This is a genomic window from Desulfuribacillus stibiiarsenatis (genome assembly GCF_001742305.1).
In the GTDB taxonomy this organism is placed as follows: Bacteria; Bacillota; Bacilli; order Desulfuribacillales; family Desulfuribacillaceae; genus Desulfuribacillus_A; species Desulfuribacillus_A stibiiarsenatis.
In genome coordinates, this window is the sequence record NZ_MJAT01000040.1 from 57,672 (window position 1) to 115,342 (window position 57,671).

A 57,671-nucleotide genomic window follows, 5' to 3' on the forward strand; every position below is an offset into this window, starting at 1 on the left:
GTAATCATATAGTAGTATCATAATTTAAAATGCACTTCACTTAGCCTTGGCTAGTTGAAGTGCATTTTTTACTCTCATCGCTAAAGCTTGGCAAATACCAAGTTGTCTTTATCTTCGCAAAAGCCTAGGCGCATATCAAGGTTTATTAGATAAATGACAATAAAAATCCGCCTATTGCACCTATTATAACGATTACCCAAGGTGGCAATTTCCAGAATACCAAGAGACTGAACAACAAAGCTGCAAAAGCGAAATCAATGGCTGATAAAATCGAGCTTGTCCAGATTGGATGGTAGAGTGCTGCGATTAAAATACCAACAACGGCAGCATTTATACCCATTAAAGAACCTTTAATGATAGAATTACGTCTTATAGAATTCCAAAAAGGTAAAGTTCCTAATATCAGAAGGAAGGCTGGTAAGAAAATAGCTACAGTTGCTAATAATCCACCTTGCCAACCATGAATAACAGCCCCTATATACGATGCAAAAGTAAATAAAGGACCTGGCACAGCTTGTGATGCTCCATAACCAGCCAAAAATTGTTCTTCACTAAGCCACCCTGCTGGTACGAATTCTCTCTCAAGCAAAGGTAATGCGACATGCCCTCCGCCAAAAACGAGTGAACCAGCGCGGTAAAAACTATCAAACATGGCAATCCAATTTGAGTTTGTTGCTTCCCTCAGTATTGGTAAAGCAATAAGTAAGCCGAAAAATAAAGACAAACATATAATAGCAAAACGATGGGATATAGGAAATTTCACTTCTTCTGACGTTTCATCAATTGTCTGATTTCTGTACAATAGAAACCCTATACATCCAGATAAAATAATCACTCCGATTTGGGTAAAAGCAGTTTGCCATAGTAGAGTTACTATTAGAGCAAAAAGCGCAACAGTTTTCCTCTTGATATCGGGAGTTAAATTCTTACTCATACCTAAGATGGCGTGAGCCACTACTACAACAGCTACAATCTTTAAACCGTGTATCCAACCCGCATCTGTAAATCCAAAACTTTGCAACAGTATAGCAAAAGTAATTAACGCAATAACAGATGGAAGGGTAAATCCTAAAAAAGCAACAATTCCGCCTAAAACTCCAGCCCTCATAACTCCAATTCCTATTCCTACTTGGCTACTAGCAGGTCCAGGTAGTACCTGACATAATGCAACTAAATCGGCATAGCTTTTTTCTTCCATCCATTTTCTTCTCCGTATATACTCCTCATGGAAATATCCTAAATGAGCAATAGGTCCGCCGAATGAAGTAAGTCCAAGTCTAGTAGAAACAAGAAAGATTTCTAAAAGCGGATTTTCTTTTAAACTTCGAAACATCTGGTGTTTTTTCATTTTTTCTATTACCTGCTATATATTATCAAACATATTCTTTCTCACTGCGTAGACTGCGGCCTGAGAACGATTGGTAAAGTTTAACTTACTAAAGATATTACTTACGTAATTACGGACTGTTTTCTCTCCTAGACACAATACAAGAGCGATTTCCTTGTTAGTCTTACCTTCTCCAATTAAACTAAGGATTTCTCTTTCCTGCTCTGTTAGTTGCTCGTGAAGCGTGTTTTGCTTGACCTTTTCTATTAGCTTTTGCGTAGTAACGGGATCAATCAGTGGGCTACCATCTAAAGCTTTTCGAATCGAAGATACTAGCTCATTCGAACCGATTTCTTTCTTAATGTAACCTACCGCACCAGCCATAATTGATGAAAACATCGCATCATCATCGGCATGAGAAGTTACCATTAGTACCTTTGCGGCATTACATTGATCACGTATTTCTCTACAAGCTTCAATACCATTTTTGTTTGGCATGCGAATATCCATTAATGTAATATCAGGACGTAACTCCATATACTTTTGAATCGCTTCGTTTCCGTCTGCAGCTTCTCCGACTACGACTAAATCTGATTCTTTTTCAATTAATGTTTTCAAGCCTAATCTAACTAATTCATGATCATCTACAAGTAATATTTTTGCAGTCATTCTAACTCACATCCCCTATTGGAATTATAATTGTAATTTTTGTTCCTTCGTTGATTTTCGCATCGATATCAATGCTCCCTCGTAGAAGCGCAACACGTTCTTTTACGTTTTTCAGGCCTTGTTTATGTCCGTTGATGTTCATTTGATCTTGAAGCTCTGATAGAGAATATCCTATTCCATTGTCTTCAATTCGTAAACATAGTGTATTGTTACTAATTTGGATTTCTAACGAAACTTGAGTAGCATTTGCGTGTTTGATTACATTTGTTAGTAATTCAAATATGACTAATTGAAATTCTTTCTGCTTTTCTACAGAAATATTGGTATATTCTAGTTCTTTATCATACTGGAATTGTAACATAATGTTTGAATACTCTTTAAAGTCATGAATCATTTCTAGAATACTACTAAGTAGATGACTCTGATTATATTCAGGATGCTCTCGTAGGTCGTTAATATATTGACGAATTTTTTTGATAACTCCATTGAGGCGATCAATTGCCACGTGTATGTGTTCTTTCGCTTTTTCTGGATCTTTATCGATTTGAGAAGGGACGTTTTCAATATATAAACCTACGCCATAAACAGACTGAATAATTCCATCATGTAAGTCTCTAGAGAATCGATTCCGTTCTTCGTGAATGGCGTTAATGCGCTCAGCTGTTTCTACGCGGATATGCATTTCATGAGAGAATATTTTCAAAATCTGAACTGAGTAGTAGGCCATAAGAACCCCACAAAGAGCGCGCATAATTTGTACTGGGATACCCGTTACCTCGAAAAAGCTCTTTACATTAATAATGTTAGAAGGGAAGAAGAAAGTCTCAGGTACCACGACTCCTGCTACTATAGCATATAAGTAGAAAACAACGCCAAGTCGTTTAACTAATGGAATCGTTTTTTCTAACTGATTCTTTAATAGATCGGGTACCTGAAGGTATAACGCATAACCAGCTAGAATTGACCCAGGTAAGCATAATAAATATCGGGACCATGTATTACTTACAGTTCTCCACTCATTTACATCTGTAAAAAGAAAGAGCCTTGTAATAATGAAGAAGAACAACCATAAGCTAAACATAACATATGGAGCATAACGAATGATAAAGAAAACAGTACGAATTTTTATAGAATTTGTAGAATCCATAGGGGTTATTTCTATGGATTTTTTCTTTGTTTCTACATATAGGGTGGAACCAAATAAAAATAGAAAAAAGTACGATAATGCTGTAATAAAGACTTTAAAGGTAAATTGGTACATGACATGAAGAGTTTTCGCATCTGGATGATTTTCTAGCATCGGAATGAAGAAATGCCCCCACTCTACTAATCCATGAACAATTCCAAACAAAGCTAAATATTTTAAACTTTTTGCAAGTGGGATGGTACTGAAGTTCTTAGCTTGCAAAGTAATGGCAAAACCCATCATGAAAAATGCCAACCCATAAATAAAGAGGACTTGCTGAAAGTATAGTGTAAAAAAATTAAATAACGTAACGACCACCTCGGAAGATTCATGTTATTCACGGCTGAGATAGATTATATCAAAAACCCCCTTAAAAAGTAAGGGAAATCGCCGTACAAAAGCGCTATAAATCAGCACTTTAAACTAATTCTAACTTAAGTGATAAAACGGCAAAATAATGCCCGAAAGTTCCTGTTGAACTCATGACATATGACAATGTGACAGAATTGTGACATATGAGAAAATGAAAATGTGAATCAAATATGAAATCATACTTAAAAAAGGTGGGAGAATAATGGCTAGAAAACTTTTAGTACTTACGATGTTGGTCGTAATCGCTGGACTAGTGTTTGTAGGTTGTGAATTAGAGGCAATGCCAGAGTCACAGCCAGTAACACAAACACCAGGTCCATCAACACCAGCAGTACCAGTAACGCCGGTGTCTAACACCATTCCAGCAAGTCCATTAACTGCAATGACAGGTATGGATACGTTTGCAGGAACGGAAAAGTGTGCAATGTGTCACACAGACGCAATGAAACATTGGGAAACTTCTTGGCATACTAAGAAGACAAACCCAGGACCAACTTACGGAGATCAATTCTCTGCGAAGATTTTCCCTTGGGCTAAAGAGAAGTGGTCTACTCTAGACACTCATATGATTCTTGACAGAGTTGATCCTAAGGATAACAACAGAATTTATGTAACTGTTCAGAAATATGACTGGAAAGAAGTAGATTGGATTGTTGGGCAAGTAAGAAAACAAAGATATGCGATTTATTATGACGGTGGACCAAGAGATGCGTATATCTCAACTACGAAAGATGGCGGTATATCATGGACTATCGATAAATCACAAGTTTACAAATTTGAAGGAAACAAAGCTCGTGCGGGTTACAAGTTCTTAACGTTAGAATTAGCACCTAAAGCCGATTCTATTAAGACTTATGGTGAATTCTGGTCATGGCAAGAGCGTTGTGTAACTTGTCATACGACAGGTTTTGACCCAGTGAAATGGGATCAAGCGAAGAAAGACTTTATTGACGGCAAGCGTGAAGATTTAAGAGAAATTTTCGTAGCTGATAGCCGTATAGCTTGTGAAGCTTGCCATGGTGCCGGTGGAGAGCACGCGAAAGCGCCTAGTAAGTCTAATATTATTAACCCTGCTTCGCTAAAAGTTGGAGACCCAACTCGTAAAATGGTTTGTGAGCAATGCCATACTCGTACATCTGGTAATATTATGTACCCTGGAGACAGCAAAGCTCCGAACGATAGCCGTGGATTTATCCTTGGTAAGCATGATTACATGGATGTAATGAACTATACTCGTCCAGCTTGGGGTGACGGAAACCGTCAAGTATCAATTGATGGTAAAGGCCGTCGTGACCATCAGATGGATATGGATATGAGATTACAAGACCATATTAAAGGCAAAACAGGAACAGCTCACGCGTCAATGGCTTGCTTTGATTGCCACGATGCTCATACAATAGGAAATGATCCAAATAAGATAAGAACTAAAGTATCACCTGTAGAAACATGCGCGAAATGTCACTTTGGAACTGCACAAGAGTATATGAAGATTCTAGATGGAGCTACAGGGTGGGGTAAATATGGCTTTGGCGCTTGGAACAATGAAGGTGGAAGAGCAGCTACAAAACAGCATATCTTCAACATGGATAGCGAAGGTCGTAGCTTTGGACTAAAGCCTGAGCAATATATCTGGGCTCAAAAGAAAGACACAGTTGGCGATAAAAAAGCTGATTTCGAGTCCATCTGGCCTTGGGAAAGAGCTGCTTATGAAAAGAAAGGCCAAAAAGTTGTCGTAGGTGCGAAGCCTTGGGAAGTACCTGCCGCAAAATAGTGTAACACCCTTCAAAAGGTTACAATAAAGACAAAGACTAATGCCGATTTGGTATTAGTCTTTGTTGAATGTAAATCCTATAATTTCCAAAAAAAATCTACATGAAAAATTATAAAAGGGTAAAACTACATAATGATCTTCCAAACTATACTACATAAGAGGTGATCATTATGAAAATGAAGAAGATGTTAGCATTAGCAATCGCTTTAGTTACTGTTGCTACAACGGTTATCGCTTGCCAACCAGCGCAAAGACCTGAAGAAAGACAACAGCAGCAGCCTGGTATGCAGCAACAGCAACAACAAGCTCCTGGTACACCACAACAACCAGGTGGAATGCAACAACCAGGAACTCAAGGTGGAACACAACCTAGAGGTACAGAAATGGGCAATCAAGGAAATGGCAGAACACAATAATTTGTTTTCGAAACGTAAGGGTTATGTAGTACTGGTTACAATATTACTCTCTGTTTTTGTCATTGGTTGTGGGCAACCCTTTGGAGAACTGCTCAAGCCAATTTCAGAGCAAGAGAAAACAGAGAAGCCAGGTGATTCGCCGAAAGAAGAACAATCATCATCTGAGAAAAAAGGCGAAGAACGACAAATTCAAAAACCAGAATCATAGGGGAAAAACACCGAAAGGTGTTTTTTTCTTGTGTTCACTTGGACTTCGAGTCAATAATTTAGTATTATAGTATTTGTGCCTTATTTCTGCAGTAATTTGTTCACAAAACATACATACTTTGAATTTTTTTGAGTGCTATAATATAAAGAAGACTTGTGTTCAGATGGAGTTTGACACCAGATGAACCTTAGTCGCACTTATTTCGAAACATAGCGGCACCAGATCTCCCGTTTAAGAAATGGGATCATGGTAACGCTGTTGAGATAAAGAAGGCATTATTTTGTAATAGCGGAATAATGGGGTGAAACGATGTATATATTAGCGGCCGGATTGAACTATCGAACGGCACCAGTCGAGATAAGAGAAAAGTTTACTTTTCAACAACAGGAAGTTCCAACTGCTTTAGAAAAACTTCGTGCCATGCATAGTATCTTAGAATGCGCTTTAGTTGCAACCTGTAATCGTACTGAGATTTATTGTATAGTCGACCATATACATTGCGGCGAACAGCATATTATGGTGTTTCTGCAAGAGCAATTTGGTATTGATCGCTCCGAATTTCGTAAGTATTTGTACTTTCATTCCGGAGAAAATGCAGTAAGGCATCTATTCAAGGTATCTTGTGGGCTGGATTCAATGGTTTTAGGAGAGACGCAAATCCTTGGTCAAGTACGCGATGCGTATGACATGTCACTAGAGCATAATGCCATGGGAACAATATTAAAGCAACTTCTGCCACTGGCTATCGTTGTTGGGAAACGCACACACACAGAAACCGATATTGGGAAAAATGCGGTTTCTATTAGCTATGCCGCGATTGAGCTTGGGAAGAAGATTTTCGGACAATTAACAGACAAGCGAGTACTGATTATTGGTGCCGGGAAGATGAGTGAGTTAACGGCGAAGCATTTGAATAGTTCAGGTGTAGAGCAAGTCTATGTAGTCAATCGAACATTCCACCGAGCTGAGGAATTAGCAACGAAGTTTAAAGGTGTAGCTGTGGAATGGGCGAACATTCAAGATTGCCTGGCAGACGTTGATATTGTAGTTAGTTCTACCGGAGCTACGGATTACGTTGTGGATGCGCCTATGATGAAAGATGTTATGAAACGTAGAAAAAATCGTCCAATATTTATGATTGATATAGCTGTGCCGCGCGACCTTGACCCGGCAATTAACGATGTCGAAGGCGTGTTTCTCTATGATATTGATGAATTAGAGGGCGTAGTAGAAGCTAATAAAAAGCTGCGAGAGAAAGAAATTGACCAAATCTCGCTAATTATCGATGAAGAAATTAATAACTTTGCATTGTGGTTAAACACATTAGAGGTCATTCCGTTGATTAAGGCTTTAAAACACAAGACGGATGATATCTATGAGAACACAATGGAAAGCTTGTTTAATAAGCTACCAGATTTAACAGAGCGTGAGAAAAAGGTAATTCGCAAGCATACGAAAAGTGTCATTAACCAAATACTTAAGCACCCGATTACACAGGCTAAGGAAATGGCGGCTAATAAGGATTCAAAAGAACAGTTAGAAATGATTGCTACCATTTTCGGTTTAGAGGATGCTGCTTCTTACGATTGCGAATGTGTGAAATTAGATTCGAAGGCTGCACCGAAATCTTCAATGAAAGCAATGAGTTATTTTGCTTCCTTTGGAAGAATGTAATCAGGAGGGCGTTTATCATGGCGGAAAACTATGTTTGGGTCTATGATTTGATGATTCTCATTTATGCTGCCAGTGTGATTTTGTATTTTTATGATTTTTTGCATAGCAATAAACGCGTTAATAAAGTTGCTTTTTCCTTTTTAATAGGTGTTTGGATCATTCAAACATTATTCTTCCACCTGCGAATGAAAGAGCTTGACTATATTCCTGTCATGACACTATTTGAAACTCTATTTTTCTACTCGTGGATTCTAGTTACGTTAACACTTGTCATTAACTATTTTTATAAAATGGATTTAATGGTGTTTATAGTGAACTGTATTGGCTTTTGCATTGTCATGTTCAATATGTTTATTAGTAAACAGGCGGAGCCAGTAGTCAATGAGATTTTACAAGGAGATCTTTTGACAATTCATATCGTATTTGCCATTGCTAGCTATGGGTTGTTCTTCATATCATTTCTATTTTCGGGGCTTTACGTATGGCAAACGTATTTACTAAAAAAGAAAAAGATATTCTCTAACATCTTTAGAAAAATTCCACCCCTTGATAAGTTAGACCAGTTTTCGTACTTATTAGCTATAGTTGCTTTCCCAATTCTGTTTATCTCATTAGTACTTGGAACGATTTGGGCATATATGAACAATATTTATATCTGGACTGATGTGAAATTTATTATGAGTTTCATTGTGCTTATCGTGTATGCGTTATATTTGCACCGCCGTGTGGCATTAGGATGGCAAGGAAGAAAGCTGGCTATATGGAACATGATAGGCTTTTCTACAGTAGTATTAAATTACCTGCTAACGAAAGTAGTCTCTACATTTCATCAGTGGATATAGGAGACTAGTATGGAACGATATTATCCAGTGTTTTTGCGAGTGCAAGATAGGCTTTGTGTTGTGGTAGGTGGAGGTAACGTAGCGGAGAGAAAGGTCAAGTCGCTATTACAAGATGGGGCCAGCATTCGGGTGATTAGCCCGCAAGTTACTGACACATTACAACATCTAGCGAAAAATAATAGCATTGAATTTGTGCAACGTCCGTTTCAATGTGGTGACTTAGCGGATGCCTTTCTAGCGTACGCGGCCACGAATTCAAAGCAAGTCAATGAACAGGTCTATGAAGATGCCAAACGTTATTCAGTATTGGTTAATATGATTGATGCGCCTGAACTTTGTGATTTTATTGTACCTTCTCGAGTAGATCGTGGACGGTTGCAGATCGCAATCTCTACATCGGGTGCAAGCCCTGCTTTAACCAAGCACCTGCGTCAAGAGCTTGAATCATACTTTGGTGATGAGTACGATATCTTCCTGGATTGGATGCAGCAATTGCGCAGTTGGCTATTACATAATGAACCATTAGAGCAACGTCGGCGAGAGCTTTTTCGACAGGTGATTGAAATGCCAGTATTACAGCTTTTGCGGGAAAAAAAGATAGAAGAAGCAAAACATATCATTCATGAACTGATTCAACAAGAAATTTTATAAATACGGAGGCTACTATGCGAAAAATTATTATTGGGACTCGAAAGAGTGAATTAGCTTTAACACAGACAAATTGGGTAATCAGTCAGTTAGAAAAATTAAACTTACCTTATGAGTTTGAAGTGAAGAAAATCATGACAAAGGGAGATCAAATCCTTGATGTTACACTTTCGAAGGTTGGCGGGAAAGGTCTATTCGTAAAGGAAATTGAACAGGCACTCATCGATAAGGAAATCGATATTGCTGTTCATAGTATGAAGGATATGCCAGCAGAAATGCCGGAAGGATTAGTCATTGGAGCTACAACGATTCGTGAAGACGTGAGAGATGCGTTGATTGCGAAGGAAGCAAACATGACGATTGCGAACTTACCACAGGGTGCAAATATTGGGACAAGCAGCTTACGCCGCAGTGCTCAATTGTTAAACCTACGACCAGACCTAAAGATTACTTCGATTCGCGGAAACGTAGGCACTCGTATTGGTAAAATTCAAGAGTTAGATTTAGATGGCGTGATTCTTGCTTGTGCGGGCTTAAACCGTTTGGGGCAAAGTGACCATATTACAGAAGCAATTGATCCAACGCAATGCGTGCCAGCAGTAGGTCAAGGTGCTTTAGGTATCCAGTGCCGTGATAATGATGAAGATGTGTTAGCACTTCTACAACACTTAAATCATTTACCAACAGAGAAAGCTGTTATGGCTGAACGTTCATTCCTGAAGCAATTGGAAGGTGGATGTCAGGTGCCGATTGGTGCATATGGAGAATGGGATGGCTCTCAAGTGACATTAACAGGTATGGTAGCGAAAGTAGATGGTTCAAAAGTTGTGAAGCATACAAGAACTGGAGCAGATCCTGTGGCATTAGGTCTTGAAGTGGCACAATTATTAGCTCGTGAAGGTGCAGAAGAGATATTAAAGGAAGCGAAGGAGATTTGTAATGGATAAGGGAAAAGTATATTTAGTGGGAGCAGGACCTGGGGACCCTAAATTAATTACGGTTAAGGGTTTGGAATGTGTGAAAAAAGCTGAAGTACTTGTATATGATCGATTATCTAGTCCACGTTTACTAGCGTATGCAAAGCCTGACTGCGAATTGATTTATGTAGGTAAGAAACCAGATCGTCACACGCTACGCCAAGAAGAAATTAACCAACTGTTAGTTGACAAGGCATTAGAGGGTAAGATTGTGACTCGTCTAAAAGGTGGGGACCCTTGTATTTTCGGACGTGTTGGTGAAGAAGCGGAGCTATTAGTAGATAATGGCGTGGAATTTGAGATTGTACCTGGAATAACTTCTGGAATTGCTGTTCCTGCTTATGCGGGCATACCAGTGACCCATAGAGATTACAATTCATCGTTTGCGATTGTTACGGGTCATGAAGATCCTGAAAAAATGGAATCTAGTATCGATTGGGATAAATTATCGACTGCTACTGGAACGATTGCATTTTACATGGGAATCTCGAACTTAGCGACAATTGTTAAGAATCTAGTGAAACACGGTCGTCCTGCTACTACACCTGTAGCTTTAATCCGTTGGGGAACACGCCCGGAGCAATGGACATTAACGGGTACTCTTGAGACAATTGTAGAAACTGTAGAGAAGGCGAAATTCACGTCACCTGCGATTATCCTTGTTGGTGAGGTTGTACGCTTACGTGAGAAATTAAACTGGTATGAGAAAAAGCCATTATTCGGACAACGTGTTCTTGTTACAAGAGCAAGAAGTCAGGCTAGTGACTTATCTGATATGATAGAGGATCTTGGTGGAGAGCCATATGAGTTCCCAACCATTCAAATATTACCTCCAAACGATGTGCAATCAATTGATAATGCACTAGCGAAGCTTGGGGAGTATGATTGGATTATTTTTACAAGTCCGAATGGTGTTAGCTATTTTATGAACTACTTGAAAGAGAAGAAAATTGATATTCGCGCCTTTGGCAAAGCGAAAATTGCATGTGTAGGACCTAAAACATCTGAGTTATTAGAAAACTACGGACTTGTAGTAGACGTTCTGCCTTCACAGTTCATTGCTGAAGGGTTACTCGATTCGATTGAAGATCAATTAAAGCCTGGTCAGAAGATATTGTTGCCTAGAGCTGATATTGCAAGAAAGACATTACCAGAGGAATTAAAGAAACGGGGCTTAGAAGTAACGGAAATCGATACTTACGAGACGAAGATGGATGCAAGTAATGTCGAAGAAGTAATTGAGCTACTTCAGGAAAATAGAATTCAAATTATTACATTTACAAGTTCATCGACTGCGTCTAATTTTGTAGAAGCTTTAAGCTCTACAGGTGAAGATGCAATGGCACTGATCCAAGGTGTGAAGGTCGTTAGTATTGGTGCTATGACAACGAAAACTTGTCAAGAGCTTGGAATGATCGTAACAGTAGAGGCTGACGAGTCAACATTAGTAGGACTTGTGAACGCAACAATTCAAGCTGCCGCAAAATAAGAAGTTTAGCAACAAACCTATTGAACAGAATTTCAATTGGCATTTATATTGGGTTGAATGGAGGATTACTATGGAGCCATTTCAAAGACATAGAAGATTGCGTAATACTGCAAATTTACGTAGTCTAGTAAGAGAAACGATTGTAACAGTAGATGATTTGATGTATCCGATCTTTCTAGTGCATGGTGAGAAGCAGAAGAATGAAGTGCCTTCTATGCCAGGAGTATTCCATCTATCGATTGATATGCTGGAACAGGAAATACAAGAGTTAGAGAGCTTAGCGATTAAATCTGTCATCCTATTTGGTTTGCCAAAGACGAAGGATGAATTAAGCTCTGAGGCGTATGCGGAAGATGGTATTGTACAACAAGGGATACGCAAGTTTAAGGAACTATCACCTGAAATTGTTGTTGCTACAGATGTGTGTTTATGCCAGTATAATCCTCTAGGACATTGCGGAATTGTAGAGAATAGTTATGTTACCAATGATAAGACATTAGAGCTTTTAGCGAAGGTAGCTGTTTCTCATGCGAAGGCTGGCGCTGACATTGTGGCTCCGTCTGATATGATGGACGGCCGCATTTACGCTCTACGTCAAGCATTGAACGAGAATGGTTTTGAAAATACACCAATTATGTCTTATGCAGTGAAATATGCTTCCGCATTCTATGGTCCATTCCGTGATGCTGCAGATTCTAAGCCGCAATTTGGCGATCGCAAGACATACCAAATGGATCCGGCGAATCTTCGTGAAGCGCTTCGTGAAGCGGCAAGTGACGTAGCAGAGGGCGCAGATTTCTTAATGGTAAAGCCAGCACTTGCGTACTTAGATATTATCCGTGAGTTAAAGATGAACTTTGATTTGCCGATTGCTGCCTATAACGTTAGCGGCGAGTATTCGATGATTAAAGCTGCTGCGCAAAATGGATGGATTGATGAACAAGCAGTAGTGCTAGAAATGCTATTAGGTATGAAACGTGCTGGGTCAGATATTATTTTAACGTATTTTGCAAAAGACGTAGCGAGATGGTTAAAAGGTTAGTACATTAGGAGTGAAACGATGGATTTACAATTAGATCAGACAAATAAAAAGCTATTAAATCTGTTACAATCACATTTTCCATTAGTAGAGCAACCTTTTCAGGAACTTGCAAATCTACTTGAAATTCAAGAACAAGAGGTTATGGAACGCATTGAGCAACTAAAGAAGGATAAAGTGATACGTCAGATTTCTGCTATTTTTGATACGAAGAGCTTAGGATATCAGTCTAGCTTAGTGGCAGCTAAGGTAAAGCCTGACCATTTAGAGAAAGCTGCGGAGATTATTAACCAACATCCAGGGGTAAGTCATAACTATGAGCGTGCCCATGAGTTCAATTTATGGTTCACGATTGCTATCCCTCCCAATAGCAATATTGGTTTAGAGCAATCGGTAGAGCTATTAGGAGAGCTAGCCGGGGTTGATTCGATTCGCTTGTTACCGACGTTAAAGCTGTTCAAAATCGGTGTCAAGCTGGACCTTGAGAGTGATGGCGGAACGAGCATGAGTGATGAGCCAGTATACAACCATCAATCAGCTCCGCAGAACTATCAGTTATCCGATTTAGAGATTCAACTGGTTCGAGAATTACAAGAAAACTTACACGTCACTACTCGACCATTTGATGCAATAGCTGACCGTTTAGGAATATCAGTAGCGGATATAGTCGGGCATTTACAGAACTTTAAAGCTACTGGCCTGATGAGAAGATTCGCGGCGGTATTACACCATCGCACAGCTGGCTTCCAAGTGAACACTATGGGAGTTTGGGCTGCACCAGAAGATCGCATTGATGAGGTTGGCGAAACACTTGCGAAGTTTTCTTCTGTAAGCCACTGCTATCGAAGACCGAGCTATCCAGATTGGCCATTTAATGTGTTTACAATGATTCATGGTCGTGACAAAGAAGATTGTGAGAACATACTAACTGAAATGGCAGCACAAGTGCATATTGATAAGCGTGACGCTTTATATTCAGTGCGCGAATTCAAAAAAATTCGTGTAAAATACTTCACGCCTGAAATTGAAGCATGGGAAGAAGTGCATAGGAGGGTTAAGTAAATGAATCGTCCAAATTCAGCGAAAGCTTTTGAAGAAGCAAAAAAAGTGATTCCAGGTGGGGTTAATAGCCCTGTACGTGCGTTCCGTGCGATTGGAACTCATCCAGTGTTTGTAAAAGAAGGCCATGGTTCGAAGTTTACAGATATTGATGGCAAGCAGTACATTGACTATGTAGGTTCTTGGGGTCCACTGATTCATGGTCATGCCCACCCGGAAGTAATTGATGCAATCCGTGACTATGCAGGTAGAGGTACTAGTTATGGGGCACCAACAGAGCTTGAGACAGAAATGGCAAAAATGGTAATAGACATTTTACCTTCTGTGGAAATGGTACGATTTGTGAGCTCAGGAACTGAAGCGACAATGAGTGCACTTCGTCTTGCTCGTGGGTATACAAAGCGCAATAAAATTCTGAAGTTTGAAGGCTGCTTCCATGGGCATGCAGACAGCTTATTAATTAAAGCAGGGTCGGGTGTTGCTACACTCGGATTACCAGATAGTCCTGGAGTGCCTGAGAGTATTGCTGCACACACGTTGACTGTACCTTACAACGATCAAGAGAGCTTACAGCTTGCTTTTGAGAAGTTTGGCGAAGATATTGCTGCTGTAATTCTAGAGCCAGTGGCAGGCAACATGGGACTAGTTACACCAAAGCCTGGATATTTAGAATTTATCCGCAAAATCACGAAGGAATATGGCGCGCTACTTATATTTGATGAAGTAATGAGCGGATTCCGTGTTCATTACCGTGGTGCACAGGCGTTATATAATATCGACCCAGATTTAACTTGCTTAGGGAAAGTAATTGGTGGTGGCCTTCCAGTAGGAGCGTATGCTGGAAAACGTGAAATCATGGAGAACATAGCACCTGCTGGTTCTATCTATCAAGCGGGGACGTTATCAGGAAATCCATTGGCGATGATTGCTGGTTATACGACATTAAAGTTATTAGGCCAACCAGGCGTCTTCGAAGAATTAGAAAGACAAACAATTAAACTAGCGAATGGTATCAAGAAAAATGCAGAAGATCTAGGTATTCCACATTATTCGAACCAAGTCGGCTCGATGTTCTGCTTATACTTCAATGAGCATGAGGTAACGGATTATCAAATGGCAACGAAGTCAGATACGGCTCGTTTTGCAGAATATTATCGATATTTATTAGAAGAAGGCGTGTATATAGCACCTTCTCAGTATGAATCATGCTTTATGTCGACAGTACATACAGACGAAGATATCGCGAAGACGATTGAAGCAACATATAACGCGATGAAAAAGACCATCAAATAGCTTATTAAATAGACCATCATATAGAAATCAACACAACTGAAGAATCGAAAAATGTCCTTTAAAATACCGCCGAAAAAAATCGGCGGTATTTTTACTGCTTTTCCTTCATATACTTTAGCGATTGTTATAAGTATATTTTTTTATATTTCGGAGGTGTGGCAGGAATGAGTTTGAATGTTTTTGAGATTCAATTTAGAGATGAAATGGAAGTTATCGGTTTAGGTGTAGATTCAATTACTGAAATAGATTTAATTCCAAAAGTTGAGATCAGAGAAACAGATAACATGTATTCTTTGACAGGAATGATCTTACTAAAAGGAAAATATAAGCCAAAGAAAAAAGCTACAGAAACCGATATCCAACAAGGGCTAAGTCAGCCTTGGGTTCCACAGGCTGAACCAGAGTTACAGAAGTTAGAAAAGACCTTCCCAATACGAGTGATGATTCCGGCGGATCGTGTAGAAGTAGAAGATGACATTAATATCTATTTGAATGATCTGACGTATGAGATGAGAAGTGAGAACTTATTAAGCGTCAGTTGCATCATTGTTCTGGAAGGGATTACACCAGAACCAAAGCCTTCTTCCCAAGTGAATGTAGTAGAAGACGCGTTTGGTCAAGAGTCGTTGAATCACAGTGGATCAGAAGAAGCTGCGACAGTAGCAAGTGATCCATATAATTACCAGAGTCCTTGGTCGCAAGACTACACAACACCCGGCTATGCAACTCAAAGTCAAATGTATCCTTGGCTTGAAGATAATAGCCCAAATAATCCGTTCGATCCGTATCAAGCGGAAACGACGTCAGCCAATCCTTATGAGCAATATCAATATCAGTTTAATGATCAAGAAATGCAAAACTATATGCAAGATATGATGAAAGAATTCAAACAGTACCCACAAGCAGCGCAAGGCGCGAATTTTGACCAAGATTACTATAGAGAGCAACAAAGGATTCAGCAAGAACAAGAGTGGCTAGCGCAACAGCAGCATTTACAAGCGTTAGAGGAAGCAAGGGAGACTCAAGCAGCTCTGCTTGCACAAAAGGTGCAACAACAATCACCAGTCGCAGATTGGTCAGCGGCGCAAGCACTTCAACAACCAGAACCTACACAACAACCAGATCCAGAACCACAAGTTCAACCCGTGCAAACGCAGCCTATACAACAACCACAACCTGTGCAAGAACAACAAGCCGTTGAAGAAGTAGAAGAAAGTTTTGAAGCGGAACAAGAGCAACAATTGGAAACGATTGAAAGAACAGAGGAGCAAGTCCGAACGGAACCTGACATTGGTGATATGCCTGTTAGAATCAAATTGAATTTCACAGATTCTACTAAAAAAGAAGCACAGACGAAGGAAGCAGTAAAAGAGCAAACGGAACAGAAGGAACAGACAGATGCAAGTGAGAAGCAGAGCTGGTGGAAAACATGGCACAACACCGAAGAGCGCTTTACGCCAATTCGCTACTATATCATGAAAGAGAACGATGATATTAATAGCATCGTAGAACAATATAATATCAGTCGATTAGAGTTAATTAGTGCCAATAAAAATTTAGAAGATGGCCAGTGGCGCAAAGGTACACGCATCCGTATACCAGTAAAATAATAGAATCATTTACTACCAGCAAAATAATACTATTACTAACTACCAGTTGCTTGCTGGTAGTTTTTCTTTCTAGGTTGATTTTTTAGGTAATAATGTTTAAACTACTAATAGAATGTGAAACCTAGTACTCCTCGTCCTTTAGGCGCTCGGGAGTTTTTTTCATACATCTCGTATATCGGAGGTTTTTTTATGCAAGAGAATTTATATTCACAGATTCCAACGAAGTATAACCCAAAGGAAATTGAAGAAAAGACATATCAGTTCTGGCTTGATGGTAAATATTTTGAAGCGAACAACGAGTCGGACAAGGAACCATTTACGATTGTTATACCGCCGCCAAATGTCACAGCGAATTTACATATTGGACATGCCCTTAACAATACATTACAAGACATCCTTATCCGATGGAAGCGTATGCAAGGGTATGATGCATTATGGTTACCTGGAACAGACCATGCGGGTATTGCTACACAAAATCGTGTAGAAAATATGCTTTCACAAGAAGGGAAATCTCGTTACGATGTAGGACGCGAAGCATTTTTAGAGAAGACTTGGGAATGGAAGAATAAGTATGGCGATATTATCATTAACCAGTTAAAGAAAATGGGTTGCTCCTGCGATTGGTCAAGAGAGCGCTTCACGATGGATGAAGGTTGCTCGAAGGCAGTCCGTGAAGTATTCGTTAGACTGTATGAAAAGGGTCTGTTATATCGAGGGAACTATATAGTTAACTGGTGCCCACGTTGTGAGACAACTCTATCAGATATTGAAGTAGAGCATGAAGATAAGCAAGGTTCATTAACACATATACGCTATCCAGTAGAAGATGGAAGTGGATTCATAACTGTTGCTACAACGCGCCCTGAAACGATGTTAGGTGACGTTGCTGTTGCTGTGCATCCAGAAGATGACAGGTATAAACACTTGATTGGCAAGAATTTAATTCTACCGTTAGTAGATCGCAAAATTCCAGTCATTGCAGATGAATATGTAGACAAGGAATTTGGTTCTGGTGCTGTGAAGATTACCCCTGCCCATGATCCGAATGACTTCGAAATTGGAGTGCGTCATAAGCTAACTCCAATTACTGTTATGGACGAGCAAGGTAAAATGAATCACCATGCAGGGAAATTCTCTGGCCTAGACCGCTATGATGCTCGTAAACAAGTGATAGCAGAACTAAAGAGTCTAGATTTATTAGATAAGGTAGAAGATCATAACCATGCGGTTGGTCATTGCTATCGTTGCAGTACAGTGATTGAGCCATATCTATCGGATCAATGGTTCGTGAAGATGCAACCATTGGCAGAGCCAGCAATCGATGTCGTGAAGAACGGAGACGTTCGCTTTGTTCCAGAGCGTTTCACTAAGATATATTTACACTGGATGGAGAATACACGTGACTGGTGCGTGTCAAGACAGCTATGGTGGGGACATCGTATCCCAGCTTGGTACTGCCAAGACTGTGGCGAAGTGATTGTCTCAAAAGAAACGCCTACAACATGTCCGAAATGTAGTAGCTTTAAGTTGAATCAAGATGAAGATGTTCTTGATACATGGTTTAGCTCTGCATTATGGCCGTTTTCAACATTAGGCTGGCCAGATCAAACGGAAGACCTGAAAAAGTATTACCCAACGGATGTGTTAATCACTGGATATGACATTATTTACTTCTGGGTAGCCCGTATGATCTTTAGTGGACTAGAATTTATGGAGCAAAAGCCATTCTCTGATGTAGTGATCACTGGGCTAGTCCGTGATGCGGAAGGGCGTAAAATGTCCAAGTCCTTAGGGAACGGTGTTGACCCATTAGAAGTCATTGAGAATTATGGTGCGGATGCGATGCGCTTTATGCTAGCAACAGGCACAGCTCCTGGAAATGACCAAAGATTCCACTGGGATAAAGTAGAAAGTGCTAGAAACTTTGCGAATAAGATGTGGAATGCATCAAGATTCGTGATGATGAATCTAGGTGATTTAACATATGAGCAAGTTTCATTAGAGGGCCCATTAAGCACGTCCGACCAATGGATTTTACACAGATTGAACGAGACGGTTGAAGACTTCAATCGACTTCTTGGAAAATATGAGTTTGGCGAAGCAGGTCGTGTTCTTTATGATTTCATTTGGAGCGACTACTGCGATTGGTATATTGAACTTGCAAAGTTGACGTTAAACGGTGAAGATGTAGCTGCAAAGCATACGACAAAATCCGTATTATGCTACGTGCTAGATCAAATCTTAAAACTATTACATCCATATATGCCTTATATTACTGAGGAAATATGGCAACATATTCCGCACCAAGGAAAAGCGCTAGTGGTAGCACCTTTCCCAGAATTTAAGCAGGAGTTAGTGTTTAAGCAAGGAGCGGAAGAAATGGCGATTCTTATGGATACGATTCGCAATGTGCGCAATATTCGTGCGGAGATGAATGTACCATTTAGTCGCAAAATCACGTTATTATTAAAGCCAAATAGTGCAAGCTACCTGCAGGTATTTGAAACTGGTAAAGGATACATTCAGGGACTATGCAATACGGAGTCGCTTACCATCCGTCAGGATATTGAAGTACCAGAAAAAGCAATGACTGCTGTTACTTCTGGTGGACAGGTGTTCATACCTTTAGAAGGGCTCATTGACACGTCTAAGGAAATAGCTCGATTAGAGAAAGAAATGGAAAAACTACAGTTCGAAGTCGATCGCTTACAAAAGAAATTAGGCAATGAACAGTTCGTTGCAAAAGCTCCGGCACATGTTTTGGAACAAGAGAAGGAAAAGGAACAAGACTACAAAATGAAGCTGCAAACCGTTGAGGAACGTATTGCAGAGTTAAAAAAACAGTAAGGTAGGTAGATGCATGTTTCAAACACAGCAGGATGTCATCCAATGGGTACAATCATTCCAACGTTTTGGAATTAAGCCCGGTTTGTCGAGAGTCGAGTGGATGCTTGAGCAATTAGGGAATCCGGAGAAATCCTTGCAGATTATACATGTTGCTGGCACAAACGGAAAAGGATCGACATGCAAATTTCTTGCCTGTGCTTTACGTGCGAATGGATATAAGGTAGGGCTTTTTACTTCGCCCTACCTTGATGCCTTTAATAATCGAATTGCTATTAATAATCAAGATATAAATGACGCGATGCTATGTGAAGTTGCGGAACAAGTCAAAACAGCAATCACAACTCTACCTGTGGATGCTCTAGGGGAAGTCACTGAGTTTGAGATTATTACCGTACTCGCGTTTTTATATTACGCGATTGAGAAGGTGGATTACGTTGTATTAGAAGTCGGCCTTGGTGGACGGTTTGATGCGACAAATGTAATCATCCCACTTATTTCAGTTATCACCAATATCGGATTTGACCATATAAATATATTAGGTTCGAGCCTAGGGGAAATCGCGACAGAAAAAGCAGGTATTATCAAACGAGAGGTTCCGGTTGTGAGCGGTGTACAGCAACTGGAGGCTCAACATGTCATTTTTGATATTAGTAATGAAAAAAAATCGAAAATATACGAATTAGGTAAAGATTTCTATAATAAAATAGTTAAGATAGATTTAAAGGAGTTAGAAATCTCCTTCACAATGGACGGACGAGAATTTCTTGGATTACACGCTTGGAAGACAAAGCTAGTAGGTGCTTATCAGGCGAATAATCTCTCGTTAGCCCTAGCTACTTTGCAAATTCTTTATGAATCTCACGGAGTCAGATTAAGTCCAGAAAAAACAGCCAAGGGCATTTTAGAAGCTACATGGCCGGGTCGTTTCGAGGTCATACAAACAAATCCAATTGTTGTTATTGATGGGGCCCATAACCCAGAAGGTTTTCAAGCCCTAGCTCAGTCGCTGCAACAACAATTTGGTAATCGCAAGTACATTTGGTGTATTGGAATTCTAGCAGATAAAGAAGTAGATGCTATGATTGGAACTATTATACCGTTAGCGAAAGAGATTATCGTAACAGAACCAGACAATGATAGAGCAGCTAAGGTGGAGTGGCTTGAGGGAAAATTGAAAGAGCATGGCGATATCAAGACTATTTCTCAACCCAATATCATGCAAGCGATTCAATTAACTCTCAGTAGGGCACAGGAAAACGATATAATATGTATAGCAGGATCGTTATATATGGTCTCGGAAGCACGGCAGTGGTGGACGAAAAAAGTGTAGAGGTTGGTGAAAGAGTGAACAACTCTCAAAGGTTTCATTTCGTTGGAATTGGTGGCTATGGCATGAGTGCGATTGCGCGGGTAATGCTAGATTTGGGTTTCATAGTCACAGGTTCTGATGTAACACGAAAAGATTTAACAATCAATTTAGAAGAAAGAGGCGCTACCGTATATATTGGACATAGTCCGGATCATGTATTGGGAGCTGATTTTGTCGTATATTCAACTGATATACCGAAAGATAACGTAGAACTAAACGCTGCGTTAGAACACAAGATTCCTCTGATTCATCGTTCAGAAATGCTTGCGAGAATCCTCAATGAAAAAATAGGAATTACTGTTGCAGGTGCACATGGAAAGACTACAACAAGCTCCATGATCGCTTATATTATGGAAAGTGGTGGCGCAGACCCGACCTTTGTCATTGGTGGAGAAGTCATGGGTTTAGGCAGCAATGCAAAAGCTGGCTCTAGTGATTTTGTGATAGCGGAAGCTGATGAAAGTGATGGTAGTTTCTTGAACTACTATTCGCAGATTGCAGTCATTACGAACATTGAACCTGACCATCTTGAGAATTATGATGGGAAGTTTGAGAATTTAAAAGCGGCTTACCGTAAATATATGAATCATATTAAACCTGGTGGTTGTGCAATCGTCTGCTACGAGGACACGTATCTTAAGGAAATGATTCCAGACATTAAGACGGAAGTGATTACCTATGGATATAGTGATGAAGCAGATTACTCAATCAAAAATATTATGCAAGAAGGTCGACATATTTCATTTGACTTGTATAGTAAAAATAAATGTATTGATAGTTTTGTGCTGAAAGTACCGGGAAAGCATAATGTGTTAAACGCAGTGGCATCAATCATTGCATGCTTAAAGGCGGGCATGTCGTTACAAGCAATTAAAGTGCAATTAGAGCGCTTTATTGGTGCAAAGCGAAGATTTACTGTGATGGGAGAGTCTAATAATATTACGATTGTTGACGATTATGCTCACCATCCAACGGAAATACAGGCGACACTTGCTGCAGCTAAAGCGAGTGGTAAGCACGTAGTAGCAATCTTCCAACCACAGCGATATACGCGCACTTTTTTCTTGTTCGATGACTTTAGCAAAGCATTTTCTGACGCCGATGAAGTCTATGTACTTGATATCTATTCACCTGCAGGAGAGAAAAAGATTGAAGGTGTGAGTGCTGAAAAGCTAGTTTCAATGATTCGTAAGAACAGTCATGGGAATGCGCAATTCGTACCAACGAAGGAAGAAGTCATAGAGAAAATGAAGAATCAAATGAAGCCTGGGGATTTAGTACTAACCATGGGTGCAGGCGATATCTGGAAAGCATCCGTAGAGCTTGCAAATTATGTTGCAGAAGAATTTGTAGTCAAAGAAAAGAATTAAGTACTGTACAAACGCAAAAAAACGTTTAGAATTATTCTTAAGGCAAAAGGATTTCCACTATAGACGGCGAATCTGTATATAGAAGGATATGGGAAAGGGCGATTGAGGATATGAATCATCAAAAAGGGATTTTATTAGAGAGCGGGACCAATGAATTAGAAATCGTAGAATTTGGTATCGGCAGTGGTTGCTTTGGTATCAATGTTATGAAAGTGCGGGAAATCGTCACTCCTCAAAAGATTACTAAGCTTCCAAATAGTCATCCCAATGCAGAAGGCGTAATACATTTACGTGGAGAAGTCATTCCACTTGTTGATTTAGCTAAGGCAATGAACTTATCTGCGTCCGAACGTCCTCAAGAAGATCGTATCATTATTGCCGAGTTTAATATGATTAAAGTTGCGTTCCACGTTCATACTGTGAATCGTATTCACCGTATTTCATGGGAGCAAATTGAAAAGCCTTCAGAATTCGCTGATGCTGATAAGAGTACAACAACAGGTATTATTAAAATGGGTGAACGCTTAATTATCTTATTAGATTTTGAGAAAATTATCGTAGAAATGAGCCCGAAAACTGGAATCACTGTGGATCAGGTAAAAGAACTTGGGCCACGTGTTCGTTCTAACAAAAATATTTTAATTGCAGAAGATTCTACTATGCTTCGTCAATTGTTACGCGATACATTAGGAGAAGCAGGCTTCCAAAACCTATATTTCTATAATGACGGAAGATTAGCGTGGGAGTATTTAGAAGACCTAGCGAATAAATATGGCGATAAGCTAACAGATCACATTCAGTTAGTCATTACAGATATAGAAATGCCTAAGATGGATGGGCATCATTTTACTAGAAGAGTGAAAGAACACAATCAATTAAAGAAACTACCAGTCATCATCTTCTCTTCTCTGATTACTGACACACTCAGACATAAAGGCGAAGTCGTAGGTGCTGATGCACAAATCAGCAAGCCTGAGATTACCGACTTAGTCCGCACAATCGATAGACTTATATTATAGTATGCCTACCAAATAGGAGCATAGATTTCAATGATTTAATGGTTTAGGAATGTTAAATTGTAGAAATACTAGAAAGAGCCATATTGGCTCTTTTTCGATTTTAGTGATGTTGGCATCGGTTACTATTTAACATCACTGGAAAAGAAGGAAATATAAAAATCTTGTCGAATAACAGTACTAGTGATGATTGTTTTTAGCTTTTTACATCAAGATAGGGGGGAGTAAATGGAATACTACTACGCACTTTATATATCCATAGTAATCATTTCATACCTTCTTTTAAGTAAGAAAGTGCAAATTTTGAATGAATCGATTGGGAAGATATCTTATTGGAGTGCAGCTCTAATAGGGTTAATGTCTCCCTTTTTATTTGAGGCTTCTGATATCGTAGTAGCGTCTTCTATTTACATAGGGATTGCATTGATAGCGGCTATTATTTTAAGCAATTATAGCACTAGAGTGGGACAAGCTAATAAGGACGAAGTAGTGGAACTCAGTTCTGAGGAAATCGAGCAAATTTTGGAATCCCAACAGCAAGAGATACAAATGCAAGAGGAGATTGTTCATCAGTCTTTACAGGAAGTAAAAGAAGTAATAACAGAAGAAGTACAAGAAGTACAAGAAGTAGCAGTAGTGAAAACGCAAGAAGAGCAAGAAAAAGAAGAAGTACAAGAAAAAGAAGAAGTACAAGAAATACAAGAAATACAAGAAATACAGGAAAAAGAAGAAGTACTAGAAATAGAAGAAAAAGTTGAAATAGAAATAGAAATAGAAGTAGAAGTAGAAGAAACACAAGAATTAGTAGAAGTAGAAGAAATTATCCCAATTAGAAAACCTAAGATTACACCGATACTATCCAAAGTAGAAGATCGTGTTATATTGGAAGACACAGGCATGCCAATTATACCATATATACCTGATGTACCAGTGATGTCAGAAATCCCAACAGTTGCTGCTTCTAATGATGAGACAAGCTCTAAACAATCAGAACCGTCATTTAATGTCATTGATGAGTTTAATGAACTAATTCGATTAAAATCCCTACGCAAATACCAAGCGGCGATAGAAATCGGTACGAAGATTGAAAAGTCTGAGTCAATACCAGATATTATGCGCCACATGGCAACTTCGGAGCTTGCTGACTTATATTTAGAATTAGGAGACTATGCAACAGCCATTCATTACTTACAATCGATGTACAAGATTCCATCTCTTTCGAAGGAACTCGTATTAGATGTAAAATATAGAATTGAACACATCCATATTGTGAAAACATTACTCGAAAAGAATAAGAAGCCTGAAATGTCATGGTCTTCTGTACCAAGAATGATTCAGCGTCAAGCGGAAGAAGAGTTAGCATTACTGAAAGCAGATAAATAAGAACTTATCTATTAATTTTAAAGGAGCGGTTTGAATGAAGAAAAGTACAGAAATTAAAGGTTTACCTATTTTTAGCATAATGGATGGTAAAGAAGCTGGTGGCGTTAGAAGTTTACTGATTAATGCAGATCAAGGTATGGTGGAATATCTAATAGTTGAAACACTTAGTTTAGATTTTGGTATCAAAGCGATTCCTTTTGAGAAAATAGAAGGTATAGGAAGTTATGCTGTCACGATTGAAAGCGATGCTTCGATTATTGAATTAGCAGATACGCCAACTTCTCATGACATGCTAAAAAAGAACATTCAAATCATTAACAATAAAGTGATGACGAAAAAAGGATCTTTACTAGGAAATGTTAGTGAATTCTACATTGATGAGTTCTCAGGAAAAATTCTAGGTTGTGTTTTAACAAACAATCAAGAATTAGAAGGAAAAGTAATTTTAGAGAAAAATATTCTTACATATGGTAAAGAAGTAGTGGTAGTAGTAGAAGACATCATAGATCAACTTGTATCATTTGAAGATTTCGCGCAAGCGGAGCCTGCTCTTGTAGAAAAAAAAAATGAAACTTTAGCTCCTAAGGCAGTTGTTGTCGAGAAACCAGCTGCTGTTGAAGTAGTGAAACCAGCGGTTGAAGTGGTAGTGCCTGTGGTAGAAGTGAATACACCTGTTGTAGAAGAACAAGAACCTGTAGTGGAAGAAACGATTACTGAACCAGTGGTGGAAGAAGCACCGGCTGTTGAAGCTGTAGAAGAAAAAGTTGCTCCATCTGAAGTCTATGAGGAAACACTTGTAGTAGATACAACGGATGTTGCGAAACAATTCGAAGATCGCCAGGCATTATTTCTAAAAGGTAAGAAAGTTACTCGTGATTTCATTGGTGATAATGGAGCGGTGATTGTTCCTACAGGTACGATTCTTACAGAAGAACAAGTATTACAAGTAAAAGCAATGGGACGTAACAAGCTTCTGGAATTAAGCATGATTGTAACGGATTAATTGTTTTCAAGGGGGTAGACGATGGACTCAAAATCGCGCTTCGGACATGGCGTGAGAATATTTGCGGTTTTCTTGATTCCGCTATTAGTTCTTAGTAATATATCGTTGTTAGTGGCAGATCAAGTAAGTGCAAATGATAAGCAAAGCCATATTATGAAAAACGGATTTTCCATTGCGGGCGTACCTCTCGAAAATATGACCCAAGAGGAAGCTGTCGAGGCTTTACATGAAGTTGTAAGCAAGATTGAAGATCAGGATATTATCATTGTTGTAGAAGATAGAGAATGGATTGTCCCAATTAGAGACATCAATGTTCTATATGATGTCGAGTCGACAGTTAGAGAAACCTTTAGCTTAACTAGAGATACTCGAAGACAAAACGTACCATTGATTTTTCAATATAACCGAAATGCTATGCTTGAAATTTTACAAGGCATAGCGAATGAGATGAATACCCCAGTAGTAAATGCAAGAATTGTGAAAAAGGGTAGTAAATTTGAAAAGCTTCCAGAACAAATTGGACGTAAAATCAATATTGATAACTCTCTTTTAACAATCCAATCAGCTCTTGGCAATGGCCTTCAATCCAACACGATTATGTTAGACTTAGTTGAAGTTATGCCAAAGGTTGTATCGAACGATATCCGAGATATAGACAAGCATTTTGCTAGTTATTCTACTTTCGTCGAGACGAAAGATGTGAAACGAATTCATAATATCCAACGTGCAATTGAACAGATCGATGCTGTAGTTGTAAAACCGAATGAAATACTTTCTTTTAATGATCATGCGGGGCCTTATACGGAAGCTAATCGATATGTAGTTGCTCCCGTTTTCGTAGAAGAAGTATTATCAGAAGGAATTGGTGGTGGAGTCTGCCAAGTGTCGTCTACTTTGTACGTGGCAGGGCTTAAAGCAGGTATGCAAGTGTTGGAGCACAAAAGTCACACGAGACCGGTGCAATATGTGCCATTAGGCTATGATGCAACAATTATAGACGGAAAGTACGACCTGAAAATGACGAATTCTAAACGTAAGAACCTATATGTTGCTTTCACCTATACAGATCAACATGAGTTAATTGTAGATATCTATGGAAATCAAGGGGATTATGTGGAATATGCCTTGGAAACCAGGAATCAACAAGAATTTCTACCAGACCGCGTGTACCACTTAGATACAACGATTGGTCCGTATAGTGAGAAGACTATTTCAGAAGGCGAAAAAGGATATAAGATAGAGTTGTACCGTACTTGGGATCAGCGCAAGCAAGAGGAGCTCATCATGCAATATGAGTATAAGGCTGTACCGCAGGTAATCGGCGTTGGTGAGAAGCATGGTAAGGCAAAGGATACACCAGAAAATAAAAACATTCAGTCGACTAAACCAACGAACACAAACTCGAAGCAAGTAAAGGGTCAATTAGGATAAAAATACCATATTTTTTACTTGAATAGACTTTTTACCTAAAAATTTTCATAGGAAAAAGGAATTATAAATTTTTTGTCGAATAGACTTTAATAGGCACTATTACCGGCCCACATGAATATCATGGAGCCGGTTTTTTAGTATAACAGAATATTTGAAAATTCTGTTATAAGTAGCGGCAACTATGGCATTACCTGCGTCTAAAAGACTTGGTAAATGCCAAGTTTTGTTTATTAATTTTATTTCATAGTATTGAGAGTTTATTCAGAGACTTCGTGTTATTATATAAATAGGTTAGAAATAGTCTAATTTGGAGGAAACATCGTGGCTAAACCCGAGAAAAAACGTTTAGGAGATCTTCTAGTTGAATCCAATTTAATTACTGACATACAGTTGCAAGAAGCGTTACGTGTCCAAAGAGATATGGGTGTACGCTTAGGGCAAGCATTGATTCAATTAGGATTCGTTACACAACAAAGTATCAATGAAGTCTTAGAGTTTCAATTAGGCATACCACAAGTACAGTTGCATAAATTACGTTTAGACCCTAGAGTTGTCAAAATCATATCTGGTGATCTTGCAAGAAGACATAAAGTGGTACCAATTGAACGAACGAGTACTGGACTAAGACTAGCGATGGCCGATCCACTGAATCTTGTCGCGTTTGACGATGTAAAGATGCAAACAAGCCTCGAAGTAGAGCCTGTAATTGCGATGGAAATTGAAATTGATCGAGTCATATCCAGATTCTTCGGTTTGACAGATACTGTTAAACAAGCCTTTGGTGATCAATTTCAGGAGATGCAGAAGCAGGACCAAGGGATTACCGATACAATTGACTTAGACGAATTAGCGAATGCAACAGATGAAGCTCCAATTGCAAAGGCTGTCAATGCGATTATTCAGCAGTCGATTAAGGAGAAAGCATCTGACATTCATATTGAACCTGCGGAACGTCAAGTCCGTGTGCGTTATAGAATTGACGGCATCTTACAAGACATGATGGACTTGCCGAAACAGACGCAAGCGTCATTAGTTTCGAGAATTAAGATTATGGCAGATATGGACATCTCAGAAAAGCGCGTACCACAAGATGGACGTATTCAGATTAAGTCTGGTAATAGTAATATAGATTTGCGTATTTCGACTTTGCCGACAATATTTGGTGAGAAGGTCGTAATCCGTCTATTAGATAAATCAAATGTTTTATATTCAATCCAAGAATTAGGGATGGATTCCGACACGGAAGTCGTGTTCAAGAATTCATTAAAGCAAACCTATGGCGTAATTCTCATAACAGGACCTACTGGTAGTGGTAAGACGACCACCCTTTATGCCGCACTTAATGAAATCAACGATGCGCAGAAGAATATCGTAACTGTCGAGGATCCCGTAGAATACGTATTAGATAGAATTAACCAGGTGCAAGTCAACACTAAAGCGGGTATGACATTTGCTGGAGGGTTACGGTCGATTCTTCGTCAAGACCCTGATATCATCATGGTCGGGGAGATTCGTGATAAGGAGACGGCGGAAATCGCCATCCGATCTGCAACAACGGGGCACTTAGTTTTGAGTACTTTGCATACTAACGATGCTGCTAGTACGATTACAAGATTGTTAGATTTGGAAATTGAACCATTTCTTGTAGCGTCAGCAGTGGTTGGAGTTCTGGCACAACGATTAGTTCGTACAATTTGCCCTGATTGTAAGCGCAGTTTCCAGTTGCCGGAACAAGACCCTTGGAGATTGTTCCTTGGTGCGAGTGATACAGAACCAATTACACTATACAAGGGGAATGGTTGTAGTTTCTGTAATAATACGGGATATAAAGGGCGGACTGCCATCCATGAATTCATGCCAGTAACTAAGGAGATACGTAATTTAGTCGCCCGCAAAGCTTCGGCGGATGTGATAAAAGACGTTGGCCGCAAGGAAGGTATGATTACCCTAAAGGAAGATGGGATTAAAAAGGCATTCGCAGGAAAAACCACTCTTCAAGAAATTGTGCGTGTGTCATATAATGATGAAAAGTAACTAAGAGGAGAGTGTAATTATGCAACTCAATGATATTCTGAAAGTTGCTGTGGAACACGGGGCTTCCGACATTCATTTAACATTCAATGCAACCCCTGTATTTCGCGTCAGTGGTAAATTAACGCCCGCAGGCCATTTTAGCCCAGTGTATAGCAATAAGTTAAGTCATCAAGATATGATTGACCTTATGAAACAAGTTGCAACCCCAGAACAGCAACAGACCCTAGATAAAAAGGGAGAAGTCGACTTCTCATTTTCAATTCCGAATGTTGCTCGCTTTCGTGCGAATATTTTTAAACAACAAAAGCACATTGCAATGGTAATGCGTATCATTCCGACAAAGATTCTCACGATGGAGCAATTGAATTTGCCACCAGTGATGCGTGAATTAGCGGATAAAAGAAGTGGATTAGTTCTAGTCACTGGTCCTACTGGAAGTGGTAAATCTACAACCCTTGCTGCGATGATTGATTATATAAATCAGAAAAAATATGAGCATATTATAACCTTAGAGGATCCACTAGAGTTTATCCATGAACATAAAAACAGTGTCATCAACCAAAGGGAAATCCATCTGGATTCCGAAAGCTTTGCTTCTGCATTACGAGCTGCTATGAGACAAGATCCAGATGTCATCCTAGTCGGAGAAATGCGTGACCTTGAAACCATCAGCATTGCAATTACTGCGGCAGAAACTGGTCACCTAGTGTTTGGAACTCTTCATACTTCTTCGGCAGCGTCCACTGTGGATCGAATTATTGATGTATTCCCACCACATCAACAGCAACAAATTCGTATTCAATTAGCAGCTACCTTACAGGGTGTTGTTGCACAGCTACTACTTCCGAAGAAAGATGGGAATGGCCGCGTAGCAGCTATGGAAATTATGACGGTAACACCAGCAATCCGAAATCTAATTCGCGAAGGGAAGACACACCAAATCCCTTCATCGATACAAACAGGCGGTAAGTTCGGTATGCAAAGCATGGACTTAGCTCTGAAGAGTCTGTTACAACAAGGGTTAATTACTCAAGAAGCAGCAAATAAGCTTTTTGTTGATAAAGATAATACCAGCAATTCATCACCTAATATGGGGAGTCTGTGGTAAAAATGGCATCATCCTTCCGATATCGAGCACGCGATCGGTCTGGGAAAGTGGTTGAAGGTATTGTGGAAGCTGAGAGTAGCCAAGCAGTATTAGGTCAGTTGCGCGCCCAAAACCTTATCGTCACGAAAGTTGAAAGCGTAAGTTCAACAACAACTATGAATCTGAATTTCAACTTCGCTTCATTGAATGAGAAGAAGGTGAAGACTAAGGACCTTGCAATCTTTAGCAGGCAGTTTGCGACAATGATTGATGCAGGGGTTCCTTTGCTACGGGCGTTAAATATCCTGCAAGTTCAGGTAGAAAACAAAGGACTTCGTAACGCATTACAAACGATTGGTAAAGACTTAGAAAAAGGATTAACCCTATCAGAAGCGATGGGTAAACATCCAAAGATATTCCCGCTGATGTATACCAACATGATAGAAGCTGGTGAAGTGGGTGGGGTTCTTGAGCAAGTGCTAGAACGTATGGCCAACCACTTTGAAAAGGAAGATGAGATTAAAGAGAAAGTGAAATCGGCTCTTACCTATCCGACGGTTGTTTTTACAATGGCAATATTGGCGATAGTATTTATGTTAATCTTCGTACTCCCGTCGTTCATTTCCATATATGATGGGATGGATATTGAATTACCTGGGATTACCTTATTTGTAATATCTATCAGTGATAGTTTGCGTATTTATTGGTATCTGTATCTAGGCTTCATAATCTCTATTTATATGCTATTTAAACGTTTTCGCAGTGCTCCTAGAGGTAAGTTGATGTTAGACCGATTGATGCTTAGGATTCCGGTATTTGGTCCGCTCCAGACGAAATTGATTATTTCTCGTTTTAGCCGTACATTGAGTACATTATTACGAAGCGGTGTTCCGATTATCACGGCCCTAGAAGTTGTGAAGAAGACAACAGACAACAGTGTTATGATTGCCAGTTTAGACAAGGCGAAGAACAACGTGAGAGATGGTCAGGGGTTGGCAGAACCGCTAAAGGCATCAGGGGTATTTACTCCGATGGCACTGCACATGATAGCAGTAGGGGAAGAAACTGGGGAGCTTGACTTATTACTGGAAAAAATCAGCTTTTTCTATGATCGAGATGTTGATGCGCTCGTTAGCAAACTCTCTAGCGCCTTAGAACCAATGATTATGGTGTTTATGGGAATTGTCATAGGCGGAATTGTAATCGCATTTATGCTACCAATGGTAAAAATGTTCTCTGTAATTTAGAAAACGCCTGTGTTATGATGAGAAAAGATTAATATACACAAAACTGATAGATAGGTTGGTATAAGCATGATTATCAAAAAAATGAATCTTTTACCAATAGAAATACAGAGTGAATATATCATTGATACGAATGCCTTTATTAAGAAGGCTTCTATTGTCGTGTTTAGCATCTTTTTTCTAATGTTCATAGGTATCGGAAACTATCAATTGCATGCCATGGAAAAAGAGATTTCACAGCTCCAATCAGAGAAAAATAGTTTACTAGAAGTGACGGGCAAGCTACCGGGGTTACAACAGGAGCTGAATCAACTAGAACAACAATCCAAAGAGATTCTGGAAGTCCAATTACAGCCGGTAGGATTAAGCCAGCTGCTTCAGGATATTCAAAGAGTTACTCCGAAGGAAATATGGTATACGCAAATAGAGCTATCGGCAAATAATGGAGATGAAACTCAGCTGTCTGCAGAAGGTCAGGAGCAAATATCCGGGCAAGAAGCAAATGCTTCAAAGCCAGTGAATAAAGCAACAATGCTTAGCATTCATGGTTATAGCCAGTCTGTGAACTCTGTAGGATCACTAACGTACCATCTGAATCAATTATCGTATACAAATCAAATGAAAGTAATAAATTCTAGTGAAATAATTGTTGATGGAGTGACCATTGTTGAATTTCACATCGAAGGCAAGATTAAAGAATAAGAAAGTGGGAGAGTTACTATGCTTGACAAACTAAGACATATACAAACAAATCTCTCAGATCGCGATAAGAAACTTCTTATGGTAGTTGCGGTTGTTCTTTTACTTGCTACTTTGTACTGGTCTTTATTTCAATGGTATCTTCCAAGTACTTCACAGTTACATGAATCGAAACAGCTATTGCAGCAGGAAATAGGCGAGCTACAGTCAACTGTGCTGAAAATGAAAGACATGGAACAGAAGACACTAGACCAAAGAAAATCTTTTAAAGATCGCTTTGGCGCTTTTAACTGGCAAGTGTTAAAAGGTGAGCCACTATTAGTATTAGGAGATCAATCCCAAGTTAGAGACAAGAATTTCTCTATGGTTGCCTTAAACCAAGGCGAAGTGAATGTACGAGGCTCTTTATGGGAAATTCCCTACACGATCCAAGCGAAAGGGTCTATTCAATCGATACAAGACTATTTAGCATATATCGATAACCAGGAAAAAGCGTTACTTCCAGAATATTTGCGGATTGATTATCATAATTCCTTTGAATCTGACAAACGTGATGAAATCTGGTTAGAGCTGCAATTAAATGCTTTGGGTTCCTTGCTAGCTGAGGATGTAGCGCCAGTTGTAGCTGATCCTTCTAGTCGGGAAAATGTATTTCAGCCGACTGTTACGATCACAAATCCAGGGAATGTACAACCAAGTAATCCATCACAACAACCAACTGACGGGGTTGAGGAACGAACCCCACGATATACGTTTCCAACCAAAAAAGAAGTAAAACAATAACCGTCTTAGGAGGATCGAAATGCGCCGAGAAAGATTTGCAAAAGAGCAACGAGAAAAGTTAATAAAAAGAACTACTAGACTCCTAATTGTCTGCGTTGTTGTAATGGCTATGTCCTTTGCTATAACGGTTGTATCTGCTCAATCTACGACTGTAAGGGAACAGCTAGAGGGGATTTATCGTAATATTGTGGTACTAGTGGATGGTAAGAAAGTCATAACTTCTGATGCTTCAGTAGTGGTTGACAATGGACGAGTCTTGGTGCCTATTCGCACTGTTTCAGAAGCATTAGGAGTAGATGTGAAATGGAAGCAAGAGACAGGTGAAGTCATTCTAACAACTCCGAAGAATGATCCGAAATCGCGTGCTATTAGCCAATTAGCCGTGTTACGGAATGTAGGACCGTTTTATACATCGAATGATGCATCTGTTAGTATTGCACAGAGGAAATTTTCTACAGGGTTGTTAGTAGATTATGGAGCTGCTCAATTAGATAACCCAAACGTCATGGAGTTCGTAGTTAAACTAGACCAGCAGTTTTCAGGATTTGAAACTTACGTTGGTGTAGAAGATCACACGCAAAACAGTTCGAGTACGTTTATTGTTAGTTTTTATGCGGATGACCGTTTATTAGACAGTCCTAGCCTTCGTATTACGGAAGAGAATCCAGTACAACCTGCACAATATGCGAGATGGTTGAAGTATGAAGGATTAGGGGATGCAAAACGTTTAACTGTGCGTGTAGAATTTATTAGAAACGAAGGAACTATTGGAGCATATCAAGAATTAACAGCAGCGTTTGGAAACTTCATACTTTTTGCTAAGTAATATGATTGGAATTTATTTTAATAGATATCGGGTGAATCTATGCTAGAGCATATATACACAATTATTATATTTAGCTATGTATTCATCATTGGAGCAGTGATTGGTAGCTTTCTCAATGTTGTAATTTATCGATTGCCGAACGAACAATCAGTAATCAAGCCGGGAAGTCATTGCCCTAATTGCAAACAAACATTGAAATGGTATCAGCTCATTCCAATTTTCAGTTACATGCTACAGAGGGCGAAGTGCCCCAATTGCAAAATAAAGATTTCTGTACAATATCCGTTGATTGAAGCACTTATTGGTTTATTATACATTTTGATTTATATGATATTTGGTTTTACTCCTTTAACACTTGTGTATTGGATACTTGTACCGTGTTTTGTTGCAATTACAATCATAGACATTCGGCACTATATCATACCTGATGAGATTAACTTACTCATATGTATTACAGGAATTATATCTTCCATAGCAGGTATTACATTGCCAATTACGGATGCCATTCTTGGGAGCATATTTGGTGGAGGAATCCTATGGATTTTAGCTTTTGCTTCTCGTGGTGGAATGGGTGGCGGGGACATTAAGTTCGCATTTGCCATAGGCTTGTTTACTGGCTGGAAGCTGATGTTTTTGATGCTTTTTATCGCGTCGTTACTAGGATTATTGTATGCCGTGCTACTTTCCTTCGCAAAAGGATTTAAAAGAAGAAGACAGATTCCGTTTGGTCCATTTCTCGTAGCTGGTGCAATGATTGTACTCGTCTGGGGAAATACAATACTTGATTATTACTTTTCTTTATTCCTATAGAATAGTGTAATAGGGAGAAGCTTCAAACAATATGATAATTATTGTTGTAGCATATAAACTATAGAAGGGGCTGTATGGTCCTATGAAATTCTTAGAGAAATATCTAAAAAAGAAAATTCAACATATCGGGCTTGACTTAGGCAGTTATTCGATAAAGATGGTTGAGCTTAAGCAAGGTGAAAATGATGATACTCATATGGTTGAGAATTATGGGATGCTTCCAATCCCTACGGATACTATCATCGATGGTGTGATTAAGAGACCAGATGTCATTCGCGATGCATTAGTGGACCTTAAGGAAGAACGAAATATCAAGAACAACGCTACCGTTACGATGGCTATTAGTGGTCGTAATGTCATCACTCGACCAATTAAACTACCAATTATGCCATTAGATGAACTGGATCAAGCGGTCCATTTCGAGGCTGAGAAATATATTCCGACACCACTGGATCAATTCTACTTGGATTATACAATACTTGGAGAAACGATTGTCGATAACACACCACACTATAACCTGCTACTGGCTGCAGTTCCGAAAGATATGATTAGCAACTTGATTCAGATAATTGAATCTGCCCATCTTAAGCCATATGCTGTGGAGATTGAGCCGTTATCGTTATACAGAGTATGGTGTTCCCATTACTATGATGAAGCTTTACCGAACCAAGCGATATTAAATATGGGTCATAGTAACTGCCATTTAGTCGTTTTTCAGAAGGATAACATTCAGTTCACGAGAGGTATTCCAGTTGCTGGACATCAAATCACCGATGCGATTGTTCATTCCATAGGGAAGGAAGTTGCTGTTGCTATAGATCTCAAGCATAAACAACGCGTGGGGAACATTGGGATAGAAGTCGTGCCCGAAGAAACAACGACATCCCCTTATGATGAATACTTAATTGGTGAGTCGATTACCGATATACTAAGCTCACTGACACAAGAGATTCAAAGATCTATTGATTTTTACCAGATGCAAGCGAAAGTGCGTCTTGACCGACTTATCATTACAGGTGGATCATCCAATCTTCAAGGGCTAGATGCATATTTAGAAGCAGAAATTGGCATTCCAGTCTTAGTAGGCGCATATAGTGAATTAGACCCAATGTATAGTCTTGCTACTGGACTTGCTATGAGGGAGTTTATGGAACGATAAGAAATCTGCACCATAAACAAAACTTAGCAATTGCAAGTCGTGAGCGCAGCAAGTACCTTAGTTGCTGTTACTTATGATCAGAATTCTATAAATTCTGATTATGTGAAGAAAGTCGTAGAATTTTATTGTGAAATAGGACCTTTGATGGTATAATTATATTAGTTTAATATGGGTGAACACCTGTATTTACTATACAAGCAAAAAACTTTTAGGAATGCTAAGATATTTAGTCTGTATGTGGTCACTTGGGCTAGATGGAGCGAGTAGTGAAACCGATCCGCACTTATTAATTATTTTTTACTTAGTAAGTTTGGTTCGGTTTTTATGTTCTGCCGATTCTGAATTTACGCATAAGATGTAACAAACAAAAAAACGGGAGAGTGAAAACATTGATGCGTTTCATGAAGAAAAGCAAGAAGAATCAAAAAGGTTTCACATTAGTGGAACTATTAGTAGTAATCGCAATCATTGGTATTTTAGCAGCGGTTATCGCACCAAACATTTTCGCACAGATTGAAAAAAGTAAGATATCAGCTGTAATTTCTGAGTACAGAGCAATTAAAACAGCCGCAGTCTTATATAGTACAGACAATAATGCAACAACTGTTGCTACATCTAACTTAAGTTCCTATTTAGAAAAACCAATTGGACCTGCACCTTTTACTGATAGTTATTCGATTACTGATGGCAAATTTTTAGCAGTTCCTGGTATTACAAGTGAGGTAGGCGACAAAATAGCACAAACTATTATTCGTACTAATGCTGGAACGGCAAATAGCGTTGATGTTTATTGGCAAGGTGGCTCTGCTCCAACTGGCACTAATACTGGAACACTTAACATTCGTTTACTACCATAATCTGTTTTTCTTGCAATCGGGAACAAACCCGACCTCATACGGGGTCGGGTTTTATGTTTATATTTGGCGGTGAAGCATGTCTTACCTTTCTATAACAAAATTATTTCATACGAAAAATCTATTGATTGCTTTCTTCATCATAGGAATCATAGCGTGGATTACTTGGATGCCTTTCTATATGTTTAAAGAAAATCAAATTAATGAGCGATTTATTCAGGCAGAACGTTCCATTAAATCTGCTACTGAGTCCTATCAGGCAGGAGATTTAGACACGGCGTTATTCCATTTAGAAATGGCAGATGAAATATATCCTAATTATTATCAAGTGTATTTACTTCGAGCAGATTGGTTATGGGAATCAGATAGGCATCTAGAATCAGTGGTAGCGTATCATCAGGCCTTACGAATCAATTATCATTGGGAACGGGCATATGAGCGGATTATTACGTTTTACGAGAACCAAGGAATGTATAATGAGGCAAACCGATATAGAGAACTTCTCGCAGATTTAGTTCCAGAAGAACAAGAAACAACAACTACATCAGAAGATAAGTTACCGTCTTATATAGAGACTGAATCAGAAAATCTATTTCAGCAAAAAGAGATAAGACGGGAGGAAATTTAAATGTTATCCCGTGTATCGTCTCAGAATATTATTGTTGGTCTAGTTGGATTATGTTTATTTTTGATTCCAATTGCTGTTCGTGTCATACCAGTCCATCAAGATACTCTTATAGGTGGATGGATGTGGACAATGTGGCAGTCCAAACTATATGGTGATTTTGATGGCTTCTTCTTAATAAAGAGTTATATATTGTATCTCTTAGGAATGGCTATAACGCTTTTGTTTCTACTCTTAGTTCGTAAAAAAGCGATACAAATAGAAAATGATGTAATTTTAAATGCAATGTATGTATTTGGTATCTGGATTGTTATTTCTGCCTATTTATCTGATTTTCCAGCCGAAAGTTTCTTAGGGTATCGTGACCGATATGAAGGCGTTTTTGTTATTATTATGTATATTTTAGTTTTGACGGTTACTCGGTATGTTGTAGCATCTCCTAAGAATGTATATTGGCTTTTAGTCTTTGCAACGAGTGGGGCAATTATAGTCGCTGTTATATCACTATGTCAATTTTATGGGTATAACCCTTTACAAGCTTCAAGTCTCGGGTTACTTATAAAAGGTGCAGACTATAAAGAGATAGCGAATTTCGGGAATTTCACTCATAGTGCATATGGGACTTTGTATAACCCCAACTATTTAAGTGGTTATATGAGTATTGTTTTTTTCATACCATTTGTATTCTACTTAAATACATCAAATAAATGGATAATTGGTATTTCCTTACCGATTCTATTATTATTCTGGGCATCCTTAATTTCAAGTAAGTCGAGTAGTGGTACGATGGCTGTGGGCGTTGGCATACTCATTGTTGTAGCATTAAGAATGCTATGGAAGTGGTATTCATGGAGAAAGCTTGCTATATTACTTATACTAATGATTGTAATTGTTGTAGGTATGGATGTATATGCAAATGGTGGGATGTTTAATGAATTTACAAGTATTTTCCATTATGGGGTGAATGTGTTTCAAGCTTTGATTAACAATACACCTGAAGAGAGAGTCAGTTTTCCTTCAACAGAAACTTCTAGTGACATTGAATATTGGAACTTGTTGCAAAAATACTACCCACACGAAAGTCCGCTAGATCGCTTAGGAAGTGGTCGAGGGTTTATCTGGAGAAATTCATTGGAAATGGTATACCAAAAGCCGATTTTCGGTTACGGTATGGAGACATTTGCTCACCATTTTCCACAGGGGGACTTGAGGAAGTTTAATGGGTTAGGACAGATGAAGATTATTGTCGATAAGCCTCATAATCTTTATTTGCAAATAGCAGTGGGAGCTGGGATTCCAGCATTACTTATTTTTATCATCATAAATTTATGTGTTTTATTACTTATTATAAAGAAAATATATGAAGACTATTTACATCAGAAAATCGATACATTACTGATTACAGCTACATTGATGATTGTAGCGTATCTTGTACAAGGAGTTTTTAATGATAGTACCATTGGAGTATCGATTCTATATTGGATTTTCCTTGGTGTTCTTTTAGCAGTGTTACGTTGGAGAGAGGCTAATCCCGTTTTTACACTTGACGAAAACGATAGATTGGAAGAGGGATGTCATGGAGAGTAAACGCGGTAATCATGAGCAACAAACTATTCATGGGCAACAATCTAATCATGAAATGACAGAGCAATTTGATAATAGTAATAAAGATAATCTGATGATTAAGAGCCGCAAAATCTCCATCTGGCGAATATCTATCATAACTATATTAGTTAATGCATTCCTATTTCTTGGAGTTCAATATGTACTAAATGAGATCGATGAAAATATATGTTCACACAGGTTAATAGCCTTCCGAAACGCTGTCATTTATTTTGAACAAATTCACAATCGTTTTCCTACTAGTTATGAAGAATTAGAAAGGGAGACGAAGTTGCTAGGAAAGCTTGAGAAAGGAAAGTATCGATGGGTACAAGGACAAGGGAGTGAATCGCCACAATTACATTGTTTAAAACATAATAGAAGTAGTAAAGATTTATATTTACATTAAACTACATTCAAACGTATTCTTTAAAAGATGAAAATTTCATCATGAGGTGATAACCATGTGTGAAACAATAAAAAAGAATCAAGGCTTTAGCTTAATAGAGGTTATTGTAGCGATGGTTATTATAGGGATAGTTGGTGCGTCCTTTAGTAGTGTTGTCTTCACTGGATCCAAAGCGAGTACTAGTAATAAAATGAAATTAGAAGCATTAATGATTGCGCAAGACGTTTTAGAAGAAATTAGAATTCAACGCGATTTATCAACAAACTTAGAAACGTGGAGAAGTACCCATTTTACGTTAGACAATGGACAATGGAAGGCAATCAGAACCCGTGATGGGATATATTTCTACGATACGATTCTCAATCTTTCCGATTATAATGGGAATAGGATGAAGGAAGTAATTGTAGAGGTTATACCACAAAATGGTGGTCAATCGGTTTTTCTAGCAACAAGATTTCGTAATTGATATGTTGTAGGGGGTGATGTCATTGAAACAGAACATAAATAATCGGTCAGGGTTAGCCTTACCATTAGTAATCCTGGTTGTTTTGCTAGTGACATTACTTTCTGGAGTTATGTTAACTGCTTTGAATAATGAATTTAGAACTAGAGCTGCAACGGAAGAAATTATATCGACGAAATATTTTTCGGAAGCTGGAATTGAGCATGGAATCACAGAAATAACGAAAATCATTGAAGATCAAATGGCAATCGCGAGAACAGGTGCGCAACTTTTACAAACAATAAATGTCACATTTGATACGATTCCTGGTTATGGGACGAATCAACTTATACAACATAACGGACAAACCTTAGGGCAATATGGTTATCTTATCGAAACTAAATTATCTGAAAGCTCATTAGTACAGAACTTGACTTTTACTGTTTTAGAGGTATCGACAGGAGTGTATCGTGCAATTCCCAATCATACTCGATTTAAGATTACTGCCAATGGTCAGAGATCAGGTAGTAAAAACTACCGTATAGAAGCAGAAGTCGATATAGGGATAAACTTTACAAACACTAATATTGAGCAAGTCCGAATTGCAAAATGGACGGAATTTCACTAATGGAGGTGAGCTTATGGATAAAAAAGGTTTTACACTTATAGAAATCTTAGTTGCTATAATTATTCTCTCCTTTGTAGCGAGTGCTGGATATAGCTTAATTAATACGAGTCATAAGATTGTATCCAAGCATACGGATTTAACAGATATGCGAAACGATTTAAGAATTGCACTAATCCAAATTACAAAAGATATTCAAGAAGCAGAAAGCGTAAATGGCCCTCCATATGTTTTTTATCAGAATGGGGGAATTCAAATATCATACCAATACAATTCAAGTACGAAGAAACTTTTACGTTTTGAGAATGCCATACAACAAACGCTTATAGAATCTGTAGAGTCTTTTAGTATAACCAGTTTAATTGGTACTGAGCAATTCCAAGTAGATGTTCGAGTAAATGGAGAGGACCATAACTTAATTATAACTAGAAGAATTAAAGGCAACTTAACGAATTTTGGTTCAATCGCAGGAGTTGTTAGAAACAGCATTAATAATCTACCAATTGCTAACGCAACTATTGTGGCACGAGCACAAGGGTCAAGTCTAGAATATTGGGCGCTTACTGACGCAAATGGACAATATTTGATTAGTGTACCAGAAGAAGCGTATGATGTAACCGCAAGTGCAACCGGTTATATTAATGGGACTCAAACTGTAAATGTAGGTTTAGAAGAAAATGTATCAAATATTAATTTCAATTTAAATCCGATTGCAACTGCACCTCAAATCTTAAGTTTTATCTTTGAAAAAGCTCAAAATCCTATGACAATACCAGCTAGCTATGCTGATTCAGCTGTTATTGGAACGATAGACCAGGTGACTCGAACCATTACAATTCAAATGCCTGCTGGTACAAATGTAACATCGTTGGTGCCAACGATTACAGTAACTAGTGGTGCTTCATTAAGCCCTCTGTCGGGCGCTGTTAGGAATTTCAGCACACCACAAACCTATACAGTTACAAATAGTGCAGGTTCAGTTGATTACGTTGTAATTGTGACTGTAGCATCGCAGAGCTACGCTGATTATCTATATAGTGAGAATATATTTGTACATGGTACTACGATTAATTTTTCTTCAGGCAGTGTGAAACTCAATACAGATCCAAACACGAACGGTACTTTGGTGATTAACAATCAAAATAATTCTAACTTGGTATTCAATCAAGGTGGCACTGAAATTTCATTAAAGAATATTCACATCGATAAATACGGTAATCAGGTCAACTTTACAAACAGTACTAAGTTAGGTGCTATTGGGATTACAGAACTGATTAATATTGGTGGGACTGTGATATTAGGTAATGGTTCAGCTGAAATAAATGGGAAAGCAGTATATATAGATGGCAGTACAACGTTTTCTAATAGTGGTAAAATTAATGGTGATTTAATCTTTCTAAATGGACCTGTCTCTATGAATAATGGTGGTGCCCAGATTTCAGGAAAACATGTTTATATCAATGGAAATACAACTATTACAAACGGAAACCATTTAGATGAAATATATGGAAGTGAATTAGTATATATAAAGGGGAATGTTTCTATTTCAAATGCTGCTGGTAATATTAGAGGTGGCGACATATACATTGATGGGAATGTTCATTTTAGTGGTAATGGCCCTAGAATTACAACAACTAATAATATTTATGTTAACGGAAGCATAACCTTTACTCATTCATCTGATTTAATGAGTGCTCAAAATATTTATGTTACAGGAACTGTTACAAAGGTACAAAGTGGAAATACAAGTGGACAGTTGCATAATGTAACATCAATATCATTTCCTGCCTTTCCTGTTATTCCACCGCAACCAACGTTTTCAATGCCTACTTTAAAAGCTGACAGTTGGTATTCGCCTAAAGGGTATGCATCAACTGGGCAACTAAATAGTAATCTAAAGATTTTCGCTAATAGTTATACATCTACATCTTGGAGACCAGATTGCACAAATGTGATTATTGTAAGTAAAGGGAATATCACTATAACAGGGTTAGGATCTAGTCGATTAACGGGAGTTTTTATAGCACCTAACGGAAGAGTAACTTTTGAAGGAGGAAGCTTTGAAGGGCTAGTTATAGCGAGAGATGGCTTCTTTATTACAAGTGGAAACACACCTGTTACATTTAGAAATATAAGCCACTATATTAATAATCCAGATGATTACCCGATAGAGTAGATTATGTATACTTATATACTACCTTTATTATGTCCCCGTTTGGTTACGGGGATTTTTCAGAAAAATATATTTTCTGGCAGGAAAATAGTGCTATCGCATAGAATTATTATCTCAGCAGCTTTACTAATACTCCCACTTCTATAAGTGGGAGTATTAGTAAAGCTAAAGCTTCGAAATAAGTGCAACTAAAGTTCAGGTGGAGTAAAGACTCCATCTGAACTAAGTTTTCTTTATAAGTACTATCGATTATGTTTATTCAGATGTAACAAGGAGAGGAAGGATTACATGTCAAAACAGAAGAAATTACTGATTTGTGATGATTCATTATTGATCCGTATGCAGTTAAAGGATTTCATATCAAGCTGTAATTATACCTTTGAAATTATTGAAGCGCAAAATGGTGAAGAAGCGTATCAAATGTATCTAGAGCATAAGCCTGATTTAGTGTTCTTAGATGTCGTTATGCCGAAATCCGATGGAATTGAGTGCTTACGCAACATAAAAGCCTTTGATCCAGCTGCGATTGTAGTGATGTTGACATCCATGGGTACGAAGGAAGTTGTGAAGGATGCATTACAAGCAGGAGCATCAGACTTCATGCAAAAGCCTTGGCAGAAGGATGTCCTGATTCATGTGATAGAAAAATTCATCCCTTGTGAGGTGGATTTCAATGCTTAGTCAATATTTCGGGAGCTTCCTTCTTAACAAAGGATATATTTCTAGTGAAATATTAAATGAATTATTAGAACAAGAGCAAAGCACCCGCATGAAATTAGGTGTTATTGCTGTGAGTAAGGGCTTATTAACAGCTGCCCAAGTGGAGCAGATTCATAATTTGCAGAAGTCGCAAGATAAGAAGTTCGGTGAATTAGCTGTAGAGCTAGGATTCTTCACAGAAGAAGATGTGGATAGCCTTCTGCAAGAGCAAAAGTCATCCCAGCTAGTCCTAAGCCAACTCTTAATTGATAAAGGAATTATGGACTTGCAAGCTTTAGAAAACGCAGTCAATGAGTATATGCAGGATTCGAATCTAACAGAAGCACAGTTCGAGGCTATGCAGAACGGGAATATTGGTGACCTGGTAGAAGTATTCCTACAGCTCCCAGATAACTCCCATACCCAAGAATATATGGATTATATGAGTCTCTTCCTAAGAAATGTCGTACGCTTTATTGACAGCACTCCAGTGTTCTTATTAGAGGACGCATTAAATACAGAACGTACAATGATTGCCGTGCAACAGAACCTAGTAGGAGATATAAACTTAAAGACTTATATGATCATGCCTGAATCTACTTACGTACCGTTTGCAGCTAGATATGCGCAAATGCGTATTGAAGAAAGAAATGAGCTGGCAGATGCATCGGTTACAGAGTTCTTGAATCTTCATAATGGAATCTTTGTTGTGAATATGTCAGAAGAAGACAAATCGGTGAATTTAACACCTCCAGAGGTTATGATGTTAAGTGACTTACCGCAGATTACTGAATCAGCAATCTGTTCCGTAGATACTGAATTAGGTGTGTTTTACTTAGCTTTAGTACCATAGGATTGCTACATAAGGTTGTACCGAGGGTACGGACTATAGAAGATTATTTTGTCTACTAGCTTTAGGGCTAGTAGACTTGTTTTTTCTAGTATCTTTGCTATATTAGAAAAGTCGGGAAAATAGCATATATCGCATTATGAAAAAATACAATAGATACAAGTTCTAGTTTGTCTTACGTCAGGAGGAAGATATGAGTATTTTAACGATTTTCTTAGTAGCATTTGCATTAGGGATTGACGCATTTTCCGTTTGTATTGGAATCGGTCTATGCGGAATCAAGAGGCGTCAAATTTTCATAGTATCAATCACTGTAGCAATCTTTCATATCTTTATGCCTCTAGCTGGGATGATTTTAGGACAGGTAGTGGGAGAATATATAGGAGCAGTAGCAAGCGTGTTCGGTGCTATTGTATTACTTGTCATAGGTTTCTATTATATTTACACGTATATTATGGAGACGATACGCAGTCGTAAGGATAGAGATTGCGCTCAGATAAGTGCAGAAGTATGCACAGAAGCATCCTTATTGAATAAACCATTTGGCTTATTCATCTTAGCTGGTAGTGTTTCGATTGATGCGCTGGCTGTAGGGTTTGGTCTGGGCGCACTAGGAATGGACCTCATACTCACGGTATTGATCATGGGTATTGTTGCTGGGATTATGACGTACGCTGGTCTTATATTAGGGAAACGTCTCGGATCTTCCGTTGGTGAAAAAGCAGAGCTGATCGGCGGAATCCTACTGGTAGGGATTGCGATATACTTACTATTGACAAAATAACGATTCGCTATTGCCAACTCTTTTGCAAATGGTATATATATGGAGATAGGATGAAATAGGGGGCATATTCGGATGGAGAATGTAAATAAGAAATGGCTTGCAATTTTTTTGGTTGCTACAGTGATAGCAGGAAGCCTTGGTTTCTCATTAGGATTGGTCTATCTTTCTCATACAAAAGATTTTTCAGTCATTAAAGATACAACAGAAATTGGACAAGTCGATACTACTTTACAAAACCATGAAGAGGCGTCAGACATTGCAGTCGCGCCAGATGACCAACTCACACAATCAGACAATTCGCCGATTTCACAATCACAAACGGCGAATAAAGAACAACTAGCACTTCCTGCAGACGCTGCTCTAACGAAGATTGCCATCGATGTACCTGCTACTGCATGGCATTTCGTTCAAGGTGGGGCATATACTAGTCGGGTCAATGCGGAGAAGGTACGTGACAGTCTGCTAGAGTACGGAATTACTCCAGGGGTAATGACGAGAAATTCTGAGCGATTCAATGTCATGATCTTCGTTTCTAATATGAAGTCGCAATCCGATCATATGATTCAGCAGTTAGCGCATACGAAGGTCAATATGTATACGCGTACACAAACCATCAAACCGATTGCTTTTCATATATTTGTGCCAGAGTTTGGTCTTACAGATGCATCCTATATGCTTGGGGAGAGGATGGTTGGCTTTCTATTAGAGATGGCACAAGTCAGTTATCGTTTAGCGGATGAGAAGGGCACATATCCTGACTTACAAGATAATGTTCTACAGTTACAACGGCTAGCGAACAACATTAAGGTGCAAATGGACATGCTGCATGGGTATGAAGAGAATAACGCACAGCAATTAAAGATTTGGCAAGAACATTTAGTGGAAATCGATAAGCTATTATTAGACAAGCCGAGTGCAGAGTTAGGATGGAAGCTACAGCATCACCTAATGGAATTAATCGAACAATTGTAGAAAAAATAAAAAAATAGTTCTAAACGGAATCTTCCTCCATATAATTACCATAAGTAGACAAGCTATGGGGGGAGATTTTTATTATGAAAACTCGTTGGTTACCAATTGTGGGAACATCGCTTTTAGCTAGTGCTTGTGGTATCTTACTCGGAATGCTAGTCTTATCGTTAATGACGAATACAAGTGTACAAGCTGACCATAATATTACTACGAGTGCTACTGAAATGCCGAAGGTTGTACAAGCATCGCAAGTCAATGATAAACAGCCAGAAAACCTTGAGAAACAAAACCTTGAGAAACAAACCGAAAGTATGCCACCCAATAACCCATTGGTAGCTTCGCAGGATATACTGGTAGACTCCAAAGTCCCAGGTAATACAGTAATAGCTTTAAAAAGCCCTGAGTATCAAACGAAAATCGTTGCATTCCCTGCAACAGAACTATTTTTCGTACAAGCAGGCGTGTTCAACGATGGGAAGTTTGCGCAGCCAATTGCAAATCAGTTCTCTAACAAAAATATAAAAGCTGTGCTAATTGCAGAAAAGCCAACGCGACTAATGGTGGCTACAGCGTTAACACGCAAACAATCGGATTTGATGGCTAAGCAACTAGCGGATGTTGGGGCAGAGCTCTATGTGAAAGACTTAGAAATAACTCCGAAACCCACCACCATTCATTTTATAATAAAAGAAACGGTATTACAGGACGAGAAAAGTAAAGTAATCACGGAAGAAATGTTGGCACGTACATATCAGCAATATGTGAAAGAGATTACAACCGTGAGTCACGAACTTGTCATGGGAAGAAAAATAGGGGTACAAGGTCTACTGGACACAACCAATGAGCTACAGGCACATGTAGAGGAATTACTAGCGTACCCTGGTAATGAGAAAAACGAAATCCTGGTACAATGGAATGAACACACGAAAGCTACAGCTCAACTACTGACAGGACAGGCAAAAGAAAAGTCACTTGGGTGGAAGTTGCAAGAGCAAGCATTACTGATGTTCAAAAACTTTAAAGTTTCGTAGTGACTAGTTCTATACATGAACTTTTATACGTGACTAGTTCTATACGCTAGAATTTGAGAAATAGTACTAATTGATTGTTGTAGAGAGTCCTTTGTTTTGTTACACTATGAATGATGTGTAACAATGAAGGACTTTTTTTACTACTGTTTGGAAATGTGAGGATGAGACATGGCAAGAGCCCAGCAATCTAAGTTAGTATTAGTCATAGTATTAGTCATAGGGTTACTACTAGGGAGTATTATTGGAGATATTTTAGGAAAACTAGGAGTACCATACATATCTGAATCGAAAGAGGTTCGCTGGCACCCGGCTGGTGATTTTCTCATTCTCATCTGGGATGTGGATTTGGCTGTGCGCGTGAATTTAGCCAGTGTGCTAGGACTAGCTCTTGCATTTTGGATTTTCCGAAAGTTGTAATATAATACAACAAACATTACAAGTTCAGTAGAAGGGAATTTTCTATGAATAAGAAAATAATCTTAGCATCCCAGTCTCCTAGGCGAAAGGAATTGTTACAGGGGTTGGGATTATCTTTTATTGTCATTTCTAGTTCTGTCGATGAAGAGGAAGCTGTTCTAACACTCAATCCTCAATCACCGGAAGCGTTAGTTCGTATGCTGAGTGATATTAAAGTTCAGGACGTTGCAAAGCATCAGCACGAAGGTATTATTATAGGCGCTGATACGATCGTTGTCTTAGGAAATCAGATACTGGGGAAACCAAAAGATGAAGCGGATGCGCGTAACATGCTGAAACAATTATCCGGTAACACCCATTTAGTGATTTCAGGAGTAACGATTATGGATGTGGTATCTCAGCAAAAAGAGACTTTCCACGTAAATACGGAAGTTGATTTCAAAACAATCTCTGAATCTGAACTGGCTGGATATTTACGGATTGCGAATTATATGGACAAGGCTGGTAGCTATGCGGTTCAGGAGCATGGCGCGCTATTTGTGACAGGAATTAGAGGCTGTTTTTATAATGTTGTAGGGTTACCTATCTATCAAACGGGACAAACTCTAAAAAAGTTTGGCATTGATATCTTGGGAAATCCAGAACTCGTGTGAAATATAATACCCGTTTGGAGGTTTCGTTATGAAAAAAGCTGTCGTTAAGGAGACATATATGCTTCGAGACCTACCACCAGAAGAACGACCAAGAGAAAGAATGATTCATCATGGCCCAGAGACTATGACGAATGCTGATTTATTAGCAATTATTCTGCGCACTGGCTCTACTAATGTATCTGTGCAACATTTGTCAGAACAAGTATTGAGCCATTTTGACGGATTGCATGGCTTACTCCAATCCACCGTTGAGGAAATCACAGCAATCAAAGGGATTGGGCCAGCCAAAGCAGTTCAAATAATGGCTGCAATTGAGCTTGGTAGACGCATTGCTAGGCATAAAAAGGGAGATACTTATACTATACGGACACCAGAAGACGGAGCGAACTATATTATGGACGAACTCCGACATTTGCAACAAGAGGTATTTGTTACGTTGTATCTCAATACGAAGAATCAAGTGCTTAGTCATGAACGGATTACCACAGGTAGTTTGAATTCATCAATTGTTCACCCTAGAGAAATATTTAAAGGGGCACTTAAGAGAAGCTGTGCCTCTATCATTTGCATACACAACCATCCGAGTGGCGATCCTTCACCGAGTAGGGAAGACATTGAAGTAACGAAACGATTAGTAAGCGCAGGAGAGATTCTAGGCATAGAAGTTTTAGATCATATTATTATTGGAGACAATACCTATTATAGTTTGAAAGAAAAAGGACATATGTAAGATACGTGGTGCACATGAAGGGAGAAAATATATAATGTTTGGTTTTACTAGGGATATGGGTATCGATTTAGGAACAGCGAATACGCTGGTATATGCGAAAGGACAAGGGATCATTTTAAATGAGCCGTCTGTAGTAGCAATGAGAACAGATTCTAAGCAAATTGAAGCTGTTGGTGAAGCAGCGAAAAATATGATTGGACGTACGCCAGGAAATATCGTGGCAATCCGCCCTATGAGAGATGGAGTTATTGCTGATTTCGAGACAACGGCGACGATGCTTCGCTATTTCATAAAGAAGGCGAATAAGTCACAAGGGTTTTTGTCTCGTAAGCCTAGGGTTATGGTTTGTGTGCCTTCAGGTATTACAGCTGTAGAGAAACGCGCTGTCGAAGATGCGACGTTACAAGCGGGTGCACGTGAAGCGTATACGATTGAGGAACCAATGGCGGCAGCGATTGGTGCTGGATTACCTGTTCACGAACCGACGGGGAGTATGGTAGTAGACATCGGTGGGGGAACTACAGAAGTTGCTATTATCTCGCTAGGCGGTATTGTAACGAGCCGTTCTATTCGCGTTGCTGGTGACGAGATGGATGAAGCGATTATTCAGTACATTAAAAGAGAATATAACCTTATGATTGGTGAGAGAACAGCAGAACAGATGAAAATGAGCATTGGTTCTGCAATCGTTCCTGATGATAACGAAACAATGAATGTGCGTGGTAGAGATTTAGTCAGTGGCCTACCAAAGACTTTAGAAATTTCTGCATCAGAGATATGTGAAGCTTTATCTGATACGGTATTTAGTATCGTGGAGGCAGTAAAGGTAACTTTGGAGAAAAGTCCACCAGAGCTTGCAGCTGATATTATTGACCGTGGTATTGTTATGACGGGTGGCGGCGCATTACTGAAAAATCTAGATCGACTGCTTTCTAAGGAAACTGGAATTCCAGTGCTTGTGGCGGAAGATGCTTTAGATTGCGTAGCGATTGGTACAGGTAAAGCGTTAGAAAATATACACTTATATAGTGCGAAATCAGGACTCCTAAGTAGATAAAGAAAACTTAGTTCAGCTGGAGTATTAACTCCAGCTGAACTCTAGTTGCACTTATTTCGAAGCTTGGCGGCACTTATAAAAGTGGGAGTATTAGTAAACGCCGCTGAGTTAAAAAGATTGGTTGGGGTGTAAAGAGTGGATAACTGGTTTGGCAACCGTCGGTGGTTATTTATATTTGTATCAATTATAATTCTCGCCCTTGTGATGAGCATGACGATTAAAGAACGAGAGAATATTACTTGGGTAGAACGAGCAGTGATTGATGCATCAGCATTTGTACAAAAATTATTTTATAAGCCCGCTAACGCAGTAGTGGGCTTATTTGACGATATTCGAAAAATGCGACAGCTTTATTCAGAGAATAAAAGAATGACGGAAGCCTTGAGTCATATGGAATATATTCAGGCCGAATTGCGAATCGTAAATGAAGAGAATAAAAGGATTCGTGAATTACTAGATTTTAAAGAAACGATTCGAGACTTTGATGTCATTGCTGCCAATGTGGTTGGCCGTAGTCCAGTCCGTTGGGATAATATAATTACTATTGATCGTGGGCGAAAGCATGGCATAGAGAGAAATATGGCAGTCATCAACGAACAAGGGTTAATAGGCAAAGTTTATACCGTATCGAATTATAGCGCTAAAGTATTATTGATGACGGACAGTCACGCACCATCGGGAATATCCGCTTTAATCCTGGGGAAAGAAGAGAGCTTTGGTGTGATTGAGGAATATGCACCTCAGCATGGGTATTTACTGATGAGTATGATTAAGCCTGATGTAACTGTCGAAAAAGGAGATTTAGTCGTAACTTCTGGATATGGGGAAGTATTTCCCAAAGGATTAGTCATCGGCACTGTACAGGCGGGTCGTAAGTCGGAAGGTGGTCTGACGCAGAGCATTTATGTCGAACCAGCAGCACTTACCAACAACCTGCATGAAGTGTTGGTAATTAAAAGAAGTCTAATGATAGATCAAGATTTTCATGATACAATAGAAGAGGCGAATGAAGGACAACCGCCGGCTGGGGGGATTGGTTCTTAGTGTATTACCTAGCGATTGGCGGACTTATGTTACTAATGGTTTTTATTCAATCCACGGTTTTATCGATTGTATTTCCAATATTCACTGCTACTAACAGCTTTAGTGTGCCGAACTTGGCCATTATTGTTCTTACCTTTATTTGCCTTTTCCGAAATGACAAGAACATTGTATATGTTGCATTTATTGTGGGCTTCTTACAAGATATTGTATTTGGCTCTTATGTTGGTTTATATGCGTTTACGTACCCGTTCGTGGCATATTGGGCGAATATTACGTTTCGTATATTTATTGATCGGCATGTTGTAATTTTTATAGTTGCGGTCATATTGGCTTTCTTTACCTTCGAGTTTTTGGTATGGGGAATCAATAGTTTATTTGGTTTGATTGAAGTTTCATTTATGCAAGCCTTTGATCGATACTTCTGGGGAAGTGTCTTATTGGGTTCGGCACTTGCAGCAATCATTTACTCACCAATTATATTGTTCTTACAGAGAAGAGGGATAGTCATCCATGAATAAGGAAGAATCTCACGTTCCCCGTCGACTGAATTTTTTGTTCTTTGTCGTATTTATTTTTTTCGCTATATTGCTGTTACGTTTGGCTGGGGTTCAACTAGTAAAAGGGGCCGAATATTTACGATTATCGGAAAGTAATAGCACAACAATATTATCAATGCCTGCTCCAAGAGGCTGGATTAGTGACCGAAACGGTAATTTACTTGTTACCAATCGACCTGCTTTCGTAGTGACTTTTAGTGAAGTCACGAATCAAAAAATTAACCACGAAGACGTAGCGGAAAAGCTAGAGCATGTCCTAGAAGTACCTAAAGATGAAATCCTAAAGGCAATGGATGTTACGCCCCCAAGAAGATTGCCGCGCTTTCTTCCGCGACAGTTAAAGACGGATGTCGATGAAAAGGTAGTGGCATATATAACCGAGCATAAAGATGACTTGCCTGGGATTAATGTTGTGGTAGAGCCAATTCGTGAATATAAATATAACGATTTAGCTGTTCATGCGATAGGCTATATTAGCCCAATCCCTGAACATATGAGAGAACATTATCGTGACCTTGGATATCGCCTTGATGAAAGGGTTGGTATCGATGGTGTTGAGAAGCAGTATGAAGAATACTTACGCGGTAAAGCAGGAAAACGTACAGTAGAGGTCAATAGATTCTCACAACCAATAAAAGAAGTTGGGGTAGAAGCTGCGGTGCGCGGTGGTGACCTAAAGTTAACGATTGACATGCGCTTGCAGGCAGAAGCTCAGAAGATTATTGTCGAACAGCTAGAAATTCTGAGAACCCGTCCGAAGGATCCGATTCCAGGAGTGAATGAAGCAGTCGCAGTGGTGATGAACCCGATGACTGGTGAAATTCTTACATTAGCTAGCTATCCAAGCTATGATCCAAATGTTTTCACCCGTCGCTTGACGCAAGAGGATGTTGACTATTTATTCACTACTAAGGGGAACAAACCGCTATTAAACCGTGCAGTGGATGCAGCTTATGGGCCAGGTTCAACGGTGAAAATGGCAACAATCATGATGGGACTCCAAGAGGGAGTGATTACTCCCAATACGCAAATCTATGATAATGGTTCGATTCAAATCGGCACGTGGACGCGGCCGTTTCGAAGCTGGGCTTGGTACCGTGGGGGACATGGTTGGAACGATCCAAAACAAGCGTTACAGGTTTCTAATAACGTATATATGTACAACATCGCTCTATGGCTCAGTGGTTATCCGAATGCGAAAAATATGAACTGGGGGCACGTGCGTAACGTGGCACCTACATTACGAGAAAAATTCAAATATGATTGGCAAAGAAATCGTGACTTACCACCTACGATTGAGTTATTTAAAAAGTATTTTAGCATGTTCGGTTTAGGAGTAGAAACCGGCGTCGATCTTCCGAAAGATAGCAAAGGTTGGCCAATGAATGTAACGGAAATTGGAGAACTAGCGTATACGGCGATTGGACAGAATATGACACTTACTGCAATGCAATTGGCGCAGTATACAAGCACGATTGCTAACGGTGGAGAACGCTTAGCTCCTTATCTCGTAAAAGAGATTACGGATAATAGCGGTAACATTCTATTCAGTAGAGATAAGGAAGTGCTTAATAAAGTAGAGGTTGCCCCACAATATATCTCGATTGTTCAAGAAGGTATGTTAATGGTGACGAAGCCTGGAGGAACGGCGTATAATACGTTTCGGGATTTCCCAGTTCCTGTAGCGGCGAAGACAGGTACTGCAGAAACAGGAGTACAAGGGAATACAACAGCGACTTTCGTCGGATATGCACCGTATCAAAATCCGGAAATTGCCATAGCAGTAGTCGTACCAAATGGTGGTGGCGGCTCTGATGCTAGTGGTGCGATTGCTAGAAGAATCTTAGATTATTATTTCCAATTGAAAAGGGAGCCTTAAGGCTCTTTTTTTGCACTTTGTGCAGGAGAAATTTCCATTCATATCGAATTAGAGTATACAGCAGATATTGTCATTCAACGTCAACTGATTGATTGTTGACTAAGAAGGGAAGGTCTAAATGGAAGAAAAGGACGTACAGCCACAACCAAAGAAAAAAAATCTAGTTACTATCAAAGGTAGTAATGAAGGATTATCTTTTATATTAAATGACGAAGAACCCTTTTCTTATGTTGCTGAAGAGTTGAAACAGAAAGTCCGTCGAGAGTTAAGTACGCTTTTAACAGGACCAATGGTTCGTATAAAAATAGATTGTGGATCACGGGAAATTACAGATAAGCAAAGAAAGCTACTAGAAGAAATTATAGCATTAAAAGAAAATCTTATTCTAACTAGGATTGATTCTGTATGTACTACTCCAGATTTAAATCTGGAACAAGATTATGACAACTCGAGTGGAAGAACTGAAGGGCAGAATTCTGAACAGCAGAAACCAGAGCGACAGAAAACAGAAGTCGTACATATAATTCACGATGATTCTGCTAAGTTATATCGCGGGACCATTCGATCGGGGCAAGTGATTGAACATGATGGGAACCTGGTGATTTATGGAGATGTGAATTCAGGCGCCAAAGTAATGGCAACTGGTGATATAATGGTACTGGGTAGAATTATGGGACTCGTCCATGCTGGCAGTAAAGGTGATAAAGAGCGAGTCGTTGCAGGGTCTTCATGGGGTAGTATACAGGTACGGATTGCAGATTGTATTGGAAAAGCTACGCCAACCTCTCAAGAGAAGGAAGGATATTGTTTAACGATTGCATATTTAGATGAATATCGTATTCAATTTCAACATAAAAAGCATTTAACGAATTAGGAGTGGAGAAAAAGATGGGTGAAGCGATTGTTGTCACATCGGGAAAAGGTGGAGTTGGCAAAACTACGACTTCTGCCAACGTAGGAGCTGCTTTAGCAATTCTAGGCAAGCAAGTATGTTTAGTAGACACGGATATTGGCTTACGTAACTTAGATGTTGCCTTAGGCTTAGAAAATCGTATTATTTATGATTTGTTAGATGTGGCAGATGGGAACTGCAAGCTGAAACAAGCGTTAATTAAAGATAAAAGATTTGATAGTTTATTCTTATTAGCAGCCTCACAAACTAAAGATAAGAACGCTCTAGAAGAAGACCGTATGAAAGAGATCATTAGCCAGTTAAAAGAAGAATTCGACTATGTGATTATAGATTGTCCTGCTGGTATTGAAAAGGGCTTCCAAAACGCCATTGTGGCAGCAGACCGTGCAATCATTGTGGCAACGCCTGATGCTGCTGCGGTAAGAGATGCTGACCGAGTGATTGGCCTGTTAGAAAAAGCGTCCATGAAACGCATTGATCTAATTGTGAATCGTGCGAATTCTAAGCTCATGTCTGAGAAAGATATGCTAGATATTGATGAAGTGGTGAGCATTCTATCGATACAACTGTTAGGCGTCGTTCCAGATGACGAGAATATCCTTCGTGCGAATAATAAAGGCGAGCCTGTGGCAATGTTAACAGAACCATTAGCTTCTAAAGCGTATCGTAATATCGCTCGTAGAATTTTAGGAGAGACAGTACCATTACTTGACGTGCGTCAATCAAAAGGCGGATTCTTCAAAAAAATCAAAAGCATTTTTTCATAACCATGTAAAACAAAGTCCTTGAGCATATCGCTCAGGGACTTTTTTAGTCATATGTATATTTGTCCATGCATAGGATGTATCAGTAGACAAGTATTGAATAGTAGGTGACGAAGATGCGGATAAATTTAGAAGGTGTAAAAAGAAGAAGAGAAGATATGATTGATCAATTGAAATTTGGATCGAATTATTCGATTCCGTATGCGAGACAAGCTAGTCCAATGGAGAGTTTTGCAAAAAACAACAAGAGCTCTAGTAAATGGATAATACAATCAGTATTAGCCTTAACTTTAGTTTTTGGAACGGTGTTTATTAAGCAAATTCCATCACCATGGGCACAATCGAGTGTGACATTTGTTCAAGAAGTCGTGACGCGGGACTATAACTGGGAGGGAGCACTGCAGGTAATCACAGATCAGAACTTCTGGAGCAAGGAAGCGCTTTTACCTGCAGGTAGCAATTTAGACCCTTCATTGCATAATGAATTCGGTAAGTTTCCGAATGACCCATTATCTGTACCTGTTTTCCAACCATTTGTACCTGATGGGGACACGAATGCCAACTTAAATAATAATCCAAATGCGGAATCTAACGGGAATTCTAATTCGAATTCAAACACTAACACAAATACGGCTCAGAACGCACAGAACCCAAGTCTTCCCAATTCTGAAGTGAAAACTTCAGAGCTGATGATGCCGATTGATGGGCTATTAGTAAGGAAGTTCACGGACGAAAAACCTTACATTGAATTTATAGCCTTTGACAATAAAAATGTCGTCGCTGTGACAGATGGAAAGGTGAAACAAGTAGGGCATAACGAGTTGAACGAACTTCTCGTATACGTGGAGGATGCCAATTATACGTATGTGTATGGGCGATTAAAAGAGTCGAATGTGAAAGTCGGAGATACGGTGAAAAAAGGGCAGAAAATTGCAACGGTGAGTCCGACCAATGAAATCGATTTACTTTTATTCCAAATTATCAAGGGAGATAAGGCAATTGATCCAGAGCTAATATTGCCATAAGAGGTAATGTGATGAAACTACGTATCCATTGGTTATTTATAGCTTTCTTAATCTATATAGGGTATACAGGGCAGTTGTTCGAAGCACTGCTCTTTTTTGTCATTGTAGTAATTCATGAACTGGGTCACGTCTTTGTCGCCAAGAGCTTTGGGTGGAGGGTGACAGAAATTGAATTCTTACCCTTCGGTGGAGTAGCGAAAGTGGATTGGAGTTTTAAAGGGTGGCCGAAGGAAGAAAAGCTAGTAGCAATCGCAGGACCGATTAATAACTTGATTATGATTGCCATCTGTTTAGGGCTTTATCAAGCGGGTATAGTAGAGCGAGAACTGACCTTATTTTTCGTGAAAGCTAACCTACTGATTGCTGGGTTTAATCTGTTGCCAGCATTACCTTTAGATGGTGGTAGAATATTTCGTGCCATGCTATCACAAGAGCATGGCTGGCTTGAAGGAACGAAGATAGCGTATCGATATAGCTTTGGTATTGGTGGGATGTTAATTGCCATTGGCGTTATTATGCTGATGTTTGGCTATCTGAACATTACGTTTCTAGTGTTGGGGACTTTTCTGCTCATAGCCACGTATATTGACCGCAAGCAATCGAAATATCAGCAAATGTACTTATTTTTACATAAAAACTACAATCAGCAGGAAAAGGTGAATTCCTCTACCGCCATTAAGCATATTTCCGTTCCAAAAGAGGAAAGAATATCTAAAGTTTTGAAAGTATTTTCCCCTGGCATCACGACTATTGTATGGGTTATGGACAATAATAAGATTATCGGTACTCTAACAGATTTTGAAATTCTGGAAAAAGTTTTTGATAAAGAAGTGCCTGTACATGAAACGGTATCGAAGATTTTGTAGTATATATTATGATGATTCTTAAGGAAATCTTTGATACAATATAGACAACTTTGTTTTGAAAAATTAGGGGGCTCATCATGGAACCAATTTGTCAGCATGAGATTCTGACACAAGTAGAGAAGCCTGCTCGTTACGCTGGGAACGAGTGGAATATAATCGTGAAAGATCATGAGAAAATGGATGTTACCTTTGCACTGGCATTCCCTGACGTATATGAAGTAGGGATGTCTTTCTTAGGTTATAAAATTCTATATCATATCATTAATGCACGGGAGAATTTTTATGCAGAGCGCGCCTTTGCTCCATGGGTCGATATGGAACAAAAATTGCGTAGCCGTGATCAACTGTTACATAGTTCAGAAACGAAGACTCCTTTAAAGGATTTCGACTTCGTTTCGTTCACATTGCAATACGAAATGAGTTATACAAACATTCTTAATATGTTAGACCTAGCGGGCATTCCGATGTATTCGAAGGATCGTACAAAAGAGGACCCACTAGTAATTGGTGGTGGTCCTAGTGCGTTTAATCCTGAACCGATTGCTGATTTTCTCGATTTAGTGGTTATTGGTGAAGGGGAAGAGGCAGTCATTGACCTTGCCAATGTGTATAAAGAGATTCAAGGCAAAGAAGGAGTTACGAGAGAAGAAGTGCTGATGCATTTAGCGCAGATTCCTGGTATCTATGTGCCGCAATTCTATGATGTTACCTATGGTGAAGACAGCAAAATCACTTCGATTCGACCGAATCGCGATGGGATTCCAGAGAAGATTGAGAAACGCGTGCTTAAAGACTTAGACGCGGCAGAATATCCTGAGGATCTAGTAGTTCCGTTTTTAAACATCGTTCACGATCGCGTTATGCTAGAAATCCAACGCGGTTGCACTAGGGGCTGTCGTTTTTGTCAGGCAGGAATGGTGTATCGACCAGTGCGTGAGCGCAAAAAAGAAAATCTGCGCAAAATTGCTCGTACCTTAATTGATAAAACGGGTTACGATGAGATATCCTTAACGTCTTTAGCAAGTAATGACTATACGCAGATTCAAGAACTGATTCATG

The 57,671-nt window shown here is 39.1% G+C and carries 54 protein-coding genes and 1 riboswitch (1 of these 55 only partly in view); of the genes, 51 read left to right on the plus strand and 3 right to left on the minus strand.

The window, feature by feature from the left end:
- Positions 1-145: 145 nt before the first annotated feature.
- Genes BHU72_RS14925 through BHU72_RS14935 form a run of 3 tightly spaced genes read right to left on the minus strand, consistent with a single transcriptional unit; the run spans position 146 to position 3,425 of the window.
- A complete protein-coding gene (locus BHU72_RS14925; protein ID WP_069703426.1) occupies positions 146-1,348 on the minus strand; it encodes a chromate transporter in 1,203 nt (400 codons plus the stop codon).
- Positions 1,349-1,363: 15 nt separating this feature from the next.
- On the minus strand, positions 1,364-1,996 hold the full coding sequence (locus tag BHU72_RS14930) for a response regulator (RefSeq protein WP_069703427.1): 633 nt from the start codon (positions 1,994-1,996) through the stop codon (positions 1,364-1,366).
- 1 nt (position 1,997) lies between these two features.
- Positions 1,998-3,425 carry a sensor histidine kinase gene (locus BHU72_RS14935; RefSeq protein ID WP_069703428.1) on the minus strand — a complete coding sequence of 476 codons (1,428 nt, stop codon included), beginning with the start codon at positions 3,423-3,425 and terminating at the stop codon, positions 1,998-2,000.
- Between the two features lie 331 nt (positions 3,426-3,756).
- Between BHU72_RS14935 and BHU72_RS14940 the strand changes: the two genes are divergently transcribed.
- The 51 genes from BHU72_RS14940 to BHU72_RS15190 all read left to right on the plus strand — a co-directional run.
- Positions 3,757-5,325 carry a multiheme c-type cytochrome gene (locus BHU72_RS14940; RefSeq protein WP_069703429.1) on the plus strand — a complete coding sequence of 523 codons (1,569 nt, stop codon included), beginning with the start codon at positions 3,757-3,759 and terminating at the stop codon, positions 5,323-5,325.
- A gap of 170 nt (positions 5,326-5,495) precedes the next feature.
- Entirely contained in the window at positions 5,496-5,741 is a 246-nt protein-coding gene (locus tag BHU72_RS14945) for a hypothetical protein (protein ID WP_069703430.1), read from the plus strand.
- A 1-nt stretch (position 5,742) separates the two neighbouring features.
- A complete protein-coding gene (locus BHU72_RS14950) occupies positions 5,743-5,949 on the plus strand; it encodes a hypothetical protein (protein ID WP_218076160.1) in 207 nt (68 codons plus the stop codon).
- Between the two features lie 309 nt (positions 5,950-6,258).
- Entirely contained in the window at positions 6,259-7,623 is a 1,365-nt protein-coding gene (gene hemA / locus BHU72_RS14955; protein WP_069703432.1) for a glutamyl-tRNA reductase, read from the plus strand.
- Positions 7,624-7,640: 17 nt separating this feature from the next.
- Positions 7,641-8,465 (plus strand): cytochrome C assembly family protein, encoded by an 825-nt coding sequence (locus tag BHU72_RS14960; RefSeq protein WP_069703433.1) that lies wholly within the window; start codon positions 7,641-7,643, stop codon positions 8,463-8,465.
- 9 nt (positions 8,466-8,474) lie between these two features.
- The gene (locus BHU72_RS14965) at positions 8,475-9,116 is read left to right on the plus strand and encodes a precorrin-2 dehydrogenase/sirohydrochlorin ferrochelatase family protein (protein ID WP_069703434.1); all 642 of its coding nucleotides are present in this window, start codon (positions 8,475-8,477) and stop codon (positions 9,114-9,116) included.
- A 14-nt stretch (positions 9,117-9,130) separates the two neighbouring features.
- Positions 9,131-10,060: a hydroxymethylbilane synthase gene (hemC, locus tag BHU72_RS14970; RefSeq protein ID WP_069703435.1), complete on the plus strand. Its 930-nt coding sequence runs from the start codon at positions 9,131-9,133 to the stop codon at positions 10,058-10,060.
- A complete protein-coding gene (gene cobA / locus BHU72_RS14975; protein WP_069703436.1) occupies positions 10,053-11,579 on the plus strand; it encodes a uroporphyrinogen-III C-methyltransferase in 1,527 nt (508 codons plus the stop codon). Before hemC ends, cobA begins: the two co-directional genes overlap by 8 nt.
- Positions 11,580-11,649: 70 nt before the next feature.
- Complete coding sequence (gene hemB, locus BHU72_RS14980) at positions 11,650-12,621, plus strand: porphobilinogen synthase (RefSeq protein WP_069703437.1); 972 nt, start codon at positions 11,650-11,652, stop codon at positions 12,619-12,621.
- Positions 12,622-12,639: 18 nt separating this feature from the next.
- Positions 12,640-13,680, plus strand: a complete 1,041-nt coding sequence (ahbA, locus tag BHU72_RS14985) for a siroheme decarboxylase subunit alpha (RefSeq protein ID WP_069703438.1) — start codon at positions 12,640-12,642, stop codon at positions 13,678-13,680.
- Positions 13,681-14,970, plus strand: coding sequence for a glutamate-1-semialdehyde 2,1-aminomutase (gene hemL, locus BHU72_RS14990; protein ID WP_069703439.1), 1,290 nt, complete (start codon positions 13,681-13,683; stop codon positions 14,968-14,970).
- A 164-nt stretch (positions 14,971-15,134) separates the two neighbouring features.
- Positions 15,135-16,580, plus strand: a complete 1,446-nt coding sequence (locus BHU72_RS14995; protein WP_069703440.1) for a LysM peptidoglycan-binding domain-containing protein — start codon at positions 15,135-15,137, stop codon at positions 16,578-16,580.
- 189 nt (positions 16,581-16,769) lie between these two features.
- Positions 16,770-19,427: a valine--tRNA ligase gene (locus tag BHU72_RS15000; protein ID WP_069703441.1), complete on the plus strand. Its 2,658-nt coding sequence runs from the start codon at positions 16,770-16,772 to the stop codon at positions 19,425-19,427.
- Between the two features lie 13 nt (positions 19,428-19,440).
- On the plus strand, positions 19,441-20,757 hold the full coding sequence (locus tag BHU72_RS15005) for a bifunctional folylpolyglutamate synthase/dihydrofolate synthase (RefSeq protein ID WP_069703442.1): 1,317 nt from the start codon (positions 19,441-19,443) through the stop codon (positions 20,755-20,757).
- Positions 20,758-20,771: 14 nt separating this feature from the next.
- A complete protein-coding gene (gene murC, locus BHU72_RS15010) occupies positions 20,772-22,166 on the plus strand; it encodes a UDP-N-acetylmuramate--L-alanine ligase (protein ID WP_069703489.1) in 1,395 nt (464 codons plus the stop codon).
- 110 nt (positions 22,167-22,276) lie between these two features.
- Positions 22,277-23,185 carry a chemotaxis protein gene (locus BHU72_RS15015; protein ID WP_069703443.1) on the plus strand — a complete coding sequence of 303 codons (909 nt, stop codon included), beginning with the start codon at positions 22,277-22,279 and terminating at the stop codon, positions 23,183-23,185.
- A gap of 225 nt (positions 23,186-23,410) precedes the next feature.
- A complete protein-coding gene (locus BHU72_RS15670) occupies positions 23,411-24,565 on the plus strand; it encodes a hypothetical protein (RefSeq protein ID WP_069703444.1) in 1,155 nt (384 codons plus the stop codon).
- Positions 24,566-24,599: 34 nt separating this feature from the next.
- Positions 24,600-25,568, plus strand: coding sequence for a PRC-barrel domain-containing protein (locus tag BHU72_RS15025; RefSeq protein WP_069703445.1), 969 nt, complete (start codon positions 24,600-24,602; stop codon positions 25,566-25,568).
- A 21-nt stretch (positions 25,569-25,589) separates the two neighbouring features.
- Positions 25,590-26,999 carry a VanW family protein gene (locus BHU72_RS15030; RefSeq protein ID WP_069703446.1) on the plus strand — a complete coding sequence of 470 codons (1,410 nt, stop codon included), beginning with the start codon at positions 25,590-25,592 and terminating at the stop codon, positions 26,997-26,999.
- Between the two features lie 321 nt (positions 27,000-27,320).
- A complete protein-coding gene (locus BHU72_RS15035; RefSeq protein WP_069703447.1) occupies positions 27,321-29,033 on the plus strand; it encodes a GspE/PulE family protein in 1,713 nt (570 codons plus the stop codon).
- Positions 29,034-29,052: 19 nt separating this feature from the next.
- Positions 29,053-30,141 (plus strand): type IV pilus twitching motility protein PilT, encoded by a 1,089-nt coding sequence (locus BHU72_RS15040; protein WP_069703448.1) that lies wholly within the window; start codon positions 29,053-29,055, stop codon positions 30,139-30,141.
- 2 nt (positions 30,142-30,143) lie between these two features.
- On the plus strand, positions 30,144-31,367 hold the full coding sequence (locus BHU72_RS15045; RefSeq protein ID WP_069703449.1) for a type II secretion system F family protein: 1,224 nt from the start codon (positions 30,144-30,146) through the stop codon (positions 31,365-31,367).
- 66 nt (positions 31,368-31,433) lie between these two features.
- Positions 31,434-32,066: a PilN domain-containing protein gene (locus BHU72_RS15050; RefSeq protein WP_069703450.1), complete on the plus strand. Its 633-nt coding sequence runs from the start codon at positions 31,434-31,436 to the stop codon at positions 32,064-32,066.
- A gap of 18 nt (positions 32,067-32,084) precedes the next feature.
- Positions 32,085-32,846, plus strand: a complete 762-nt coding sequence (locus tag BHU72_RS15055) for a hypothetical protein (RefSeq protein WP_069703451.1) — start codon at positions 32,085-32,087, stop codon at positions 32,844-32,846.
- Positions 32,847-32,865: 19 nt separating this feature from the next.
- On the plus strand, positions 32,866-33,672 hold the full coding sequence (locus BHU72_RS15060) for a stalk domain-containing protein (protein ID WP_069703452.1): 807 nt from the start codon (positions 32,866-32,868) through the stop codon (positions 33,670-33,672).
- 39 nt (positions 33,673-33,711) lie between these two features.
- Positions 33,712-34,482 (plus strand): prepilin peptidase, encoded by a 771-nt coding sequence (locus tag BHU72_RS15065; RefSeq protein ID WP_069703453.1) that lies wholly within the window; start codon positions 33,712-33,714, stop codon positions 34,480-34,482.
- 82 nt (positions 34,483-34,564) lie between these two features.
- Positions 34,565-35,641: a type IV pilus assembly protein PilM gene (pilM, locus tag BHU72_RS15070; protein ID WP_069703454.1), complete on the plus strand. Its 1,077-nt coding sequence runs from the start codon at positions 34,565-34,567 to the stop codon at positions 35,639-35,641.
- A gap of 203 nt (positions 35,642-35,844) precedes the next feature.
- Positions 35,845-35,928: riboswitch (cyclic di-GMP riboswitch) on the plus strand.
- Between the two features lie 114 nt (positions 35,929-36,042).
- Positions 36,043-36,498, plus strand: a complete 456-nt coding sequence (locus BHU72_RS15075) for a type II secretion system protein (RefSeq protein WP_218076161.1) — start codon at positions 36,043-36,045, stop codon at positions 36,496-36,498.
- Positions 36,499-36,676: 178 nt separating this feature from the next.
- Positions 36,677-37,123: a hypothetical protein gene (locus BHU72_RS16660; RefSeq protein ID WP_176720512.1), complete on the plus strand. Its 447-nt coding sequence runs from the start codon at positions 36,677-36,679 to the stop codon at positions 37,121-37,123.
- Positions 37,124-38,707, plus strand: coding sequence for an O-antigen ligase family protein (locus tag BHU72_RS15085; protein WP_069703457.1), 1,584 nt, complete (start codon positions 37,124-37,126; stop codon positions 38,705-38,707). It begins immediately after the preceding gene.
- On the plus strand, positions 38,697-39,131 hold the full coding sequence (locus BHU72_RS15090) for a hypothetical protein (RefSeq protein WP_069703458.1): 435 nt from the start codon (positions 38,697-38,699) through the stop codon (positions 39,129-39,131). Before BHU72_RS15085 ends, BHU72_RS15090 begins: the two co-directional genes overlap by 11 nt.
- A 55-nt stretch (positions 39,132-39,186) precedes the next feature.
- Positions 39,187-39,597 (plus strand): type IV pilus modification PilV family protein, encoded by a 411-nt coding sequence (locus BHU72_RS15095; protein WP_069703459.1) that lies wholly within the window; start codon positions 39,187-39,189, stop codon positions 39,595-39,597.
- Between the two features lie 22 nt (positions 39,598-39,619).
- Entirely contained in the window at positions 39,620-40,201 is a 582-nt protein-coding gene (locus BHU72_RS15100) for a hypothetical protein (RefSeq protein WP_069703460.1), read from the plus strand.
- Between the two features lie 13 nt (positions 40,202-40,214).
- Positions 40,215-42,374 carry an SGBP N-terminal domain-containing protein gene (locus tag BHU72_RS15105; protein WP_069703461.1) on the plus strand — a complete coding sequence of 720 codons (2,160 nt, stop codon included), beginning with the start codon at positions 40,215-40,217 and terminating at the stop codon, positions 42,372-42,374.
- Positions 42,375-42,659: 285 nt separating this feature from the next.
- Positions 42,660-43,052: a response regulator gene (locus tag BHU72_RS15110; protein ID WP_069703462.1), complete on the plus strand. Its 393-nt coding sequence runs from the start codon at positions 42,660-42,662 to the stop codon at positions 43,050-43,052.
- The gene (locus BHU72_RS15115) at positions 43,045-43,923 is read left to right on the plus strand and encodes a cyclic di-GMP-binding domain-containing protein, MshE-related (RefSeq protein ID WP_069703463.1); all 879 of its coding nucleotides are present in this window, start codon (positions 43,045-43,047) and stop codon (positions 43,921-43,923) included. The genes BHU72_RS15110 and BHU72_RS15115 overlap by 8 nt, the downstream gene beginning before the upstream one ends.
- 190 nt (positions 43,924-44,113) lie before the next feature.
- Complete coding sequence (locus BHU72_RS15120) at positions 44,114-44,704, plus strand: manganese efflux pump MntP (protein WP_069703464.1); 591 nt, start codon at positions 44,114-44,116, stop codon at positions 44,702-44,704.
- A gap of 72 nt (positions 44,705-44,776) precedes the next feature.
- On the plus strand, positions 44,777-45,676 hold the full coding sequence (locus BHU72_RS15125) for a hypothetical protein (RefSeq protein WP_069703465.1): 900 nt from the start codon (positions 44,777-44,779) through the stop codon (positions 45,674-45,676).
- Positions 45,677-45,759: 83 nt separating this feature from the next.
- Positions 45,760-46,707: a hypothetical protein gene (locus tag BHU72_RS15130; protein WP_069703466.1), complete on the plus strand. Its 948-nt coding sequence runs from the start codon at positions 45,760-45,762 to the stop codon at positions 46,705-46,707.
- A 168-nt stretch (positions 46,708-46,875) separates the two neighbouring features.
- The gene (locus BHU72_RS15135; RefSeq protein WP_069703467.1) at positions 46,876-47,124 is read left to right on the plus strand and encodes a DUF4321 domain-containing protein; all 249 of its coding nucleotides are present in this window, start codon (positions 46,876-46,878) and stop codon (positions 47,122-47,124) included.
- 44 nt (positions 47,125-47,168) lie between these two features.
- Entirely contained in the window at positions 47,169-47,777 is a 609-nt protein-coding gene (locus tag BHU72_RS15140) for a Maf family protein (protein WP_069703468.1), read from the plus strand.
- Positions 47,778-47,805: 28 nt separating this feature from the next.
- On the plus strand, positions 47,806-48,507 hold the full coding sequence (gene radC, locus BHU72_RS15145) for a RadC family protein (protein ID WP_069703469.1): 702 nt from the start codon (positions 47,806-47,808) through the stop codon (positions 48,505-48,507).
- Positions 48,508-48,538: 31 nt separating this feature from the next.
- Positions 48,539-49,564 (plus strand): rod shape-determining protein, encoded by a 1,026-nt coding sequence (locus BHU72_RS15150; RefSeq protein WP_436796459.1) that lies wholly within the window; start codon positions 48,539-48,541, stop codon positions 49,562-49,564.
- Positions 49,565-49,699: 135 nt separating this feature from the next.
- Positions 49,700-50,608, plus strand: a complete 909-nt coding sequence (mreC, locus tag BHU72_RS15155; protein ID WP_069703471.1) for a rod shape-determining protein MreC — start codon at positions 49,700-49,702, stop codon at positions 50,606-50,608.
- Entirely contained in the window at positions 50,608-51,126 is a 519-nt protein-coding gene (gene mreD / locus BHU72_RS15160) for a rod shape-determining protein MreD (protein ID WP_069703472.1), read from the plus strand. The genes mreC and mreD overlap by 1 nt, the downstream gene beginning before the upstream one ends.
- Positions 51,119-53,044: a penicillin-binding protein 2 gene (gene mrdA / locus BHU72_RS15165; RefSeq protein ID WP_069703473.1), complete on the plus strand. Its 1,926-nt coding sequence runs from the start codon at positions 51,119-51,121 to the stop codon at positions 53,042-53,044. Before mreD ends, mrdA begins: the two co-directional genes overlap by 8 nt.
- A gap of 118 nt (positions 53,045-53,162) precedes the next feature.
- Positions 53,163-53,918 (plus strand): septum site-determining protein MinC, encoded by a 756-nt coding sequence (minC, locus tag BHU72_RS15170; RefSeq protein ID WP_069703474.1) that lies wholly within the window; start codon positions 53,163-53,165, stop codon positions 53,916-53,918.
- 14 nt (positions 53,919-53,932) lie between these two features.
- On the plus strand, positions 53,933-54,724 hold the full coding sequence (gene minD / locus BHU72_RS15175; RefSeq protein WP_069703475.1) for a septum site-determining protein MinD: 792 nt from the start codon (positions 53,933-53,935) through the stop codon (positions 54,722-54,724).
- 113 nt (positions 54,725-54,837) lie between these two features.
- Entirely contained in the window at positions 54,838-55,746 is a 909-nt protein-coding gene (locus BHU72_RS15180; RefSeq protein ID WP_069703476.1) for a M23 family metallopeptidase, read from the plus strand.
- A gap of 11 nt (positions 55,747-55,757) precedes the next feature.
- On the plus strand, positions 55,758-56,612 hold the full coding sequence (locus tag BHU72_RS15185; protein ID WP_069703477.1) for a M50 family metallopeptidase: 855 nt from the start codon (positions 55,758-55,760) through the stop codon (positions 56,610-56,612).
- Between the two features lie 77 nt (positions 56,613-56,689).
- On the plus strand, positions 56,690-57,671 hold the 5' portion of the coding sequence (locus BHU72_RS15190; protein WP_069703478.1) for a TIGR03960 family B12-binding radical SAM protein. Its footprint extends 881 nt past the window's final position; 982 of the gene's 1,863 nt are visible here — the first part of the coding sequence; the start codon lies at positions 56,690-56,692; its stop codon lies beyond the right edge, outside the window.

Coding starts and splice junctions, on each gene's coding strand:
- BHU72_RS15025 (WP_069703445.1), top strand. CDS start 24,600: ATGAAGAAAAGTACAGAAATTAAAGGTTTACCTATTTTTAGCATAATG.
- radC (WP_069703469.1), top strand. CDS start 47,806: ATGAAAAAAGCTGTCGTTAAGGAGACATATATGCTTCGAGACCTACCA.
- hemL (WP_069703439.1), top strand. CDS start 13,681: ATGAATCGTCCAAATTCAGCGAAAGCTTTTGAAGAAGCAAAAAAAGTG.
- BHU72_RS14945 (WP_069703430.1), top strand. CDS start 5,496: ATGAAAATGAAGAAGATGTTAGCATTAGCAATCGCTTTAGTTACTGTT.
- BHU72_RS15015 (WP_069703443.1), top strand. CDS start 22,277: ATGAATCATCAAAAAGGGATTTTATTAGAGAGCGGGACCAATGAATTA.
- BHU72_RS15075 (WP_218076161.1), top strand. CDS start 36,043: ATGAAGAAAAGCAAGAAGAATCAAAAAGGTTTCACATTAGTGGAACTA.
- BHU72_RS15050 (WP_069703450.1), top strand. CDS start 31,434: ATGATTATCAAAAAAATGAATCTTTTACCAATAGAAATACAGAGTGAA.
- BHU72_RS15055 (WP_069703451.1), top strand. CDS start 32,085: ATGCTTGACAAACTAAGACATATACAAACAAATCTCTCAGATCGCGAT.
- BHU72_RS15060 (WP_069703452.1), top strand. CDS start 32,866: ATGCGCCGAGAAAGATTTGCAAAAGAGCAACGAGAAAAGTTAATAAAA.
- BHU72_RS15095 (WP_069703459.1), top strand. CDS start 39,187: ATGTGTGAAACAATAAAAAAGAATCAAGGCTTTAGCTTAATAGAGGTT.
- mrdA (WP_069703473.1), top strand. CDS start 51,119: ATGAATAAGGAAGAATCTCACGTTCCCCGTCGACTGAATTTTTTGTTC.
- BHU72_RS14935 (WP_069703428.1), bottom strand. CDS start 3,425: ATGATGGGTTTTGCCATTACTTTGCAAGCTAAGAACTTCAGTACCATC.
- BHU72_RS15115 (WP_069703463.1), top strand. CDS start 43,045: ATGCTTAGTCAATATTTCGGGAGCTTCCTTCTTAACAAAGGATATATT.
- pilM (WP_069703454.1), top strand. CDS start 34,565: ATGAAATTCTTAGAGAAATATCTAAAAAAGAAAATTCAACATATCGGG.
- BHU72_RS14925 (WP_069703426.1), bottom strand. CDS start 1,348: ATGAAAAAACACCAGATGTTTCGAAGTTTAAAAGAAAATCCGCTTTTA.
- minD (WP_069703475.1), top strand. CDS start 53,933: ATGGGTGAAGCGATTGTTGTCACATCGGGAAAAGGTGGAGTTGGCAAA.
- hemA (WP_069703432.1), top strand. CDS start 6,259: ATGTATATATTAGCGGCCGGATTGAACTATCGAACGGCACCAGTCGAG.
- BHU72_RS14965 (WP_069703434.1), top strand. CDS start 8,475: ATGGAACGATATTATCCAGTGTTTTTGCGAGTGCAAGATAGGCTTTGT.
- hemB (WP_069703437.1), top strand. CDS start 11,650: ATGGAGCCATTTCAAAGACATAGAAGATTGCGTAATACTGCAAATTTA.
- cobA (WP_069703436.1), top strand. CDS start 10,053: ATGGATAAGGGAAAAGTATATTTAGTGGGAGCAGGACCTGGGGACCCT.
- BHU72_RS15135 (WP_069703467.1), top strand. CDS start 46,876: ATGGCAAGAGCCCAGCAATCTAAGTTAGTATTAGTCATAGTATTAGTC.
- BHU72_RS15670 (WP_069703444.1), top strand. CDS start 23,411: ATGGAATACTACTACGCACTTTATATATCCATAGTAATCATTTCATAC.
- BHU72_RS15180 (WP_069703476.1), top strand. CDS start 54,838: ATGCGGATAAATTTAGAAGGTGTAAAAAGAAGAAGAGAAGATATGATT.
- BHU72_RS14995 (WP_069703440.1), top strand. CDS start 15,135: ATGAGTTTGAATGTTTTTGAGATTCAATTTAGAGATGAAATGGAAGTT.
- BHU72_RS15110 (WP_069703462.1), top strand. CDS start 42,660: ATGTCAAAACAGAAGAAATTACTGATTTGTGATGATTCATTATTGATC.
- BHU72_RS15125 (WP_069703465.1), top strand. CDS start 44,777: ATGGAGAATGTAAATAAGAAATGGCTTGCAATTTTTTTGGTTGCTACA.
- BHU72_RS14940 (WP_069703429.1), top strand. CDS start 3,757: ATGGCTAGAAAACTTTTAGTACTTACGATGTTGGTCGTAATCGCTGGA.
- BHU72_RS15040 (WP_069703448.1), top strand. CDS start 29,053: ATGCAACTCAATGATATTCTGAAAGTTGCTGTGGAACACGGGGCTTCC.
- BHU72_RS14960 (WP_069703433.1), top strand. CDS start 7,641: ATGGCGGAAAACTATGTTTGGGTCTATGATTTGATGATTCTCATTTAT.
- BHU72_RS16660 (WP_176720512.1), top strand. CDS start 36,677: ATGTTTAAAGAAAATCAAATTAATGAGCGATTTATTCAGGCAGAACGT.
- BHU72_RS15140 (WP_069703468.1), top strand. CDS start 47,169: ATGAATAAGAAAATAATCTTAGCATCCCAGTCTCCTAGGCGAAAGGAA.
- hemC (WP_069703435.1), top strand. CDS start 9,131: ATGCGAAAAATTATTATTGGGACTCGAAAGAGTGAATTAGCTTTAACA.
- BHU72_RS15045 (WP_069703449.1), top strand. CDS start 30,144: ATGGCATCATCCTTCCGATATCGAGCACGCGATCGGTCTGGGAAAGTG.
- BHU72_RS15000 (WP_069703441.1), top strand. CDS start 16,770: ATGCAAGAGAATTTATATTCACAGATTCCAACGAAGTATAACCCAAAG.
- BHU72_RS15065 (WP_069703453.1), top strand. CDS start 33,712: ATGCTAGAGCATATATACACAATTATTATATTTAGCTATGTATTCATC.
- minC (WP_069703474.1), top strand. CDS start 53,163: ATGGAAGAAAAGGACGTACAGCCACAACCAAAGAAAAAAAATCTAGTT.
- BHU72_RS15030 (WP_069703446.1), top strand. CDS start 25,590: ATGGACTCAAAATCGCGCTTCGGACATGGCGTGAGAATATTTGCGGTT.
- BHU72_RS14930 (WP_069703427.1), bottom strand. CDS start 1,996: ATGACTGCAAAAATATTACTTGTAGATGATCATGAATTAGTTAGATTA.
- ahbA (WP_069703438.1), top strand. CDS start 12,640: ATGGATTTACAATTAGATCAGACAAATAAAAAGCTATTAAATCTGTTA.
- BHU72_RS15120 (WP_069703464.1), top strand. CDS start 44,114: ATGAGTATTTTAACGATTTTCTTAGTAGCATTTGCATTAGGGATTGAC.
- BHU72_RS15105 (WP_069703461.1), top strand. CDS start 40,215: ATGGATAAAAAAGGTTTTACACTTATAGAAATCTTAGTTGCTATAATT.
- BHU72_RS15130 (WP_069703466.1), top strand. CDS start 45,760: ATGAAAACTCGTTGGTTACCAATTGTGGGAACATCGCTTTTAGCTAGT.
- BHU72_RS15005 (WP_069703442.1), top strand. CDS start 19,441: ATGTTTCAAACACAGCAGGATGTCATCCAATGGGTACAATCATTCCAA.
- BHU72_RS15085 (WP_069703457.1), top strand. CDS start 37,124: ATGTTATCCCGTGTATCGTCTCAGAATATTATTGTTGGTCTAGTTGGA.
- BHU72_RS15185 (WP_069703477.1), top strand. CDS start 55,758: ATGAAACTACGTATCCATTGGTTATTTATAGCTTTCTTAATCTATATA.
- BHU72_RS15090 (WP_069703458.1), top strand. CDS start 38,697: ATGGAGAGTAAACGCGGTAATCATGAGCAACAAACTATTCATGGGCAA.